Annotated in this window: 55 protein-coding genes and 1 tRNA gene (2 of these 56 cut by a window edge); 34 read left to right on the forward strand and 22 right to left on the reverse strand. The window is 70.9% G+C overall.

What is annotated here, in order from left to right:
- Both purE and ACIB24_RS14685 read left to right on the forward strand, forming a co-directional pair.
- Positions 1 to 457 carry the 3' portion of a 5-(carboxyamino)imidazole ribonucleotide mutase gene (gene purE / locus ACIB24_RS14680; protein WP_398281914.1) on the forward strand. It extends 32 nt beyond the left edge of the window, so only the last 457 of its 489 coding nucleotides appear in the window; the start codon falls outside the window, past its left edge; it ends in the stop codon at positions 455 to 457.
- Positions 454 to 969, forward strand: coding sequence for a GNAT family N-acetyltransferase (locus ACIB24_RS14685; RefSeq protein WP_398281649.1), 516 nt, complete (start codon positions 454 to 456; stop codon positions 967 to 969). Before purE ends, ACIB24_RS14685 begins: the two co-directional genes overlap by 4 nt.
- Positions 970 to 984: 15 nt before the next feature.
- Here the strand turns inward: ACIB24_RS14685 and ACIB24_RS14690 are convergent, their stop codons facing one another.
- Both ACIB24_RS14690 and ACIB24_RS14695 read right to left on the reverse strand, forming a co-directional pair.
- Entirely contained in the window at positions 985 to 2265 is a 1281-nt protein-coding gene (locus ACIB24_RS14690; protein WP_398281653.1) for an LCP family protein, read from the reverse strand.
- A gap of 3 nt (positions 2266 to 2268) precedes the next feature.
- Positions 2269 to 2688, reverse strand: coding sequence for a CoA-binding protein (locus ACIB24_RS14695; protein ID WP_398281656.1), 420 nt, complete (start codon positions 2686 to 2688; stop codon positions 2269 to 2271).
- A gap of 65 nt (positions 2689 to 2753) precedes the next feature.
- Here ACIB24_RS14695 and galE point away from each other — a divergent pair, with 65 nt between their 5' ends.
- Complete coding sequence (gene galE, locus ACIB24_RS14700; RefSeq protein ID WP_398281659.1) at positions 2754 to 3731, forward strand: UDP-glucose 4-epimerase GalE; 978 nt, start codon at positions 2754 to 2756, stop codon at positions 3729 to 3731.
- Positions 3732 to 3773: 42 nt separating this feature from the next.
- On the opposite strand, the gene ACIB24_RS14705 is transcribed toward galE, so the two are convergent.
- Positions 3774 to 4508, reverse strand: a complete 735-nt coding sequence (locus ACIB24_RS14705; RefSeq protein ID WP_398281917.1) for an endonuclease/exonuclease/phosphatase family protein — start codon at positions 4506 to 4508, stop codon at positions 3774 to 3776.
- Complete coding sequence (locus ACIB24_RS14710; protein WP_398281662.1) at positions 4508 to 5422, reverse strand: phosphotransferase; 915 nt, start codon at positions 5420 to 5422, stop codon at positions 4508 to 4510. Before ACIB24_RS14710 ends, ACIB24_RS14705 begins: the two co-directional genes overlap by 1 nt.
- A gap of 42 nt (positions 5423 to 5464) precedes the next feature.
- Between ACIB24_RS14710 and nudC the strand changes: the two genes are divergently transcribed.
- The gene (nudC, locus tag ACIB24_RS14715) at positions 5465 to 6412 is read left to right on the forward strand and encodes an NAD(+) diphosphatase (RefSeq protein ID WP_398281665.1); all 948 of its coding nucleotides are present in this window, start codon (positions 5465 to 5467) and stop codon (positions 6410 to 6412) included.
- Between the two features lie 5 nt (positions 6413 to 6417).
- Here the strand turns inward: nudC and ACIB24_RS14720 are convergent, their stop codons facing one another.
- Positions 6418 to 6960 carry a uridine kinase gene (locus tag ACIB24_RS14720; protein WP_398281668.1) on the reverse strand — a complete coding sequence of 181 codons (543 nt, stop codon included), beginning with the start codon at positions 6958 to 6960 and terminating at the stop codon, positions 6418 to 6420.
- Between the two features lie 85 nt (positions 6961 to 7045).
- Positions 7046 to 7300, reverse strand: a complete 255-nt coding sequence (locus ACIB24_RS14725; RefSeq protein ID WP_398281671.1) for a mycoredoxin — start codon at positions 7298 to 7300, stop codon at positions 7046 to 7048.
- Between the two features lie 129 nt (positions 7301 to 7429).
- On the opposite strand from ACIB24_RS14725, the gene ACIB24_RS14730 reads away from it, so the two are divergent.
- The 10 genes from ACIB24_RS14730 (at position 7430) to ACIB24_RS14775 (ending at position 17304) form a co-directional block, all read left to right on the forward strand.
- On the forward strand, positions 7430 to 9553 hold the full coding sequence (locus ACIB24_RS14730) for an ATP-dependent DNA helicase UvrD2 (RefSeq protein WP_398281674.1): 2124 nt from the start codon (positions 7430 to 7432) through the stop codon (positions 9551 to 9553).
- A 74-nt stretch (positions 9554 to 9627) separates the two neighbouring features.
- Positions 9628 to 12261, forward strand: a complete 2634-nt coding sequence (locus ACIB24_RS14735) for an FtsK/SpoIIIE domain-containing protein (RefSeq protein ID WP_449619057.1) — start codon at positions 9628 to 9630, stop codon at positions 12259 to 12261.
- A 32-nt stretch (positions 12262 to 12293) separates the two neighbouring features.
- Positions 12294 to 12563: a hypothetical protein gene (locus ACIB24_RS14740; protein WP_398281677.1), complete on the forward strand. Its 270-nt coding sequence runs from the start codon at positions 12294 to 12296 to the stop codon at positions 12561 to 12563.
- 45 nt (positions 12564 to 12608) lie between these two features.
- On the forward strand, positions 12609 to 13211 hold the full coding sequence (locus tag ACIB24_RS14745; RefSeq protein WP_398281680.1) for a hypothetical protein: 603 nt from the start codon (positions 12609 to 12611) through the stop codon (positions 13209 to 13211).
- A gap of 2 nt (positions 13212 to 13213) precedes the next feature.
- Entirely contained in the window at positions 13214 to 13645 is a 432-nt protein-coding gene (locus ACIB24_RS14750; RefSeq protein WP_398281683.1) for a hypothetical protein, read from the forward strand.
- Positions 13638 to 14102 carry a hypothetical protein gene (locus tag ACIB24_RS14755; protein WP_398281686.1) on the forward strand — a complete coding sequence of 155 codons (465 nt, stop codon included), beginning with the start codon at positions 13638 to 13640 and terminating at the stop codon, positions 14100 to 14102. The genes ACIB24_RS14750 and ACIB24_RS14755 overlap by 8 nt, the downstream gene beginning before the upstream one ends.
- Positions 14095 to 14727 (forward strand): hypothetical protein, encoded by a 633-nt coding sequence (locus tag ACIB24_RS14760; protein WP_398281689.1) that lies wholly within the window; start codon positions 14095 to 14097, stop codon positions 14725 to 14727. Before ACIB24_RS14755 ends, ACIB24_RS14760 begins: the two co-directional genes overlap by 8 nt.
- Before the next feature lie 264 nt (positions 14728 to 14991).
- Positions 14992 to 15210 (forward strand): hypothetical protein, encoded by a 219-nt coding sequence (locus ACIB24_RS14765; protein ID WP_398281692.1) that lies wholly within the window; start codon positions 14992 to 14994, stop codon positions 15208 to 15210.
- Positions 15211 to 15371: 161 nt separating this feature from the next.
- Entirely contained in the window at positions 15372 to 15647 is a 276-nt protein-coding gene (locus tag ACIB24_RS14770; RefSeq protein ID WP_398281923.1) for a WhiB family transcriptional regulator, read from the forward strand.
- Between the two features lie 151 nt (positions 15648 to 15798).
- Complete coding sequence (locus tag ACIB24_RS14775) at positions 15799 to 17304, forward strand: alkaline phosphatase family protein (protein WP_398281695.1); 1506 nt, start codon at positions 15799 to 15801, stop codon at positions 17302 to 17304.
- 10 nt (positions 17305 to 17314) lie between these two features.
- Here the strand turns inward: ACIB24_RS14775 and ACIB24_RS14780 are convergent, their stop codons facing one another.
- A complete protein-coding gene (locus ACIB24_RS14780; RefSeq protein ID WP_398281698.1) occupies positions 17315 to 17560 on the reverse strand; it encodes a hypothetical protein in 246 nt (81 codons plus the stop codon).
- A 168-nt stretch (positions 17561 to 17728) separates the two neighbouring features.
- Between ACIB24_RS14780 and ACIB24_RS14785 the strand changes: the two genes are divergently transcribed.
- Positions 17729 to 18964, forward strand: coding sequence for an MFS transporter (locus tag ACIB24_RS14785; protein WP_398281701.1), 1236 nt, complete (start codon positions 17729 to 17731; stop codon positions 18962 to 18964).
- A 143-nt stretch (positions 18965 to 19107) separates the two neighbouring features.
- Here the strand turns inward: ACIB24_RS14785 and ACIB24_RS14790 are convergent, their stop codons facing one another.
- The 3 genes from ACIB24_RS14790 to ACIB24_RS14800 all read right to left on the reverse strand — a co-directional run bounded on the left by ACIB24_RS14790 (position 19108) and on the right by ACIB24_RS14800 (position 21736).
- Positions 19108 to 20427, reverse strand: coding sequence for an ABC1 kinase family protein (locus tag ACIB24_RS14790; protein ID WP_398281704.1), 1320 nt, complete (start codon positions 20425 to 20427; stop codon positions 19108 to 19110).
- Positions 20428 to 20438: 11 nt separating this feature from the next.
- Positions 20439 to 21392 carry a hypothetical protein gene (locus tag ACIB24_RS14795; RefSeq protein WP_398281707.1) on the reverse strand — a complete coding sequence of 318 codons (954 nt, stop codon included), beginning with the start codon at positions 21390 to 21392 and terminating at the stop codon, positions 20439 to 20441.
- Positions 21393 to 21577: 185 nt separating this feature from the next.
- Positions 21578 to 21736, reverse strand: a complete 159-nt coding sequence (locus ACIB24_RS14800) for a DUF5679 domain-containing protein (RefSeq protein WP_398281710.1) — start codon at positions 21734 to 21736, stop codon at positions 21578 to 21580.
- A gap of 602 nt (positions 21737 to 22338) precedes the next feature.
- Here ACIB24_RS14800 and ACIB24_RS14805 point away from each other — a divergent pair.
- Positions 22339 to 22866: a M48 family metallopeptidase gene (locus tag ACIB24_RS14805; RefSeq protein WP_398281713.1), complete on the forward strand. Its 528-nt coding sequence runs from the start codon at positions 22339 to 22341 to the stop codon at positions 22864 to 22866.
- A gap of 85 nt (positions 22867 to 22951) precedes the next feature.
- On the opposite strand, the gene ACIB24_RS14810 is transcribed toward ACIB24_RS14805, so the two are convergent.
- Positions 22952 to 23506, reverse strand: a complete 555-nt coding sequence (locus tag ACIB24_RS14810) for an NUDIX hydrolase (RefSeq protein ID WP_398281716.1) — start codon at positions 23504 to 23506, stop codon at positions 22952 to 22954.
- Positions 23503 to 25071 carry a zinc-dependent metalloprotease gene (locus tag ACIB24_RS14815; protein ID WP_398281719.1) on the reverse strand — a complete coding sequence of 523 codons (1569 nt, stop codon included), beginning with the start codon at positions 25069 to 25071 and terminating at the stop codon, positions 23503 to 23505. The genes ACIB24_RS14810 and ACIB24_RS14815 overlap by 4 nt, the downstream gene beginning before the upstream one ends.
- 143 nt (positions 25072 to 25214) lie before the next feature.
- Between ACIB24_RS14815 and ACIB24_RS14820 the strand changes: the two genes are divergently transcribed.
- On the forward strand, positions 25215 to 26327 hold the full coding sequence (locus tag ACIB24_RS14820; RefSeq protein WP_398281721.1) for a PDZ domain-containing protein: 1113 nt from the start codon (positions 25215 to 25217) through the stop codon (positions 26325 to 26327).
- A gap of 12 nt (positions 26328 to 26339) precedes the next feature.
- Here the strand turns inward: ACIB24_RS14820 and ACIB24_RS14825 are convergent, their stop codons facing one another.
- On the reverse strand, positions 26340 to 26894 hold the full coding sequence (locus ACIB24_RS14825) for a PPA1309 family protein (RefSeq protein WP_398281724.1): 555 nt from the start codon (positions 26892 to 26894) through the stop codon (positions 26340 to 26342).
- Positions 26895 to 26996: 102 nt separating this feature from the next.
- Here ACIB24_RS14825 and ACIB24_RS14830 point away from each other — a divergent pair, with 102 nt between their 5' ends.
- The 4 genes from ACIB24_RS14830 (at position 26997) to ACIB24_RS14845 (ending at position 31455) form a co-directional block, all read left to right on the forward strand.
- The gene (locus ACIB24_RS14830; RefSeq protein WP_398281727.1) at positions 26997 to 29996 is read left to right on the forward strand and encodes a UPF0182 family membrane protein; all 3000 of its coding nucleotides are present in this window, start codon (positions 26997 to 26999) and stop codon (positions 29994 to 29996) included.
- Positions 29997 to 30128: 132 nt separating this feature from the next.
- Positions 30129 to 30202, forward strand: a tRNA-Met gene (locus tag ACIB24_RS14835).
- Positions 30203 to 30430: 228 nt separating this feature from the next.
- Positions 30431 to 30769 (forward strand): hypothetical protein, encoded by a 339-nt coding sequence (locus ACIB24_RS14840; protein WP_398281730.1) that lies wholly within the window; start codon positions 30431 to 30433, stop codon positions 30767 to 30769.
- A complete protein-coding gene (locus ACIB24_RS14845) occupies positions 30766 to 31455 on the forward strand; it encodes a hypothetical protein (protein ID WP_398281733.1) in 690 nt (229 codons plus the stop codon). The genes ACIB24_RS14840 and ACIB24_RS14845 overlap by 4 nt, the downstream gene beginning before the upstream one ends.
- A gap of 22 nt (positions 31456 to 31477) precedes the next feature.
- Here ACIB24_RS14845 and ACIB24_RS14850 read toward each other — a convergent pair whose 3' ends face one another.
- The 5 genes from ACIB24_RS14850 to ACIB24_RS14870 all read right to left on the reverse strand — a co-directional run bounded on the left by ACIB24_RS14850 (position 31478) and on the right by ACIB24_RS14870 (position 35640).
- On the reverse strand, positions 31478 to 31933 hold the full coding sequence (locus ACIB24_RS14850; protein WP_398281736.1) for a tyrosine-type recombinase/integrase: 456 nt from the start codon (positions 31931 to 31933) through the stop codon (positions 31478 to 31480).
- On the reverse strand, positions 31930 to 32622 hold the full coding sequence (locus ACIB24_RS14855) for an Arm DNA-binding domain-containing protein (protein WP_398281739.1): 693 nt from the start codon (positions 32620 to 32622) through the stop codon (positions 31930 to 31932). Before ACIB24_RS14855 ends, ACIB24_RS14850 begins: the two co-directional genes overlap by 4 nt.
- Positions 32622 to 32813 carry a helix-turn-helix domain-containing protein gene (locus tag ACIB24_RS14860; RefSeq protein WP_398281742.1) on the reverse strand — a complete coding sequence of 64 codons (192 nt, stop codon included), beginning with the start codon at positions 32811 to 32813 and terminating at the stop codon, positions 32622 to 32624. Before ACIB24_RS14860 ends, ACIB24_RS14855 begins: the two co-directional genes overlap by 1 nt.
- 119 nt (positions 32814 to 32932) lie before the next feature.
- Complete coding sequence (locus tag ACIB24_RS14865) at positions 32933 to 33568, reverse strand: DUF3631 domain-containing protein (RefSeq protein WP_398281926.1); 636 nt, start codon at positions 33566 to 33568, stop codon at positions 32933 to 32935.
- A 320-nt stretch (positions 33569 to 33888) separates the two neighbouring features.
- The gene (locus tag ACIB24_RS14870) at positions 33889 to 35640 is read right to left on the reverse strand and encodes an AAA family ATPase (RefSeq protein WP_398281744.1); all 1752 of its coding nucleotides are present in this window, start codon (positions 35638 to 35640) and stop codon (positions 33889 to 33891) included.
- A 790-nt stretch (positions 35641 to 36430) separates the two neighbouring features.
- On the opposite strand from ACIB24_RS14870, the gene ACIB24_RS14875 reads away from it, so the two are divergent.
- From ACIB24_RS14875 to ACIB24_RS14900, 6 genes are all read left to right on the forward strand, one after another.
- Positions 36431 to 37711 carry a hypothetical protein gene (locus ACIB24_RS14875; protein WP_398281747.1) on the forward strand — a complete coding sequence of 427 codons (1281 nt, stop codon included), beginning with the start codon at positions 36431 to 36433 and terminating at the stop codon, positions 37709 to 37711.
- Between the two features lie 95 nt (positions 37712 to 37806).
- The gene (locus ACIB24_RS14880; protein WP_398281750.1) at positions 37807 to 37932 is read left to right on the forward strand and encodes a hypothetical protein; all 126 of its coding nucleotides are present in this window, start codon (positions 37807 to 37809) and stop codon (positions 37930 to 37932) included.
- Positions 37929 to 38240, forward strand: coding sequence for a hypothetical protein (locus ACIB24_RS14885; RefSeq protein ID WP_398281752.1), 312 nt, complete (start codon positions 37929 to 37931; stop codon positions 38238 to 38240). The genes ACIB24_RS14880 and ACIB24_RS14885 overlap by 4 nt, the downstream gene beginning before the upstream one ends.
- A gap of 206 nt (positions 38241 to 38446) precedes the next feature.
- Positions 38447 to 39910: an MFS transporter gene (locus tag ACIB24_RS14890; protein WP_398281755.1), complete on the forward strand. Its 1464-nt coding sequence runs from the start codon at positions 38447 to 38449 to the stop codon at positions 39908 to 39910.
- A 94-nt stretch (positions 39911 to 40004) separates the two neighbouring features.
- The gene (locus tag ACIB24_RS14895; RefSeq protein WP_398281758.1) at positions 40005 to 41345 is read left to right on the forward strand and encodes a DUF2254 domain-containing protein; all 1341 of its coding nucleotides are present in this window, start codon (positions 40005 to 40007) and stop codon (positions 41343 to 41345) included.
- Positions 41346 to 41355: 10 nt separating this feature from the next.
- Complete coding sequence (locus ACIB24_RS14900; protein WP_398281761.1) at positions 41356 to 42102, forward strand: dienelactone hydrolase family protein; 747 nt, start codon at positions 41356 to 41358, stop codon at positions 42100 to 42102.
- Positions 42103 to 42137: 35 nt separating this feature from the next.
- On the opposite strand, the gene ACIB24_RS14905 is transcribed toward ACIB24_RS14900, so the two are convergent.
- Complete coding sequence (locus ACIB24_RS14905) at positions 42138 to 44192, reverse strand: acyltransferase family protein (protein WP_398281764.1); 2055 nt, start codon at positions 44190 to 44192, stop codon at positions 42138 to 42140.
- Between the two features lie 126 nt (positions 44193 to 44318).
- On the opposite strand from ACIB24_RS14905, the gene ACIB24_RS14910 reads away from it, so the two are divergent.
- The 4 genes from ACIB24_RS14910 to ACIB24_RS14925 all read left to right on the forward strand — a co-directional run bounded on the left by ACIB24_RS14910 (position 44319) and on the right by ACIB24_RS14925 (position 51095).
- Complete coding sequence (locus ACIB24_RS14910; protein WP_398281767.1) at positions 44319 to 44993, forward strand: hypothetical protein; 675 nt, start codon at positions 44319 to 44321, stop codon at positions 44991 to 44993.
- 50 nt (positions 44994 to 45043) lie between these two features.
- Positions 45044 to 45850: an FAD binding domain-containing protein gene (locus ACIB24_RS14915; RefSeq protein WP_398281769.1), complete on the forward strand. Its 807-nt coding sequence runs from the start codon at positions 45044 to 45046 to the stop codon at positions 45848 to 45850.
- Positions 45847 to 48603 (forward strand): molybdopterin-dependent oxidoreductase, encoded by a 2757-nt coding sequence (locus ACIB24_RS14920; RefSeq protein WP_398281772.1) that lies wholly within the window; start codon positions 45847 to 45849, stop codon positions 48601 to 48603. Before ACIB24_RS14915 ends, ACIB24_RS14920 begins: the two co-directional genes overlap by 4 nt.
- A 110-nt stretch (positions 48604 to 48713) precedes the next feature.
- Positions 48714 to 51095 (forward strand): putative bifunctional diguanylate cyclase/phosphodiesterase, encoded by a 2382-nt coding sequence (locus ACIB24_RS14925; protein WP_398281775.1) that lies wholly within the window; start codon positions 48714 to 48716, stop codon positions 51093 to 51095.
- A gap of 94 nt (positions 51096 to 51189) precedes the next feature.
- On the opposite strand, the gene ACIB24_RS14930 is transcribed toward ACIB24_RS14925, so the two are convergent.
- Entirely contained in the window at positions 51190 to 52125 is a 936-nt protein-coding gene (locus ACIB24_RS14930) for an aldo/keto reductase (RefSeq protein WP_398281778.1), read from the reverse strand.
- A gap of 102 nt (positions 52126 to 52227) precedes the next feature.
- Entirely contained in the window at positions 52228 to 53199 is a 972-nt protein-coding gene (locus tag ACIB24_RS14935; RefSeq protein WP_398281780.1) for an esterase/lipase family protein, read from the reverse strand.
- A gap of 246 nt (positions 53200 to 53445) precedes the next feature.
- Between ACIB24_RS14935 and ACIB24_RS14940 the strand changes: the two genes are divergently transcribed.
- The 3 genes from ACIB24_RS14940 (at position 53446) to ACIB24_RS14950 (ending at position 55904) form a co-directional block, all read left to right on the forward strand.
- Complete coding sequence (locus tag ACIB24_RS14940) at positions 53446 to 54375, forward strand: sugar phosphate isomerase/epimerase family protein (RefSeq protein ID WP_398281783.1); 930 nt, start codon at positions 53446 to 53448, stop codon at positions 54373 to 54375.
- Between the two features lie 258 nt (positions 54376 to 54633).
- The gene (locus ACIB24_RS14945) at positions 54634 to 54951 is read left to right on the forward strand and encodes a hypothetical protein (RefSeq protein WP_398281786.1); all 318 of its coding nucleotides are present in this window, start codon (positions 54634 to 54636) and stop codon (positions 54949 to 54951) included.
- Positions 54952 to 55082: 131 nt separating this feature from the next.
- Positions 55083 to 55904, forward strand: coding sequence for a TetR family transcriptional regulator (locus ACIB24_RS14950; RefSeq protein WP_398281789.1), 822 nt, complete (start codon positions 55083 to 55085; stop codon positions 55902 to 55904).
- Between the two features lie 14 nt (positions 55905 to 55918).
- Here the strand turns inward: ACIB24_RS14950 and ACIB24_RS14955 are convergent, their stop codons facing one another.
- Positions 55919 to 56372, reverse strand: the 3' portion of a protein-coding gene (locus ACIB24_RS14955) for an RrF2 family transcriptional regulator (protein WP_398281792.1). It continues 8 nt past the right edge of the window; the window shows 454 of its 462 coding nt (coding positions 9-462); its start codon lies off the right edge, out of view; the stop codon is at positions 55919 to 55921.

Raw genomic sequence — 56372 nt, forward strand, 5'->3', positions numbered from 1 at the left:
GGCCGCCGCGAAGGCGCTGGAGGAGTTCGGCGTCCCGTACGAGGCCGACGTCGTCTCGGCGCACCGCATGCCCGAGGACATGATCGCCTACGGGCGCCACGCCGCCGGGCGCGGCCTGAAGGTGATCATCGCGGGGGCGGGCGGCGCCGCGCACCTGCCGGGCATGCTGGCCAGCGTCACGCCGCTGCCCGTGATCGGCGTCCCGGTGCCGCTGCGCACGCTGGACGGGATGGACTCGCTGCTGTCGATCGTGCAGATGCCCGCCGGGGTCCCGGTGGCCACCGTGAGCATCGCCGGGGCCCGCAACGCCGGGCTGCTGGCCGTGCGCATCCTCGGCGCCTCCGACCCGGGCCTGCAGGAGAAGCTCGTGGCCTTCGCCGAGGACCTCCGGGCCCAGGCCGGCGCCAAGGGGGAGCGGCTGCGGGCCGGCCGCCCCGTCGGGTTCAGCGCCGGGTGAACGCACCCGACGTCCGGTTGCGCCGCCCCGACGAGGCCGACGCGCCCGCCCTGGCCGCCCTGATGGCGGCCAACTGGGAGTTCCTGGCCCCCTACGGCAGCGCACCTGCGCGACCGCACACCGCCGAGCGCGAGGCCGAGCGGCTGCGCCAGCAGCTGGCCGACCCGACCGCCTGGCCCGGGGTGATCGAGGTCGACGGTGTGATCGCCGGCCGGATGAACCTGCACCACATCCTGCGCGGCGCGCTGCAGACGGCGACCGTCGGCTACTACGTGGCCGAGGAGTTCGGCGGGCGCGGCGTCGCCAAGGCGGCGCTCGCCCAGGTGCTCGACGTGGCGTTCGGCCGGCTCGGCCTGCACCGGCTCGAGGCGGGCACCCTGCCGGACAACCTGCGCTCCCAGCGGGTGCTGCGGGCGTGCGGTTTCGAGGAGATCGGGTTGGCCCGCAGCTACCTGTTGATCAACGAGGAGTGGCGCGACCACGTCCTGTTCCAGGTGCTCGCCCACGCCTAGGGTGTGTCTCCCAAGTCAGGAGAACGCCTCGCTGTCCTTGCGCTGCTCCTCGGCGAGCGGCTTCACCGCGTCGGGGTCGTTGGTCTTCAGCGCCGCGAACAGCCGCAGCGCCTTGGCCCGGTCCCACTGCACGGCCGAGGCCCCGCTCGGCGTTCGGAAGTTCGGGTTGGACACCGGCACGGTCAGCGACAGCCCGCCACCCCCGGACACCGCCCGCATGGCCAGCACGAACTTCGTCACCCCGATCGGCCCGGTGCCCTCGTCGACCGTGAGCGCGTTGCCGCCGGCCTTGGCTGCGGGGAAAGCCCGCCACGGCTGGGCCAGAGTGGCGGGGGCCAGGGCCTTCTTGGAGATGGCCGCCAGCGTCTCGCGCTGCCGCTCGACCCGGCCCAGGTCGCCGCGCGGGTCGCTGTGCCGCGCGCGGGCGTAGCCGAGGGCCGTGCGCCCGTCCATCTCCTGGCAGCCCTTCTTCAGGTTGATGTGGGCGTCCTTGTCGTTCATCCGGAACTTCGGGCACAGGGTGACGCCGCCGACCGCGTCGACCACGTTCGCGAACCCGCCCAGCCCGGTCTCGACGTACTCGTCGATCCGCACGCCCGTGACCTGCTCGATCGTGCGGATCAGCAGGCTCGGCCCACCGAACGCGTAGGCCGCGTTGATCTTGTTGCTGCCGTGGCCCGGGATCGGCACGTACGAGTCGCGGGGGATGCTGACCAGCACCGTCGCGCCGCCGCCGGTGTGCAGCAGCATGATCGTGTCGGTGCGCTTCCCGCCCACCGACCCGGTGCCGAGCTTCTTGCGCTGCGCCTTCGTCAGCCCCTCGCGGGAGTCGCTGCCCACCACCAGGTACGTCGTGCCCGGCTGGTTGCCCGGGTCGGCGACGTCGTGCGCCGGACCGATCGCGTCGACCCGGTTCAGGCTGGTCCAGGCGGTGATCCCGAGCAGGAGCGGGTAGGCGATCAGCAGCAGGACGACGAGCAGCACGATCCGCCTCGGCCGCCACCCCCGGCGGCGGGTCGGGGTGGCGTCGTACGGGTCGTGACCGGGGCCGTACCCGGGCCCGTACCCGGGCGGGGGCTGGTAGCCGCCGCGGCCGTCGTCGTAGCCGTCGTAGTACTGCCCCTCGCCCGGCGCGTACCCACCGCCGTGCTGACCGTAGACGTCCCCGACCCCCGGCGGAGGCGAGGCCGCCCCGGGCGGTGCGGGGCGTCGTCCCCCGGAGTCCTTGCGCTGAAAGAGCTTCGGCTTGCTGCGATAGACGGTGCCCGGGCGGTTCGGGTCGGGCTGGCGCGCCATCCCTCAGCCGGCCTGACGGACGGACTGGATCTCGATGGCCGGGCAGGTGTCCATCACGACGTCGAGCCCGGCGGTCTTCGCGCGCTCGGCGGCCGCCTCGTCGATGACCCCTAGCTGGAGCCACACGGCCTTGGCGCCCACGGCGATCGCGTCGTCCACCACGGCGCCCGCCAGGTCGCTGTTCACGAACACGTCGACCACGTCGATCGGGCCCGGCACGTCGGCGAGGGTCGCGTACCCCGGCTCGCCGTGCACGGTCTCGGCCCTGGGGTGCACGGGGACGACGGTCATGCCGAGCGTCTGCACGAAGGCGGCGATCCGCCAGGCCGTGCGGGACGTGTTGTTCGACAGCCCGACCACGGCCCACCGCCCGTGGTCGGTCAGCAGCCTGCGGATCACCTCAGGGTCGTTCTGATGGCCCATGCGTCACAGTCTGCCCCAGCCCGGGATCCAGGCGCGTCCGACCGTAGGTGGATACGGTTGTCGGCATGACCTGGGTGATCACCGGCGGCGCCGGCTACATCGGTTCGCACGTCGTCCGCGCGATGCGGGAGTCCGGCCGCACGGTCGTCGTCCTGGACGACCTGTCCAGCGGGCACCGGGAGTTCGTCGAGCCGGGTGTGGCCCTGGTCGAGGGTTCGATCGTCGACCCCGTGGTGGTGCGCAAGACGCTGGGCGCGGCGGCCGGGCTGGGCGGGCTGGACGGCGTGATCCACCTGGCCGGGTTCAAGTACGCCGGGGTCTCGGTGCAGCGGCCGATCCACACGTTCGAGCAGAACGTCACGGGCACCGCCGTCCTGCTGGAGGGCATGCTCGAGGCCGGCTGCAAGAACATGGTCTTCTCCTCCAGCGCGGCCTGCTTCGGCACGCCGGACGTCGACCTGGTCACCGAGGCGACGCCGACCAACCCCGAGTCGCCGTACGGGCAGAGCAAGCTGTTCGGTGAGTGGTTGCTGCGCGACCTCGAGGTCTCCGACGGGCTGCGGCACACGTCGCTGCGGTACTTCAACGTGGTCGGTTCCGGGTACCCCGACCTCTACGACACCAGCCCGCACAACCTGTTCCCGAAGGTGCTGGCGGCGGTCGGCGCGGGGGAGACGCCGATCGTGTTCGGCACCGACTACGCGACGCCCGACGGCTCGTGCGTGCGGGACTACGTGCACGTGCAGGACATCGCGCTCGCCCACGTCGCGGCCGCCGCCCGGCTCGAGACGGGGCAGCCGCTGGAGCGGGTCTACAACCTGGGCAGCGGCGACGGGGTCTCGGTGCTGCAGATCATGGACGCCGTCGCGCGGGTCACGGGGCGCCCGTTCACCCCCGAGGTGCGCGAGCGCCGGCCGGGAGACCCGGCGCGGATCGTCGCGTCCGGGGAGCTGGCCCGCCGCGACCTGGACTGGACCATGCGCCACGACCTCGACGACATGGTCGCTTCGGCGTGGAGCGCCTGGACGGCGTCCCGCGCTTGAGTTGTGCTCCGAATCCGACACGTTCGTGTCGGATTCGGGGCGCTATCGCACGTCGACGTCCACGGTGACCGCCCGGTGGTCGCTGAAGGGGAGTCGCACGGCCTCCGCCGCGCGCACGGCCAGGGCCCGGTCGGCGAGCACGTTGTCGAGCTGGACCCGCGGGGCGGGCGAGGGAAAGGTCGGGCCCCGGAACAGGGGCGTGTACCCCGTGAGGCGGGAGGCGGGCCCCGGCGGCAGGTTCAGATCGCCCAGCAGCACACGCGGCCCCGGCAGCGCATCGAGCCAGCGCCGGACCTGGCGCAGCTGCAGGACGTTCATCCCGACCACGAACGACAGGTGCGTCGCGGCGACCGTCAGGCGCCCGCCGTCCGTCTGCACGACCGCGGCCACGGCGGCCCGGGGCTCGTCGGCGATCCAGAGGAGGTTCCCGGGCACGGGCAGGGGGTAGCGGCCGGGGGCGCCGGGCAGGCGCAGCTCGTGCCACTCCAGGACGGGCAGTCGGGTGGCCAGTGCGATGCCGTAGTCGCCGTCGTGAGTGGGGCGGCCGACGGTGCGCACGAACCGCCAGCTCGCGTCCGGCAGCGCCGCGGCGGCGGCCACCGCCTGGTCGACGTGACCGGTGCGGGCGATGCCGCGGTCGACCTCCTGCACCGCGAGGACGTCGGGTGCCAGCGTCGCCAGCGCCGCGGTGATCCCGGCGGCCGGGGCCACCGAACCGTCCGGCCCGTGGGTTCCGAAACCCCGGCCGGACAACAGGTTCGCCGTCGCGAGGCGGATCACCACGGGGCTTCGTCGAGCCCGGCCTCGAGGTCGGCGAGCATCTGGGCGGCGTCGTCGACGATCGCCGCGTCGTCGGTGCTCACCCCGTGCAGCAGCCAGCGGGCCAGCGCGAACTCGGCCGACAGCCGGGCCCGGCGGCGCAGGAACGGGTCGGGCGGCTCGGTGCTGGCGGCGGTGTACCCGGCGAGAACGGCGTCCAGCGTGGGTTCGGCCGGGCCGATCGACAGCCAGGCGAAGTCGTCGGCCGGGTCGCCGACCCGCGCCTCCGACCACTCGACGACGCCGGTCACCCGGTCACCCTCGGTCAGCACGTTCTCGCCGACCAGGTCGCCGTGCACCACGCACGGCACGAACCGCCAGGCGCCGATCTCCTCGACGGCCTGCTCCCAGCGCTGCAGCAGCGCCGGCGGCACCCTCCCGGTGCCGGCGGCGCGGTCGAGCTCGGCCAGGCGGCGCAGCCGGAACTCCTCGGCGCCGTAGATCGGCAGCCCGGCCTCCTCGATCAGCCGGCCCGGCAGGTCGTGGATCGCCGCGACCGCCCCACCCAGCGCCGTGGCCAGCCCGGGCCGGTGCAGCAGCTGCGGTGGCTGCAGCGGGCGGCCCGGCAGTTGCCGGTGCACGATCGCCCGGCCGCCCCCGGGCAGCGGGGCGCTGCCCTCGACCTGCGGCAGCCCGAACGGCAGCCAGGAGACCAGTCCGGCGGTGAGCTCGGCCTCGGCGTCGAGTCGCATGCCCGCGGCGGCGGTGCGGGGGGCCCGGACCACCCACGTGCGGTTCAGGTTGTCCTCGATCAGGGCCGCGTCGACGTCGTCCGCCGTGGCCTCCACGGCCTGCACACGCACGGGTTCCATCCCGTGCACGGCCGCCGACGCCAGGGCTGCGAGGGCGAGGTCGGAGCGGGCGGCGGGCACACCGGCAATCTATCGGCGAACCTACCGACGTATCGTCGGGGCGTGGCCCACCCCCGGTTGCCCGACCTCAGCCTCGCCCGCCAGACCCTGGACCGCGCGGCCCACCGCCGGACCGATCCCGACCTGCTGCCCAAGCTGCTGGCCGACCCGTTGACCCGGGTCCTGCCCGTGCGGGCCGGGCAGGCGCCGGTGGCCGTCGAGGACGGGCGCATGCACCTGGTCACCGTGCCCGGCCCCGAGTGGGAGGGCCCGGAGCCGCTGGCCTTCATGGGGGAGGACGGGGTGGGCGGCGCCTACCTCGCCGCGCCGATCGATGCGCCGGTGGAGCCGGACGTCCCGGTCCCCGGGGTGGCCGAGGGGACGACCTGGGCCGGGTTGCGGGAGGCCGGGGCGGTCCTGGACGACACCGGGGCGGGGTTGCTCACGTCGTCGGTCGCGTTGCTCACCTGGCACGCCGCGCACCCGTTCTGCGCCAAGTGCGGCGCGCGCAGCGACGTGACGCTGGCCGGCTGGGAGCGGATCTGCCCGGTGTGCGGGACGCACCACTACCCGCGCACCGATCCCGCCGTGATCATGTCGGTGGTGGACGCTGCCGACCGGCTCCTGCTCGGCCGGCAGGCGGTCTGGCCGCCCCGCCGCTGGTCGGTGCTGGCCGGGTTCGTCGAGCCCGGCGAACCGCTCGAGGCCGCGGTGCGGCGAGAGGTGCTGGAGGAGAGCGGTGTCCACGTCGGTGACGTCGAGTACCTGGGCAGCCAACCGTGGCCGTTCCCGTCGTCGTTGATGCTCGGCTACCGCGGGGCGGCGCTGACCACCGATCTGCGTCCGGACGGCGAGGAGCTGGCCGAGGCGCGCTGGTGGACACGGGCGGAGGTGGTCGCCGCGATGGCCGACGGGTCCTTGCTGCTGCCCGGGCCGGTGTCGATCGCCCGGCGCCTGATCGAGGAGTGGTTCGGCGGCACCTTGGAGGACGGCGTCGACTCCTGGCGCTAGTCTCCCTACCTCTCGCGCAGGGCCGGGCGGTCGGGGTGGTCGAAGCGGACGGTGAGGTCCGCGCGCGCGGCGGGCTCGACGTCGTCCAAGTACCGCTCCCACGCGGGCAGCAGCCGCGCCGCCTCCTCCGCCGGCACCCGCCGGGCCCGCGCGGCCGCGGAGACGTCGAGGTGCACGGTCAGGTCGAGCGACCAGCGGACGTCGTCCCGCAGGAGGAACCGCCCGTCGAGGACGACGACCGCTCCCGGGACGACGTCCCGCAGGTTCTCGCGGTAGGCCCGGTCGGTCTCGGGGTCGCGCAGGCGCGGCAGCCAGGTGCCGCGGCCGCCGGGTTCGAACGGGTCGAGGACCTCGCGGCGCAGCGCGTCGGTGTCGTACCAGAGGCGGTACATGGCCTCCGGGTCGTCGCGGCCGTACTCCAGCCGGACCGAGCGGCCGCGCAGGAAGTCGCCGGCGCTGACCCGGGCGACCGGGACCGCACGGGCCTCGAGGAGGCCGGCGACGTCGTCCGCGAGGGCCCGCGTGTCGGCCTCGACCGGCCCGTCCACGCCCAGCCGGGCGGGACCTTCCGCGGCGAGCTGGTCGAGCCGGTCGGCGACCAGCTCGACGAGTGCGGTCCGGTTCAGGGCGCGCTCAGGCCGCGAGCCGGGCCTTGACCTCGGCCAGCGACGGGTTGGTGGCCGCCGAGCCGTCGGGGAAGACCACGGTCGGGACGGTCTGGTTGCCGCCGTTGACGGACTCGACGAAGTCGGCCGCGCCGCGGACCTGCTCGATGTTGATCTCGGTGTAGCCGATGCCCTCGCGGTCGAGCTGGCTCTTCAACCGGCGGCAGTACCCGCACCAGGTGGTCGAGTACATGGTGATCGTGCCGGCGTCGGGCGTGTTCATCGAGCGGGGCTCCTTCGTGCGGGCTAACTGTCCTTCTCTCAACCATCGTGCTGTGGATGGGAATTCCCGCACGCAGTCGTCCACACCACCGTCGGCAGATTGTCGCATCGGGCTGAGAGGATGCTCCGGATGGATGACACGCTGACCGCGCCCGGCCCCGGTGGAGTGGGGGCTGCGCACATTCTCGACGCGCTCGACCCGGAGCAGCGGGAGGTCGCGTCCACGCTCAACGGGCCGTTGTGCGTCCTGGCGGGCGCCGGGACGGGCAAGACCCGGGCCATCACGCACCGCATCGCCTACGGCGTCCACTGCGGGGTGTACCGGCCGCAGCAGGTGCTCGCCGTGACGTTCACGGCCCGGGCCGCGGGGGAGATGCGCTCGCGGCTGCGTGACCTGGGCGTCCCCGGCGTGCAGGCCCGCACCTTCCACGCGGCGGCGCTGCGCCAGCTGGGCTACTTCTGGCCGCAGGTGTTCGGCGGGCGCCCGCCGGAGATCCTGGAGTACAAGGCCCGGCTGGTGGCCGAGGCCGCCAACCGGCTGCGGCTGCAGGTCGACCGGGCCGCCGTGCGCGACCTGTCGGCCGAGGTCGAGTGGTCCAAGGTCTCCCTGCTGACCGCCGAGGCGTACCCGGCCGCGGCCCAGCGCCAGAACCGCGGTGAGCCCGGCGGGCTGGCGCCCGAGGCGGTGGCCCGGCTGATCACCGTGTACGAGGAGGTCAAGGCCGACCGCGGCGTCATCGACTTCGAGGACGTGCTGCTGCTCACCGCGGGGCTGGTCGAGGAGTACCCGGAGGTGGCCACGGCGGTCCGGTCGCAGTACCGGCACTTCGTCGTCGACGAGTACCAGGACGTCTCGGCCCTGCAGCACCGGTTGCTGCAGCAGTGGCTGGGCGACCGGCAGGAGCTGTGCGTCGTCGGCGACCCGAGCCAGACCATCTACTCGTTCACGGGCGCCTCGCCGCAGTACCTGCTCGGTTTCACCCGCGCCTACCCGCAGGCCCAGGTCGTGAAGCTGGTCCGCGACTACCGCTCGACCCCGCAGGTCGTCGACCTGGCCAACCGGCTGCTCGCGCCCCGCGGCGGTGCGTCGGGGGCGCGCCGCGGCGGGGTGGCGCCGCTGGAGCTGATCGCCCAACGCGAGCCGGGGCCGAAGCCGAAGCTGTCGGTGTACGAGGACGACGTGGCCGAGGCCGGCGCGGTGGCGCGGGCCGTCCTCGACCTGGTCGAGAGCGGGGTGCGGCCGCGGGAGATCGCCGTCCTGTTCCGCACCAACGCGCAGTCGGAGTCGCTCGAGCAGGCGCTCACCGAGGTCGGCATGGCCTACGTGCTGAAGGGCGGCGAGCGGTTCTTCGCGCGCAAGGAGGTGCGTGACGCGTTGATGTTGCTGCGCGGCGCGCGGGCCGCCGGCGACACGGGGGAGCCGCTGGGCGAGCAGGTCCGGGCCGTGCTGGCCACGTCGGGCTGGTCGGTCCGGCCCCCGAGCGCGAGCGGGGCCGTACGCGAGCGCTGGGAGTCGTTGCAGGCGCTCGCCTCGCTGGCCGACGAGATCGCCGACAAGCGGCCCGGCGCGGGGATGACCGACCTGGTCAACGAACTGGACGAGCGCGCCTCCGCGCAGCACGCGCCGACCGTGGAGGGCGTCACCCTGGCCTCGCTGCACGCGGCCAAGGGCCTGGAGTGGGACGCGGTGTTCCTCGTCGGGCTGTCCGAGGGTCTGATGCCGATCACCTTCGCCGAGGGCTGGGAGGCGGTCGAGGAAGAACGCCGGCTGCTGTACGTCGGTATCACCCGGGCGCGCGAACACCTGCGACTGTCGTGGTCGCGGGCCCGGACGCCGGGGGCGCGGGCCACGCGCTCGCCGTCCCGGTTCCTCGACGGGCTGTTCCCCGAGGCGCCCCGTGAGGTCCGCGAGGGGCGGTCACGCGCGGCCGGTGCGAGGAAGAGCGCGAAACCCGCCCTGTGCCGGGTCTGCGGCGGCTCGCTCGGGTCCGCGGCGGAGAAGAAGATCGGCCGCTGCTCGACGTGTCCCTCGACGTACGACGAGGCGCTGTTCGAGCGGTTGCGCACCTGGCGGTTGGCCACCGCGAGCGAGGCCAGCGTGCCCGCCTACGTCGTGTTCACCGACGCGACCCTGGTGGCGATCGCCGAGACCCTGCCGTCGGACTCGATGGCCCTGGCCCGGGTGCCGGGCGTCGGGCCGACCAAGCTCGAGCGCTACGGCGAGCAGGTGCTGGCGGTCCTGGCCGAGAGTTAGGCGCGCCCCGCCGGTTTTCCACAGCCTCCGTGTGGCACCTGGGGTGGAAGTACCCCCTTGGGTAGTTTTGTGGCGTGCCGAGTGCCAGAACGTCGTTCAACGCCGCCGTGGTCGCGCACCGCGAGGCCGTGGGGCTGCTGGCGGCCGTCCGGGAGCGGCTCGACCGGCTCGAGGGGGAGGCGGAGTTCTCGCACGAGTCGGCGCAACGCCAGAAGGCGCTCGCCGACCGGCTGAGCGCGCTGGCCGCCGAACTCGCGCCGGGCTGGCTGGGGTCGCCGTGGGCGCAGCTCGCGCAGGACCGGCCGCAGCCGCACGCCGGCGCCCGCCCGGGGGCGCCCACGTACCTGCGGGTGGGCACGGCCCGCCCGGTCCCGGGGGTCGAGTTCCCCGCGCTCGTGCCACTTTTCGGGGTCGGTCACCTGTCGGTCGGGGCCGACGCCCGCGAGCCTGCGGTCGCCGCACTGGTCCAGGGGCTGATCACCCGGGCGCTGTGCGTCCTTCCCGCGGGTGCGCTGCGCGTGCTGGCCGTCGACGGCGCCTCGTTGGGCCGCCCGTTCGCACCGTTCAGCCCGCTGGTCCCGGCCGGGCTCATGAGCGAACCGGTCACCGACTCCGACGGCTTCCACAACGTCCTCAACGAGGCCGAGGAACAGGTGCGGCGGTTCCAGGCCCGCACCGAGCTCGAGCCCGACGTCCTGCTCGTCGCGATCGCCGGCCTACCGCCCGGCACCGGCCGTGGTGATGTCGCCCGCCTCGCCGCGCTCGCCCACGCCGGCCCCGCCGCGCGGGTGCATCTCCTCGTCGCCGGCTACCCGCCGCCGAGCGCCTCCGCGCGGGACGACGTCCCCCGGCTCGAGCTGACCACCCACCTGACGCTCGACGAGCGCCCCGGCGCGGACGGCGTCCCGCAGTTCCGGGTCGGCGACCCGCCGCGCGAGGTGTTCGGGGCCTCCGGCCGCGGGCTGAACTCGCCGGTCGCGGCCGAGGCGCCGCCGCCGCCCGACCTGGTCGGCGAGCTGTGCCGGCGGCTCGCGGCGCAGGTCGAGTCGGACGCGGCGCTGACCTTCGACGACGTCGTGCCCGCCGAGCTGTGGACCGAGTCGTCGGTGAGCGGGCTGAGCACCGTCGTCGGTCGCCTCGGCCGGGGCGACGCGGTGCTCTCGCTGGACGACGCCACGCCCCACTGGCTCGTCGGCGGCCGGACGGGGTCGGGCAAGACGGTGTTCCTGCTCGACGTGCTCTACGGCCTGGCCGCCCGTTACTCGCCTGATGAGTTGGCGCTCTACCTGCTGGATTTCAAGGAGGGCGTGAGCTTCACCGAGTTCGTGCCCACCGAGGTCGACCCCACCTGGGTGCCGCACGCCCGGACGGTCGGCGTCGAGTCCGACCGCGAGTACGGGCTGGCGGTGCTGGCCGAACTGGTCCGGGAGATGAACCGCCGCGCCGCGGCCATGAAGCAGGCCGGCGTCACGAATCTGGCCCAGCTGCGCGAGGCCCGCCGGGAAGCGGCCCCCATCCCGCGGATCCTCACGGTCATCGACGAGTTCCACGTCCTGTTCCAGGGCAACGACAAGGTGGGGGAACGGGCGGCGGCGTTGCTCGAGGAGATCGCCCGCAAGGGCCGCTCCTACGGTGTGCACCTGATCCTGGCCAGCCAGTCGATCCAGGGGATCGATGCGTTGATCGGTCGCAGCAGTTCGGTCTTCGGTCAGTTCGGCCGCCGGATCGCGCTCGGCGGTGGGGGTGGCGTGCTCGAGTCCGTGAACTCGGCCGCGGACGACCTGCCGATCGGCACGGCCATCGTCAACGACGCGGGCGGTGTGAAGAACGCCAACCGGCGGGTCCGGTTCCCTGACGCCGACGTGCACACGCTGTCTTTGCTGCGGCACCGGCTCTGGTCGATGCGTACGCCGGGGGAGAAGCCGCCCGCGGTGTTCGTCGGGTATGCCGAGCAACGGCTGGAGCAGGATCCGACCTACCTGCGTCTGGAGTCCTCGCCCCGCCGGCGCCGGGCGCTGCTGGGTCGGGCCGTCGAAGTGGGCCTTCCCACAGCGGGTTTCGAGGTCGGCGTGAACCCCGGGTCGCACCTCGCGGTGCTGGGCACGTCGCCGGTGGGGGCCGATGTCCTGCGGGCCGTGGCCCTCAGCCTGGCAGCGCAGCACGAACCCGGGTCGGCGGTCTTCCTGCTCGCAGCCCTGGTCTCGTCCGCGGATTCGGTGGTTGACGACGTCGAGGCGCAGCTCGAGGCCGGTGGGCACTTCCACGAGGTGCTCGACATCAAGGGGTACCGCGACGCGGTGCAGCGGCTCGCCGCGGGGGACGAGCCGTCGGACCCCGTGTACCTGTTCGCCTTCGGGGCCGACGCGGCGTCGTCTTTGCTGGCGCAGCGCTACCCCGACTCGCGCCGTGAGGGTGTGGACGACCTGCGGGCCGTGTTACGTGACGGGCCCGGCCGGCACGTGCACGTGTTCGGCTGGTGGCGGGGCGTGCGGCGCCTCCTGGAGGATGTCGGCTCGAGCAAGGCGGAGATCGGCAACGTGCTGTCCGTCAACGTGCGCGGGGACGACTTGTCCTCGCTGGTGGGCAGTTTCGACCTGAAGTACTCCCCCCGACAGAACCGGGCGATGTACTTCGACCGTGACGAGGACCGTCGTCAACTGGTCGTGCCGTTCGTGACGGCCGGCCGGTTCGACGACACGCTCGACTAGGCAGGCTGGACTTTCGAGGAGAGGAGGCGGTCATGGCCGGTTCGATGATCGGCGAGGCGAAGAAACACATCTCCGACGCCAACGAGCAGTCGGTGGCGGCGCAGAAGGCGATCGACGCCGCGAAGGAGGCCGCGGGCGAGGCCCTCGAGCTCGTGAAGAAGGCCGCGGAGGACAGCGAGCACGACCTCGTCCTGGAGGCGATCAAGGGCTACGAGAAGGCTCTGGAGGCGTTGGAAGACGCCAAGAAGGAGATCACCGACGCGCAGGCGGCGGCCGACAAGTACGCCGAGGAGATCGGGTAGCCGAGCGTGTCGGCCTCGGGGGAACGCAGTGCGATCGGACGGGCGGTGGAACTGTTGAAGGCGGCCTTGCTGAAGTCCGACGAAGCTGCCTTACACGGCCGCGCGGCGTCTGAAGCGGCCCTTCAGATGTGGGCTCTGCTCCGCACGGCGGGCGCCGATTCCCGGGACGAGTCGATGGCGGCGGCCTTCACCGAGAGTCAGGCGGGGACCGAGTTCCTGAGGAAGGGGCTCGCTGCCTTGAACGCGGCGGACGGAGGGGTTCGCGGTTACATCGCAGCCGTCGCTCCCAACCATTCCGTGAAGTCGACCGGTCGGGTTGCCCCTGGCCCAGACGGCGGCAGCCTCACCCGCACGGTGCGGGCGCGCCCGAAGCTGAGAGCCTTCGTGGAAGTGACGACCAGGGAGGGCGACGACACTCAGGACTCTGCCGAGAACATGCTGCGTTCCGGCCAAAACGTGAAGAGTTTCCTCGAACCTCCACAGGTGACCGGGCACATTACGTCCACCCCTACGGATGTACCCGTTGTGCGCCCCGTCATCTCCGCTCCCTCCACGGACGCGGCGGGGGCTGTGCTGGTGACTGGGCTCGTCGTGGCTCGTGTCGTCGATCTGATCAAGAATCGTAGGAAGAGAACGAAGGAGCGTTGAGCATGCCGGTTGCACTCGGAGCCAAGGCTGAGCAGGTGGTCCCGACCATGGTGGATGCCATGTTGGCGCGCGACGGCCAAGCCTGGGCGGATTCCTTGGGAGGGCTCTCATCGCAGGAGATCTCCGCCGTGATGAGCGCGGCCTTTGCTGCAGCGGTGTATCGCCGATGGCCGGAGGATCCCTCGCTCGAGGAGATCGCGGGTTACGCGACCTCCCTGTCGAGCGCGCCGGGCGAAAAGGTTGTCGTGGCGGCGTCCACGATAGAGGCGGGAATCCGTGCCGCACTGGGCGAGATGGAAATGCTCAATGGAATCTCGGCCGAGGACCGGGTTCCTGCTTATCTCCTGGTGATCCATGCGATCCAGGACGACGGCGTCCTCGGTTCGCATAATCGGGATGAGTACGTCGCCGAGATTATCGACGCCGTTGCCTGACGTTTTCGAGGCGGAGCGTCAACTCCTGCTCCTGCTGATCGATCAGATCGATGCGAATGAATCGTTGTCCGAGCCGGCGATCGAGCCCCAGGAGGCTGCGGACTTCCTGGCCGCCGTGTTGGCCGTGCTCGTTCGGACGAGGCTCGGCGACGCAGCGACCCTCGAGACCATCGCGGCCTATGCGCGCCAGGTGATCGCGGGTCCCGAAACGGTCGAACGGCCCATGCTCATCGAGTCGGTTCTGAGAACTGGCGCCGGCTATCCCGACATGTTGTCCGGGGTCGGTCAGGAAGAGGTGGTCCATGCACTGGGTATCTGCATGCGCTTCCTCTTTCGAGATATGAGCGCGGGTCGATCTGACTTCGAGACCACCCTGATCGCCTCAGCCGCTCGCGCTCGGGAGTCGGGCGTATTTGGTGCAGGTATCCGATCACCGGAAGGACTGAGTCATGGCTGACGTCTGGAACGAGTACGCGGCGCTGGTGCGCGAGCTCGACGAGGTGCGCGCGACGGAGCAGTCGCGCACCGAAGGGCTGCACGTGGCGGTGGCCGAGATGACGCACCACGCGGACTCCCTGGACGAGCGGGTGATCAACCAGCAGCAGGGGTTCGCGCAGGTGGCGCAGTTGCTGCGGTTCCGGATGCCGAAGCTCGGGCCGGTCGAACCGGAGGGCATCGTCGACCCGGCGACGGACCTGGCCCGGGTCGCGGAGGGCATCGATACGGCCGACCGCGAGTTGCACCACGCGGCCACCCGCGGCCAGCAGCCGCAGCTCCTGCCGGACTGGTCCCCGCTGGGCCGGGCGATGGCGATCTACGGGGCCGCCGCCGTCCTGATCGTGCTCCTGCAGCTGCTCAGCTTCGTGCGCGGCGGGTCGAACACCAGCAGCGGCCTGGTGCTCTTCATGGTGCCGCTGCTCGGGTTCGCGATCGGCTACCTGACCTTGAAGATCGGCACCCGGACCCGGGTCCCGCAGGCGACCCCCGAGATCTACACCCGGATCGGCCTGATCCTGTCGTTCGCGATCGGCCCCCTGGTGCTGCTCGTGTTCGCGCTCGCGGCCGCCTCGTTCGGCAAGTAGCAGGGTCGGCCGGTCACCGGATCTGCGACCGGATTGGTCGTCACAGGCCCGAGGGATCGCCGTATGGCGACCATTCCGGTCGCAGATGACCCATGAGCCCGGCCCGACAGGTCAGGGAAGAAGACCCGCGAATAAATACGTTGTGGCTCACGGCGGACGAGGTCTACCCTCGTCTGCGCACCCACGATGACGCAGACGAGGCATTCGGCTGCGCCCTCGAAACCAGATCAGGCAACACCGAGCGATGAAGGAAGGTGGCATCCGATGAGCACGACGTTGCTCAACAGCGCGTGGCCCGCGGCTGCCGTCTGCACGCCGGAATCGCTTACGTATGCCCCCATTTCGGGCATTGAGCGCGACCGGTTCGACGGCTTCGGGGTGGATTCCGCCGCCACGCCGTCGGTCATGTCGCAGTCCGTCAAGCAGTTCAAGCACTTCGTCCGTCTGAACCACGGTTCCACGGTCACCGGAAGCCCCGGATAGGTCACCACCTAGCCGGCAGCCGAGGCCGCGGAACCCGAACAGGGTCCGCGGCCTTTTTCGTTGGCCAACGCCCCTCGAAACACCTACTCGCACAGAAGACAACCGCTCCGAGAACCCGGAGCCACCTGAAGGGGGTGACGACCTTGCAGCTCACGGCGTTGATGGACGCTCTGGCTGAAGAGGTCGAGGAGGAGACCGTCGAGCCCATGCCGTGCCGGCAGTTCGACGCCGAACTGTGGTTCGCCGAGTCGCCGACCGATGTCGAGCTGGCCAAGCAGCTTTGCCTCGACTGCCCGGTCCGGACGGCCTGCCTGTCGGGCGCCCTGGAGCGGCACGAGCCGTGGGGCGTCTGGGGCGGCGAGCTGTTCCTGTCCGGCGTCGTCGTGCCGCGGAAGCGGCCGCGGGGCCGGCCGCGGAAGGTCGAGGTCGCGGCCTGAGAGGTTTCCTCTCCACAATTCGGCCGGCCGCCGGGGCAACCTGGCGGCCGGCCGTCGCGTCTTACTGGGCAGAGCGAGGGCGTCCTGGCCGCGGAGGGGGCGGCCAGGCCGTCCTCGCCAGCACTCGGGGCCGGTGCCTACGATCGCGCGCATGGCCGACATCGTGACCCCCGTCGTCGAGGCACTCACCGCTCCCGACTTGGCGGGCGTCGTCGACCTGGTGGCGCACCCCGACCCCCACGGCGCACCCGGCGAGGCGGTGATCGTCGCCCACGCGACCGGGCGGGTCCGACTGACCCTCGACGCCGACGGCACCGAGCGGCACGAGGTCCTCGCGGGCCGCGACCCGGTCGCCGACACCGACCCGCTCGCCTTCCTGCCCTACGACCTGGAGCAGATCGACCCGTCGCCGGCCAACGCCACCAACGCCTACCCGGAACCGGCCCGTCGCCTGCTGGGCTTCTTCTCCGACCCCGACCGCAGCCCCGACCTCGCGATCGTGCACACGCCCGGCCACTACTTCCCCGAGTACGGCGGCCACCGCGGCGAGCACGGCAGCCTCGACGTCATCCAGTCCCGCGCGCCGTTCATCCTGTCCGGCGCCGGCGTGCCGCGACGGGGCGTGGTCGACGGGTACGCACACGTCGTCGACGTGACCCCCACCCTCCTGCGCGCGGCGGGGGTCGACGAACGGTTCCACGCCGACGCCGCCGGCGAGCCCCTCGACGGCCGGGCCCGGACCGACCTGCTCGAGGCCGGGGCCGGTCGGTACGTCATCGGCATCCTCTGGGACGGCGGGCACTGCTCCGACCTCCTGCACCTGGCGGCGCAGGGCACGCTGCCCAACGTCGCCCGCCTGATCGAGCACGGCACGGCCCTGCGCGGCGGCGCCGTCGCCGAGTTCCCCAGCGTGACCTTGTGCAACCACACGAGCGCCCTGACCGGTGTGGGCCCCGGCCGGCACGGCGTGCTGGGCAACGTCTTCTACGACCGGGCCCAGCGGCGGCGCATCCTGGCCAACGACGAGACCACCTGGCACCGCAGTGCCGAGTGGTTCCGCCCGAGCGTCGCGACGGTCTTCGAGATGCTGACCCGCGCCGACCCGGACGCGACCAGCGCGTGCGTCGACGAGGCGATCGACCGGGGCGCGACGGCGTCCACCATGCAGTTGATCCGCGCGGCCGGCGGCAACGACGGCGGCGGGGCGCTCGACGCCGCCCTGCCGCCGGCCGAGGACAGCCCCTACCTGGGCAACCGGGCCCACCTCGCGGACTCGTACTACCGGTTCTGCAGCCGGGTCGACGACATCGGTGTGCTGCAGATGCAGCAGCACTGGGCGTCGGCCGCCGTCGCGCCGCGGCTGACGTGGTGGTCGAACATCGTCACCGACGCCGGGCACCACGCGGGCGGCCCGCGCAGCGCGATCGCGCGCGACAGCCTGATGGACGCCGACCGGCGCCTGGGCGCGCTGTTCGACCACCTCGACGCGCTCGGCGTCACCGAGGACGTCACGTTCCTGATGACCGCCGACCACGGCTTCGAGACCGCGGACCCGCGGGTGCGCGGGGACTGGAAGGGCCGGTTGGACGACGTGAGCGCGCGTCTGGGGGTCGGTTTCCGGGACGAGGGACCGGGGTTGGTCTATCTCGACGTCTGAGCGCCGACCCTCAGCGGTCGGTGGTCTCGAACTCCCGCAGGTGGCTGCGCGTGCAGGCGTCGCAGTCCCAGAGCGGCCGGTCGTCGACGACCGACCAGGCTCCCGAGAGCCGGGCGATGTGGGCGGACGTGGTCGTGCCGCAGTGGCGGCAGCTGATCTCCCGGTCGGCCTGGTGAGGGATCCGGGCGAGCCCGACAGCACTGAGGGGCTGGGCGGTAGCGGTCGCGGAGGGGCGGTTCTCAGGTGAGCCCGTCATGCCTCGAAAGGCTACGCCGATCACGTGTCCCGCACATGAAAGTTCACCTCCGTGGCGGAAACATCGTTGCTTCATCGATGCTTCACGCGCGTTACCGAGGTCGACCGTGCGTCTCATTATTCAAGACGTAGGTCTCGCATTGTGGCCAATAGGGCTACGGTGGTGGACATGAGGAGCACCGCGCCCGTCGCCGCGCACGCCACCGGTCACCGGTGGTGGGTGCTCCTGGCGGGCCTCCTGTCGCTCGTGGCGGCCTGCACGTTCCAGTACGGCCTGCCGTTCCTGGTACCGACCCTGCGGGCCTCGGGGCTGTCGCTGACCGAGGTCGCCTGGCTGGTCTCGGCGCCCGTCGTGGGCATCCTCGCGGCGCTGATCGCGTGGGGTGCCGTGACCGACCGGTACGGCGAGCGGTGGGTCCTGGCGGGCGGCCTGGCGGGCGCCGCGGTGCTGCTCGTCGTGGCCGCCCAGCAGGCCCGGGCGGGGCACACGCTGGCGCTCGGTGTGGCGCTGGCGGCCGCCGGGGCGAGCGCGGCCGCGGTCCAGGTGGCCAGCGGCCGGCTGATCCTGGGCTGGTTCGCCGCCCACGAGCGCGGCCTGGCGATGGGTCTGCGGCAGACCGCCCAGCCGCTGGGCGTCGGGCTGGCCGCCGTCACCGTCCCCTACCTGTCCCCGGTGGCCGACCGCGAGCACGGCGTGGCCCGTTCGATGGTCCTGATGGCCGCCCTGTGTGCCGTCGCGGCCGTCGTGATCGCTGCCCTGGCCCGCGACCCGCAGCTGCCCGACAGCGCCGAGGTGGGCCGGTCGGGGCGGGCGGGCAACCCGTACGCGAGCTCGTACCTGCCGCGCATCCACCTGGCCAGCGCCCTGCTGGTGATCCCGCAGTTCGGGGTGGCCGCTTTCGCCTACGACTACCTGGTCACCGTGCGCGGCCTGGACGCCGGGGTGGCGGGTGCCGTGCTGGCGCTCGCGCAGGCGGGGGGTGCGTTCTCCCGGCTGGGGGCGGGCTGGTGGTCCGACCGGGTCGGCGCGCGGCTGGGCCCGATGCGCTCGCTGGCCCTGGTCATCGCCACGACCGTCCTGGCCACCGGCCTGTTCGCCGCGCTCCCGGCTCCGGAGACACCCACGGTCGTGGTCGTCGTCCTGGCGGCGGTGTTCTCGGTCAGCACGAACGGGCTGGCGTTCACGGCGGTCGCCGAACGGGCGGGCCGGGCGTGGGCCGGGCGGGCGCTGGGCGTGCAGAACACCGGGCAGAACGGCGTCGCCGTGCTGACCGCGCCCGTTCTGGCCGGCCTCATCTCGGCGCTCGGCAACCGGGCCGGATACCCGGCCGCCTTCCTGGCCCTGACGGTGCCGTCGCTGGTCGCCGCCGCGATCATTCCGGCGCGGTCAGAACGTAGGGCGTGACTGCAGACCCCCCGTCTACTGCGCGACCCCCGGCGGGCACCCGGCGGCGTTCTCGTCGCCCCACATAGCTCCGCTATGAGGGGCTCCTCGGCCTTGCCGGGCACTCCGCCGGGCGCCTGCTCGCTACGACGGCGAGTCTGCAGTCATGCCCTCTCAGCATTGAAACCCGGCAGCCACTGCGACAGGACCTCGGGCACCGGGACGTCGCCGTCGATCTGGCACAGCACGGCGACCCCACCGACCCAGACGCGGTGGATCAGCAGGTACTCCGGCGGCAGGTTGAGCTTCAGGCCCATCGTCCACTGCGGCCGGCGGGGGTCGTTGACATGCTGGAACAGCGACCGCATCCAGGCGCGCTCGAAGCGCCAGACCGGGTGGCGGGCCGGTTCGAGGAAGGGTTCGAGGTAGCTCAACAGGGCAGCGCCGTCGATCTGGATCGCCGGCTTGATGAAGCCCTCCCGGCGCAGCCCGGCCACCACGGCCTCGCCCTCACCGGCCAGCGCGAGGGTGAGCAGCTCGCCGATCACCGGGGGCATCCCGTCGGGCAGGTGCTTCACCGCGCCGAAGTCGAGGATGCCGAAGCGCCCGTCGTCGGTCAGCCGGTAGTTGCCCGGATGCGGGTCCGCGTGCAGGAGCCCGGCCCGGGCGGGCCCGGCGAACAGGAACTCCAGGTAGTGCCGGGCCGCCGCGTCGCGGTCGGTGCGCGAACCCCGGGCGATCAGGCTCGACAGCGGCTGGCCGTCGATCCACTCGCTCACGATGACGCGCTTCCCGGCGGCCACCACCTCGGGCACGACGAACACCGGGTCGCCGCGGAACGCCTCGGCGAACGTGCGCTGGTTGGCCGCCTCGCGCTCGTAGTCGAGCTCCTCGACCATCCGCTCCTTGAGCTCGGTGAGGATCGGCTTGATGTCGAGCCCGGGGATCCAGCTGGCCGCCACCCGGCCCACCCGGGTCACCTGGTTGAGGTCCGAGACGAGCGCCTCGGCGGCGCCCGGGTACTGGATCTTCACAGCGACGGCCCGGCCGTCCGACCAGATCGCCCGGTGCACCTGGCCGATCGAGGCGGCCGCGGCGGGCGTGTCGTCGAAACTGGTGAACAGGTCGCGCCAGCCCTCGCCCAGCTCCTCGCGCAGCACCGTGTGCACCGTCGTCGCGGGCAGCGGGGGAGCGGCGTCCTGCAGGCGGGTGAGCGTGGCCCGGTACGGCCCGGCCAGCTCCTCGGGCAGCGCGGCCTCGAAGATGCTCAGCGCCTGGCCGAACTTCATCGCCCCGCCCTTGAGCTCGCCGAGCACCGTGAACATCTGCTCGGCGGTGCGGGCCCGCATCTCGGCGGCGACCATCTCGGCGGGCTTGCCGCCCAGGCGCTTGCCGATGCCCCAGGCGGTGCGACCCGCGATGCCCAGGGGCAGCGTGGCGAGCTTGGCCGACCGGGTCAGGGCGCGGCGCGGGAGGTCGGTCACGTCGGCCATTCTTACTCAGCCCGGGCTCGGGCGCCGGGTACGCCGGGCAGTCGGGTGCAGCCGCAGCGCGGATGGACGCCCCACGGACGGCGGGCCGCGAGCCCGTCGGGCAACGTGACCTCGAGGGTGGCGCCCCGCGCGGCCGGCGGGCCCACCCCGTCGAGGGCGCGCCCGTCCAGGAACGTGAGCACCTGGACGGCGGCCAGCCCGGCCCCGAGGGTGCTCAACGCCGTCTCCTCCACGCACCAGGCGGCGGGGCGGCGGGAGCGCTCGGCGAGCAGCTGTTCGACGGTGCGCGGCCAGACCCCGTCGCGGTCGGTGCGGTGCAGGTCGAGGCAGCGCAGGCACGGCCCGTCGCCCGGCACGACCAGCGGCCCGACGAGCACCTCGGCCTCCCGGACCACGACCGACAGGTGTGCCACGTCGGCGCTGACCAGGACGTCGGTGGCCGGGGCGTCGGCGACCCCGGGTTCGACCAGGACGACCAGGTCGGGACGGTTCAGCCCGAGGTGGGCCCGACCGCGCACCCGCTCGACGGTCCCGATGCCGGCGCCGGACAGCGTGCGCAGAACGTCGTCGACCAGCTGGCCCCGCCCGCGGACCTCGACCCGCAGGCCGGCGCGGTGGGCGAGGAGCCGGTGGCCGCCGTCCGGGCTGCCGTGCACCAGCGACCAGACGGCGGCGTCGCCGACCGGCTCCGCCGCAGCGGTCCCGTTCTCGACCCGCTCGAGCACGCCGGCCCGGTCGAGCAGTTGCAGCAGGCGTCGACCCTGGGGCTCCAGCCGTTGCGGGCGCACCGGGCGGGCCTTGGCCAACCGGGAGATCAACCGGGCGTCGGCCGCGGCCAGCCCGTGCACCTGGACGCCGAAGCGCCCCGACAGGCCGATCTGCACCGCCTCCGGCCCCACCCACGTGCAGGCCAGGCCCCGGCGCAGACCCACCCGCGCTCCCGTCGTCCCCGTCATGCGTTCAAGCCTGGCACGCCCGGCGGGGCGATCCGCCCGTCGTCCACAGGCGTCCGTCGTCCACAGGCGCAAAGCCCGAAGGGGCCGGACGGGATCGCTCCCGCCGGCCCCTTCGAGGCTCGGTGTGCCCTGGGTCAGGCCTTCCCGAGGTTGCCGTTCTGGTTGGTGCCGGAGAAGCCGCGCACTTACGCCTTGCCGAGGATGCGGTTCAGGTTGGTGCCGCACACGGGGCACTTGCCCTTGGCCATGCGGCGGCCGTTGGTCTCCACGACGTTGCCGGTCGCCTGACGCTTCTCCTTGCACTTCACGCAGTAGAACTCACCGCTGTAGGTCTCGTCGGCCATGCTGACTCCCTGCTCGTAACGACTGATCGGGTGCCCGTCGCGCGTCCGCAGACCCGGCTCCTGGAAGACGGCGCCTGACGGCGGCTGGGTCTGGGCTTCTACTACCCCCGCGCGCCGGACGGGACACGACAGTAGCCCAGCACGCGGGCGAGCGAGAATTGCGCGGGCCGACGGCGCGTCGCAGCACGAAACCGCAGGTCCGAAACGGGTCGGACCGGTCGTAAACGGGCGGCGGCCGCAGCGCGGCGGGCAACCAGACGGCTCGGGCGGACGCTTCGCACCTTCCCCAGCACGTGCGCCCCGGCCCGAGCCGTGCGATCACGGTATGGGGCGCCTGAGATGAGGGTCAACGGCTGTGTCCACAGGGGGTGTGGACAACTCGCCACTTCCCGTGGAGAGGGGCCCTCGGGCTGTGGGCGACGGGGGCACGGACTGTGCATGAGGCGTTGACACTCGGCCACCGCGACGCGCCGGACACCATCGATCATGCCGCTGACCTGCGACGCATTCCGTTCCCAGGCTGTGGACAGAAGTTTTTTGGCCGGTCCGGCCGGTACGGTTCGTCCGTGGACGAGGTTCCGCGGCCTGCGCATGATCGACCCGTGCAGGACCTGCCGGTCGAGGTCCGCCGTAGCCGCCGGCGGAGGAGCACGGTCACGGCGTACCGGGACGCCGATCGCGTCGTCGTGCTCATCCCGGCCCGGTTCAGCGTGGCCCAGGAACGCGAGTGGGTCGGCCGGATGATCGCCCGGCTGAGCGCCCAGGAACGTCGCCGCCGACCCGGGGACGACGAGCTGATGAGGCGGGCCCGGTCGCTCTCGCAGAAGTACCTCGGCGGCCTGGCCCGGCCCGCGTCGGTCGCCTGGGCGGCCAACCAGAACAGCCGCTGGGGGTCGTGCACGCCGTCCGACCGGACCATCCGGCTGAGTACCCGGCTGCGCGGAATGCCTTCCTGGGTGATCGATTACGTGCTGCTGCACGAGCTCGCGCACCTGCTCGAGGGCGGGCACGGGCCGAAGTTCTGGGCGCTGCTGGAGGCCTACCCGAAGACCGAGCGGGCCCGCGGCTTCCTCGACGGCGTGGCCGCCGCGCGTGACCTGCCGCCCTTCGACGACGACGAGGCCCTCTGAAGTCGATCATGCAGAAACCTCGCCTTGCGCGTCGGCGAGGTGTGCACCCACCTGTGCCGGACGCGAGGTTTCTGCATGATCGACTTCAGAGGGCTGCGCGGGCGGCGGCCACCAGTTCGTCCACGCCGCCGGCCCGGTCCGGGGGCAGCGCGTCGACCGGCCACCACGCGACCTGCGGGGTCTCGTCGCTGGGCCGGGGCACCTGGTCGGCCGAGGCCACCAGCACGAACTGCACGTCGAGGTGCCAGTCGACCACCCCCGGCGCACAGGGCGCCGGGTGCCGGCTGAGCAGCACGGGCTCGGGCCGGACGACGCCGCTCAGGCCGGTCTCCTCGCCCGCCTCCCGGGCGGCGGCCTCGGCCAGGCTCGCGTCACCGCCCTCGATGTGGCCGCCGGGCTGCAGCCACAGACCCACCTTGCGGTGCAGGATCAGGCAGGTCTGCGTGCCGTCCTCGCTGAGCACGGCGGCCGAGGCGGTCAGGTGCGACGGGGCCCGCTCACGGGTCAGCAGCGCCGGCCCGACGCGCTCCAGCAGGGCTGACCACGCCTCGCGTTCGAACCGGGCCTCCGGCGAGCCTCCCGGGGCGGAGGAGAGGACCCGGCGGACGTCGTCCACCAGGCCCTGGTCCGGGCCGCTCACCCGGCCGGCGGCGGAGGGGTGTCCCCCTCGGGCGGGCCCTCGGCCGGTCCGTCGCCCAGGCCGCCGTCCAGCATCCTGGCCAGCTCGTCGTCGATGTCGTCCGTCGCGTCGGTCCGGGTGGCGAAGCCGACCGGGTCCGCGAACGCCGTCTCGTCGGGCGTGATGTCGGGGTGCGACCACAGGGCGTCGCGCCCCGACGACCCGCGGGCCTCCGTCAGCTCGTGCCAGACGGCCGCGGCCTCGCGCAGCCGGCGCGGCCGCAGCTCCAGGCCGACCAGCGACGCGAACGTGTGCTCCGCGGGGCCACCCGCGGCCCGGCGCCGGCGCATCGCCTCGCCCATCGCGACGGCGTGCGGCAGGGACCCCGCGGCGGCCCGCTCCACCACCTCGTCGGTCCAGCCCTCGACCAGGGCCAGCGCCGTCTCCATCCGGTCCAGCGCGGCCTGCTGCTGCGGCGTCCGCTCTGGCTCGAAAAGGTCTGAGGCGAGAGCGTTCTGGAGCGATTCGACGTTGCTGGGGTCGATCTCGCGGACCGCCGACTCGATGGTGCTCATGTCGATCGTGATACCGCGCGCGTACTCCTCCACGGCGGCCAGCAGGTGGGCCCGCAGCCACGGCACGCCGGCCACCAGCCGGGCGTGCGCCGCCTCGCGCAGCGCCAGGTAGAGCCGGACCTCGTCCTCCGGCAGGCCCAGGCCCTCGCCGAACGCGGCCAGGTTCGTCGGCAGCAGCGCCGCGCGACCCGCGGGCAGCAGCGGCAGGCCGATGTCGCCACCGCCGATGACCTCGCGGGACAGCGCCCCGAGCGCCTGACCCAGCTGGGCGCCGAAGAACGCGCCGCCCATCCGCTTCATCATGGGCAGCGCGTCGCCCAGCACCGCCTGCAGCTGCTCGGGCGCCTGCGCGGTGAGCGCCTTGCCCATCGCCTCGCCCACGCTGTTGGCGACGGGCTCGACGACGACCTTCCAGACCGGCAGCGTGTTCTCGATCCACTCCGCGCGGCTCCACGCCTCGGTCCGGGCCGACGCCGCGGGCAGGTCGCACACCCGGTCCAGCCAGAGGTCCGCGGTGCGCAGCGCCTCCGCCACCTGGCGGTGCGCGATCTCCCCGACGCTCGGGTCACCCCCCTCCGCGGCGGCCTGCCGCGCGAGCTGCGCGGCGACGTCCCAGTTGACCGGGCCGTCCCCGCCGCCGGCCAGCATCTGCTGCACCGAGCTGAGCATCTGCTGCAGCATCTGCGGGTCGTTCATCCCGGGCAGGTTCTCGAACCCCGGCGGCAGGTTCTCGGCGAACTCCGGCGGCAGTTGGCCCCCGGGGCCGAGCATCGCGTCGAGCAGCCCGCCCAGCGGGTCGCCCGTCGGCTGGCCGGCCTGGTCCTTGGGGGTGTCGTCGCCGCCCGGGAGTCGCTTGCCGAACCCGATCCCCATCTGCTGCTCCGGAGGGTTCGGCCGGTCGGCCGGCCTCTCGGTGGGCGTCTCCTCGGCCGAGGCGTCCCCGGACTCGGCCCGCTCAGGCTCACCAGGTACCTCTCGGTCCTCGTCGCCTTCGCCGGGCTGGTCCGTCATGGCTGTACCTCACCGCCGGGTCTCATGTATCCAGTGTGTCGCTGGCGATCCGCTTCTGCCCGTTCATCATCGCTCCGCGCCATCCCCGACGGTCAAGCCGGGGGTACCCGCGTTCGCCCTCGGCTGATGCGTACCCTTGCCCGGTGACCGAGCCGTGGGACGCACACGCCCCGGACGACCCCCGGTACGCGCCGGTGGGGGAGGTCCCGCCGCCGCAGCCGTCGACGGTCATCTCGGTGCTCGCCGGGTTCGCCGGGCTCCTGCTGCTGTGCGTGGCGATCCTGCTGCCCACCGACTACGTCGTCCTGAAGCCCGGTCCGGTGCTGAACACCCTCGGCGCCTACGACGGCACGCAGCTGATCACGATCACCGGCCACGCGACGTACCCGACCAGCGGGCAGCTCGACATGACGACCGTGCGCACCATGGGCGCCCCCGGCTCGCGGGTCAGCCTGATCTCGGTCGCCCTGGCCTGGCTGCGCCCCTCGGAGTCGGCCGTGCCGCGCGAGCTGTACTACCCGAAGGACGAGAGCGCCGAGGAGATCGAGCAGCAGGACCAGGCGATGATGGTCGACTCGCAGGAATCGGCGGCCGTCGCGGCCCTCGTGTCGCTGGGCGTCTCGGTGCCCGCGGACCTGGCCGTGGCCGGCGTCCGCCCCAAGACCCCGGCGACCGGCTGGTTCACTTACGGCGACGTGATCCAGGCCGTGGGCGGCGTCCGGGTGGTGTCGATCCGGGCCCTCAAGGCCCAGATCCGGGCGGTTCGGCCGGGCCGGTCGGTCACGTTCACGGTGCTGCGGGCCGGTCAGGCGGTCAGGGTCGCGGCCACCAAGCCGGCCTCCGCCGGCAACGACTGGTTGCTGACCGACCTGTACATCGACGCCCGCTACCAGCTGCCGTTCACCGTCACGTTCGGGCTGAAGGACGTCGTCGGGCCCAGCGCCGGGCACATGTTCGCGCTCGGGGTGATCGACAAGCTGACGGCCGGCGACATGACCGGCGGGAAGCGGATCGCCGGCACCGGCACGATCGACGCCGCGGGGAACGTGGGCGCGATCGGGGGCATCCGGCAGAAGCTGGTCGGTGCCCGACGGGCCGGCGCCCAGTACTTCCTGGCCCCGGCGGCCAACTGCAACGAGGTCGTCGGGCACGTGCCCGACGGGCTGCAGGTGGTGAAGACGGCGACGCTGAAGCAGTCGCGCGGCTACGTCGCGAAGATCGCGGCGGGGCAGGCTGCCGGGCTGCCGACCTGCTGAGCTGCCCGCTGCTCAGATGAGCGTCGCGGCGACGATGTCGGCCAGGGCCGGCACGAGCGTCGGACCGACCACCACCTTGTCGTCGCTGTCGTGGTCGCGGGCGCGGACCGCGCATGAGCGCGGGCCGGAGCGCAGCACCGCGGCGGCCATCCGCACGTCCCGGCGGGAGGGGTGGTCGGCGAGGATCGCGGCGGCGGCCGCCTCGTCGTCCGGCAGGTCCTTCTCGACCTCGGGCGGGACGACGGACCGCTCGACCACCACGGCCGCCCCGTCGACCGAGTCGGGCCAGGAGATGCCCGCCAGCAGGTCGCTGAGCGTCTCGGCCTCCGGCAGGTTCTCCTGCTCGACGGCTGTGAGGTGCTCGGGGTCGGCGCGGGCGGCGTCCAGGACGTCGGGGGGCAGGCGCTCGGCGAGGCTCCCGTCGCGCTCCAGCGCACCCGCCGTCCGGACCAGGGCGAACAGCCGCACCGGACCGTCCCAGCCCGCCAGCGACGCGTGCCGCTCGAGTTCCACCACGACACGGTTCACAGCCTGTGTCGCCGGGTCGGGGAGTTCGGTGCCGTTCACCAGTGCATCCTCACGCCCGCATCCTATGAACCTGTAGTTATCGGGACCGTTATCGGGTCATGAGTGGGGGAACCCTGGCGACGATGAGTAAGTTCTCGTTGCGTGACCTTCGAGCGTGAGCCACGTGGCCCGCGGCCCGTCCTGAACCGTCGACGTCGGGGCGCGCTCGCGCCGACCCTCGTCGTGGTCGGCGTGCTGATCATCCTCGGGCTGATCTTCGCCCAGATCTGGACCGACGTGCTGTGGTACCAGCAGCTCGGCTACCTCCAGGTGTACCGGACCGAGCTGTTCACCCGGGCGGTGCTGTTCGTCGTCGGCGGCGTCGTGATGGGGCTGGCCGTCGGCAGCAGCCTGCTGATCGGGTACCGCAGCCGGCCGATCTACGCGCCGGTCTCCGCCGAGCAGGCCGGGCTCGACCGGTACCGCGACAGCATCGAGCCGCTGCGCCGGCTGGTGGCCGTGGCCGTGCCGGTCGTGATCGGGCTGTTCGCCGGGTCGGCCGCCGGGCAGCAGTGGCAGACCGTGCAGTTGTGGCTGCACAGCACGTCGTTCGGCACGAAGGACCCGCAGTTCCACCTCGACGTGTCGTTCTTCGTGTTCACGCTGCCCTGGCTGCAGTTCCTCGTCGGCTTCCTGACCGCGGCCACGTTCCTGGCCGGCCTGGCCGCGGGCGTGACGCACTACCTGTACGGCGGGCTGCGGTTGCAGGGCGGCGGGCAGCGGCTGACGTCGGCCGCCCGCGTACACCTGTCGGTGCTGGCCGCGATCTTCCTGCTGCTGCGCGGCATCGGCTACTGGCTGGGGCGGTACGCCCTGTCCACCAAGGACTCCCGGCTGATCACCGGTCTGACCTACACCGACGCCAACGCGGTCCTGACCGCGCGGGGAGTGCTGGCCGGCATCGCTGTCCTCGTGGCCGTGCTGTTCCTCGTCACCGCGTTCATGGACCAGTTCCGCCTGCTCCCGCTGTACGGCGTGGCGCTGCTCGTGGTCTCGGCGATCGTGGTCGGCGGCATCCTGCCCGCGGGGGTGCAGCGGTTCAAGGTCACCCCGAACGCGCAGGCCCTGGAGCGCAAGTACATCCAGCACAACATCGACGCGACGCGCGCGGCGTACGGGTTGAGCAACGTCCAGTCGGAGAACTACGACGCGACGACGGACGCCGAACCTGAGGCCCTGCGCAAGGACGCCGACACGGCCAGCGGCATCCGGCTGGTCGACCCGTCGCTGGTCAGCGACACGTTCCGCCAGCTGCAGCAGATCAAGCAGTACTACTCGTTCCCCGACAGCCTCGACGTCGACCGCTACGACATCGACGGCCAGACGCAGGACGCCGTCGTCGCCGTGCGCGAGCTCGACCTGGACCAGCCGGCGCTCACCTCGCAGCGCAACTGGGTCAACGACCACATCGTCTACACCCACGGGTTCGGCCTGGTCGGCGCCTACGGCACGCAGAGCACGCCGGGCGGCCAGCCGGTGTTCTTCCAGCAGGACATCCCCTCCACCGGGAAGTTGAAGCCCTACGAGCCGCGGGTGTACTTCGGCGAGAAGTCGCCCGACTACTCGATCGTCGGTGGCGCGGCGAACGGGCCGAAGCGCGAGCTCGACTACCCGGACGACTCGGGTACCAACGAGGTGAACACGACCTACGCCGGCGCCGGTGGCGTGAAGATCGGTTCGCTGTTCCGGAAGCTGTTGTACGCCATCAAGTTCCGGGAGCAGAACATCCTGCTCTCCAGCGCCGTGAACGACCAGTCGAAGATCATGTACGACCGCAGCCCGCGCGAGCGGGTGCAGAAGGTCGCGCCGTTCCTGACTCTCGACGGCGACCCGTACCCGGCGGTCATCGACGGTCGGATCAAGTGGATCGTCGACGGCTACACGACGTCGGCCAACTACCCGTACTCCCGCTCGAAGGTGCTGGAGGAGGCGACGTCCGACTCCATCACCGCGCTGCCCAGCAGCAGCGTGGTGGCGCTGGACAACCGGCGGATCAACTACATCCGCAACTCGGTGAAGGCGACCGTCGACGCCTACGACGGCTCCGTGACCCTCTACAGCTGGGACCAGAAGGACCCGGTGCTGAAGTCGTGGGAGAAGATCTTCCCCGGCGCGGTGCAGCCGCAGGCGAAGATCGACAGCCAGCTCATGAGTCACATCCGTTACCCGGAGGACCTTTTCAAGGTTCAGCGGGACCTGATGCAGACCTACCACGTGACCGACGCCAACGGCTTCTACAGCGGGCAGGACTTCTGGGAGGTTCCCGACGACCCGACCCGCAACACGAACTCGTTGCAGCCGGCCTACTACCTGACCCTGCAGATGCCGGGGCAGGACCAACCCACGTTCTCGTTGTCCACGGCGTTCGTGCCCAAGGGGCGCACCCGCAACGTGCTGACGGGATTCATGGCGGTCGACGCCGACGCCGGCGACACCCCCGGCCAACCGCGCCCCGGGTACGGACAGTTCAGGCTGCTGAAGCTGCCGAGCGACTCGCCGGTGTCCGGGCCCGGGCAGGTGCAGAGCAACTTTAACTCCGACACCGAGGTGGCCCAGCAGATCAAGCTGCTGGAGGGCACCAGTTCGACGGTCGAGAGAGGCAACCTGCTCACGTTGCCGTTGGCCGGCGGCCTGCTCTACGTGCAACCGGTCTACGTGCGCGGTGGCAGCGGAACGGGCACCGGCACGTTCCCGCTGCTGCGCAAGATCGTGGTCGGCTTCGGCAGCGAGATCGGGTTCGCCGACACCCTCGCCGACGCGCTGGACCAGGTGTTCGGGAACTCCTCCGGGACGGGGTCCGGGACCGGCACCGGGACCGGGGGCACCGGCTCGGGCGGGACGGCGGGCAACACGGCCCTGCAGAACGCCCTGGACGACGCCCAGCAGGCTCTCGCGGACAGCGACGCGGCGCTGAAGAAGGGCGACTTCACGGCCTACGGAGCGGCGCAGAAGCGACTCCAGCAGGCCATCGAGGCCGCCATCGCCGCCGAGGACGCCGCGTCCAAGGCCAGGACCACCCCGTCCGCGTCCGCGTCCGCTTCCGCCACGCCTCGGGCGTCGGCGTCGGCGTCGGCCACCCCGAGAGCGAGCGCCAGCCCGTAACGCCTTCAAGATCACCGGCTCGGTGCGCGGATCCGCAGTTCGACCCGCAGTTCGTGCACCGAGTCGGCGATCTTGGTCCTGACCAGCCGATTTGGTGGGCTGGACGGGGGTGTGTAACGTTGGGTTCACCGACGCGGGGTGGAGCAGCTCGGTAGCTCGCTGGGCTCATAACCCAGAGGTCGCAGGTTCAAATCCTGCCCCCGCTACAAATGAAAGTGCAGGTCAGAGGCCCTGTCCGGTTCGCCGGGCGGGGCCTTTGGTCGTTGCGGAAGCGCCAGTGTGCACGGATCTGTGCACGGCAGGTGACTTGAGCGCCCGGAGGCCGCCATCTTGCTAGTCCTGAGAGCGGACCCGCCGACCAGAACCCCTGGACGGCACCTTGGACCTTCTCCTGACCTGGCCAATGTGATGCGGAAGCGGTCTAGCATTCTCGAATGCAGACGGGGACCTCGATCTTGGGCCCGCTCGCGGTGCTCACTGCGGCGATTATTGCCCTGCTCGGTGTCGGTGCCACTGTCAGACAAAAGTCCAAGACTGACCGCCGTGAGCAATGGTGGAAGAGGGCAGAGTGGTCGCTCGACCAGATTTTTCATACAGACGAGGCTCGTCAGCGCGTTGGCTTCGCTGTACTTCTCGTTCTCGCGGACAGCAGACTTGCTACGAGTGAGGAGTTTGCACTCCTCGATGCGGCCGCCGACGTCGTGATCGACTCGGCGGAAATCAATGAGGAAGACCAAGATGAGGATCATGACGGTGGATTGGGGCGCTCATGACTGAGCCGGCCCAGGAAGCGGGGGCGCGCTCTCGGCGCGCGGCAGCTGGGGGAACGCGCACGGCGATTGTCGTAAGCAATGACCCGGACCTCACCCGCAAGATCTCTGATCTGATCGCTGCGGTTCATGCTGACAGCATCATCTTAACGATTCCGGAATATGAGGAAGCAATCCCAATCCTTGGAGAAACGACGGCCGGATTGGTGGTTATTGATACCGCAATGATTGATTGGGAAGCGGGAATGGACGCCATCAGGCCCTTCACTCGCTCGCCGAACTGGTCGCCGTTCTTATTTATCGTGCGAGAAGGCGTCAATGGAGAAAAAGAGAATCTCTTAGCTCAGGCAACCAAGATGGGCCGTCGCAGCATTGTTCATGTTGATGACGATGAGGTAGCAATCTCGGCAAGGATCGGGGACGCCTTCGCGTGGGGAGCTTCGATGCGTGCCATCTTGGAAGATGCCCCTGTACCCAGCCTACTTGCAGCCGACCGAGGCAGCTCCGTGACAACTGACGTCTTGTCCCCGACGATCGGGCAGGATCTAGATTCGTCTAGATTTGGCCCCGGTACCGTGGCCGCCGCTTCGGTTTTAAAAGAAAAGGTGGCGGAACGGCGGAGAGGTATGCGCAATACCCTAGTCGCTCGTGGTTGGCGAGTCCCTTGGCGGCATGCTTCAGGAGAATGATCGGTCGAAGCGAGATTGCTAGTCACGGCGACCCAAGGATTACGCTGGCGATTTCGGCTGCAGCTTCCTGATCCATGCCCTCGACGACGTGACTGTAGGTTTGAAGGGTGAATGCTACGGAGGCGTGGCCCAGGCGTTCACTGACGATCTTGGGGTGAACGCCTGCCTTCAGCGCGACCGTGGCGTAGGAGTGCCGGACATCGTGCAGGCGGATGAAAGGCAGGCCGGCTGAACGCGAGAGCTTGAAGAATCTGTCGGTGATGGTCTGCGGATGCAGAGCGTTGCCGTCCGGCCAGCAGAACAGAAGCGGGGAGTGGTGCCCGACCTCGCGACGTTCTTTCCTCCAGCGAGTCAGATGCGAGCGCAGTGCCTCGACTGTCATGGGGTCGAGCGCAAGCGTGCGGTAACCCCGGTTGGTCTTGGGCTCGGACGTCGCCGCCCGACCGTGAACGACGACGCGCGGGACGGCCGGCGTCACACGCGCCCGCCGAAGGTCGATGTCTTCCCACGCAGCCCCGCCAGCTCGCCCCGCCGTAGGCCCGTGGTGGCCACCAGGAGCCACAGCGCGTAGAACCGATCGTCCTGCACGTACTCGACGAACGTGCGCAGCTGCTCGGCCGTCCAGACGGTTCGCTTGCGCCCGTGGCCGGCGGGCGGCTCGGCATCCTCGGCCGGGTTGCGCGGCAGGTAGCCCCACTTCACGGCATCCCGTAGGGCCCGGCGGAGCATCACGTGCACGTTGCGCACCGTCTTGGGTGCGAGGCCGGTTGGGCCGCCCGGAACCTTGCGCACGCGGCCCTCGGCGAGCAGGTGCGAGTACGGGAGGTTGATCCGCACCGGGGTCAGATCCTGTAGCGCCGTTGCGCCGATGATCGGGCTCACGTAGGCGTCTCGGTAGTCGCGGTAGTTGGCCCAGGTGGTCGGTCGGATGCGCCCGTCGATTGCCTTTACCCACTCGTCGAGGAACGCGGCGACGGTCATGCGCGACGGCTTCACGTGCCGGCCCTGCTCGGCGGCTGTCATGGCCTCACGCATGGCTGCTTCGGCTTCCTTGCGTGTGCCGAAGCCGCTCTTGCTCGGCTGACGCCGGCGCCCTGTCAGAGGGTCCGGTTCGAGGTCGAACCGGTAGGCCCAGACTGAGCCGCGCCTGTACACGTTGCCCTTCATCAGAGATCACCCATGTCCAGGAGCGCCGCGCTTTTCACGTACACGCGCCCGCCAAGACGCTTGCTGGGTAGCTCGCCGGACGCGGCGAGCCGGTAGGCGGCGGCCCGGCTGATGCCGAGCAGCTGGGCCGCGCGTGGCACGGAGACGAGCAGGGGGAGGCCTTCGAGGTCGCGGGCGGGGGACGTGGTCACGATCGGTTCTCCTTCATGGTTGGCCGAGCTGTGGTCGTGTGAGGTGGGGTGAGCGGTCCTAGCCGTCCCAGGCGTTGCATTGCTGGTCAGGCTGGGACGGCTCGGATCGTTGGGACGGCTCAAGCCGTCCCGCTGGTGAAGCCGTCCCGCGCTGACCTGCGGTGATGAGGCTGGGACGGGTGGGACGGCTCTCCCTCGGGGATTGGGAGGTCGAGGACGTCGCCGGGCGCGTTTTCGGGGGCCGGCACCGACGTCAGGGGGAGGGGTGGGCAGTAGCGGGCCCAGGCGTCGAGGAAGTCGACGCGCTGGTATCCCTTGGCCTGGCTGCCGTCGGGGAATCGGATGTTTGACGAGCGGATGTCGTACTCGCGCAGCAGGTTGCCGAGCTTCATGGCGGTCAAGCCGGTGGGCCCGTAGTCGGCCCACGGTGCCTCGGGGTCGGCCTTCAGCCGTTCGAGCAGGACGCCGGTCGGCAAGGCGTTGATGGCGACGGCCAGGCCGAAGGCGGCCCGGCAGTCGATGAGCAGTCGGACCCGGTGGCCGACGTCGGCGGAGGCCTCGTGGTCGGCGGTGAGGTGGACGGCGGCGTGCCGGGCGCGCTCGGGCCAGTCGCCGCCGGCAAGGTCGGCGACGGCGATGAGGGGTTCCCAGGTGTCGGCGGCGCGGTCCTCGACGGGCATGACGGCCTCGGCCGCCTCCAGCTCGGCCGCGTGACCGGCCAGCCATTCGTTGAGCTGCTGGCCCAGGGCGCGCAGCCGGTAGCTCGGCGAAGGGTTTCACTCAGTATGGTTGGCCCGGCAAGTGGCGCGGTTACCGTGAGGAATTGATGCGTCGGTGGCAGCTCACTGCATCAAGAACTTAGAGCGAAATTGTGGTGGCCGGGCACTGAAAGTAAATATCGCTCAATGGTAGTGGTGCAGCCGTGTCCGAGGCGCTCCTTCACGATTTGGAGATCAGCGTCACCGGCGAGTAGCCACTTAGAGTGCCGTCCTCAATGTGTATCAGCAGCTTGGCGACCATGCGTTCAGCGAGCTTCACCTGACGTCCGGCCCTACGGATTGTAGGTTTATGCTCTCTACTTCGAGAAGGTGTCGAAAATATCGAGGATCTCGTCAAATATCCCTAAGTTGCTTCGGGTGGCTTCGCGTACGTAGAGGTTCTTGGCTCGTCCTAGCGTTAAGCCCACCTGTGAAGCAAATCTTCCCAAGATCGGCTTTCCGGGTATGAGGCGCTTCCATTCTTCCCCGCTATCCAGTGATCGCTCCAATTGAGCGTAGATGCGAGCTACATGTTCTTGGATTTTATCGTCACTCAGGACGTCGTTTATTCGGGCAGTTTCGTTCTGAGCGCGCTCCAAAATCAAGCTGACCGTTTCGTTTACGGTCTTGTTATGGGCGTTCTTTGGCATGAGACTGGCGTTTCCAACGGCCAAGCGCAGATCGTGGCTCACTTTAAGTGCGCATGCGTACGAGAGAACGTCGCGTGCAATAGAAGAAAGAAGCTCGCGGACCTCGACCGGGTCTGCAAGCTTTGAATCTTCTTGATCTAGGTCTCTGAATATTCTTGCCCAGACGTTCTCGTCCAAGAAGTAGTTTTCAAGATGATAGCGAGGAAGCACCCGTAGGCGATCTTGTTCTTGGGCCTTGGTCTTTTCGTCAGTTCCTGCGGGCTCTGTATCGCCATCGACCAGCATAAAGAAGTCGACGCCCCACATAGTCTTCTCGAGAATGTTCTTGTAGACAGTCTCAAAGGATTTGATGCCACTCTTGCCACCCGACGGGACCAAGACGAGTTCGGGATGTCTGTCTCGAATTATGCTTCCGTATGTTTGCTTATCTAGACTGGATTCGAGCCCTTCGATTAAGACTATGCGACGACCGAGCGAAATAATTCCTATCGATTGTCCAAGTAGTTGAAGTGCTTGGTTCGTCTCGTCGGTTTCGCTGACAGGAATGGCTTGGTTTTGAAAGGCGCCGGCCGCATCGAGCTTCGGTGGGGCAAGGAAGATGACCGTGTGATCGAGCGAGCTGGTAATAATGTCCGGAGAATGTGTGGTCAAAATAAACTGGTTCCGCTCTCCGATGGTTTGAAGAGCCTGTAGCATCTTGTAACTTAGTTCAGGATGTAAATGTAGCTCCGGTTCATCAAAGAATACGATGCAGTCAGTTGGCTTTCTGAGCAGGAAATCGAAAGCAATATTGACGACTTCTCTTTCGCCTGAACTCAGGGCGTCGAAATCAAATATGGAGTCATTTACCTTGAATTCAAGGCGTTGAGTCCTTGGTGAAGGGTCGACCAGCGACTTCGGTCCAAGAAGTGTTGTGAAGACCTCTTTGAAGGGTTCCATTGGATCCGCAAATTGCAGACGCATTTCTTCGTGACCTTGGCGGCGTAGTTGGATGGCGCGGGTAGCAATGCTGCCCCGCTGCGCCTCAATCATTCGATACATGGCGTGAACAGTGTCCTGGAATCGGTCTTTCATTGCATTGAAGGTCAGGTCCCATGACATCACCTCTTCAGCGGGATCTTGCATGTCCCAACTGAAAGAGAGGGGCTGCAGGTTCTGAATGGTCCTATTGCTCTCGAAATTGACTAGACTGCTGGACCAATTTCTCCGCGTCCGGTTGGCCTGTAATGTTGCGCGAAGAATATTTAAATCTACAGGGTCAGTAAGATCCAGTAGAGATTTTCCCCATGCCGTTCTTTCAGCCTCAACGGTTGCCTCTATTACAATGCGCGAGCCAGGATTGAGATTGGCGCCTCGCAGGGTATTTAGAATGTGCTGCAAAAGTCTGGTCTTGCCAACGCCATTGGGTCCGGCTACCACGACAATATCTGACAGGTCGGCGACATCGAAACGATACGTTGGAGGAACGTCTCTAATTGAGATTGATTTGAAGCGCATTGTTGTAGATCCCCCTTAGAGTTGGACTTGTAGCCTATCGGTAGAGAGGCCTATGTCTGCAACTTGCGCTGCCCATAGATGGCGTTATTGGGGCGTGCGGGTTGTCGCACCGCCAGCCAAGGCACCGAAGACCATTCCCGCCGGACTGGGTCACCTATTGGGTCAGCTCGAGCCCGGTGATCTGGGCGCGTGGCAGGCCACGGACATGGGCTCCACCCCAACGGGTGCCTCCATCAATGTTCACGTCGGTGCCAACCGGGATCCAGTTCTTCTGTGGGCCAAGACTAGTCCAGATCATTAGGCGCACTGCAGGCTAATATCCGACCCTCAGGCTAGGAGGCGGCCCAACCCGCAACCTGGACCTAGGCGAAGACCGAATGTGTAAGAACCCGAGGGCTGGACCGGCAAGCAGGTCCAGAAGTCATGCGCCGCATAGCGTCTACATGGCCTGAGAATCCGCAGGGACCTTGTGGGACTGGTGTGAGCGCAGGGTTCGGATTGGTTCATCAGTCGGAAGTCCGCTGATGCGGCGGGTCCGACTTAACGGGGACGAAGTCGTCGCGGTGATCATGAAAGGGCGTGCCGCCCGTCACTTCTCGTGACGATGAAATGTCCGGTACGGGCCGGTAACCTCATGGGCATCACGGGGCCACGCTGTATCGACCCGCCGCTGAGCACGGTTGCTCCTCGGGGAAAGACGAGGAGTTGTCCCATGCAGGTGCGCGAAGCCCGGTTCGCGGCCCGGGACCGGCTGTGGCTCGGCGTCAACAGCATCCAACTCGTCACCCCCGCGCAGCCGATCGACCTTGACGGCATGCGGGAGCGCATCCGGCGCCTGGCTGAGCAGGAACCCCGGCTGCGCTACTTCTGCAGACCGGGTGGTGCCCCCGACCGCTACCGGCAGGCCCTCGACGCCCGGGCGGCGCTCGCCCTCGGTCACGACATCGTCCGCCCCCTGCCCGTCGGCACCGGGCCCGGGACGCCGCTCGAGGCCTCCGTCTCTCACGCGCTCACCCACGACGACGGCGAGTCCCGCGCGATCGTCTACGTCGGCGACGGGATCGTCGGGCACCGCCTCCCGCACGCCCTCGGCGACGGGCTCGGTGCGTCGACCCACCTGCGGCGGCTCAGCACCGGCCCGGACCCGGACTCCACGATGGCACCGTTCCCGCTGCCGAGCGCGGTCCGCCCGCTGCCGATGGCCCTGGCCGGCCGCTACCTCGACGACGGTCTGATGGCCACGCCCCGACGGCTGCTCGCCGACCTGCGCATGCCGCGACCGGTCCCGCCCACGGGGCCGACGGGCCCGGCCGATCCGGCGTGGAACCCGGCGGGCGCGCAGGTGAGGAACGACGTCCACGTGGTGATCCGGACCGTCGGCGCTCAGGCGCTGGCCGCCCTCCGTGCGTGGCGCAACCAGCGCGCGTCCGGGGCCAGCACGACGTCCGTGCAGGTGGCCGCCATCCGCCGGGGCCTGGCCGACGTCGGACTGATCCCCGCCGACGACGGCATGTTCATGGCGTTCGACCTGCGTGGCACGCTGCCGCAGGGCGCCGACGGCAACTTCGTCTCCGTGCCGTACCTGGAGCCTGACGACCCGCTGGACCCGGTCGCCATCTCCGCCGCCACCCGCGCCGCGAGCGCCTCGGGCCTGCCGCTGGTGCAGTTCACCCGCGGCGCCGTGAAGGTGTCCCTGTCGCGCCGGACGCCGGTGCCCGCGATGCTCCGCCCCGCCAACCGGCGCACGGTGGCCTTCTCGCACCTGCGGATCGACCGGATCCTGCCCGCCGAGGTGACCCGGCGCCCGGACGGCGTCTCGATGGTCGTCGCGGCCGCCATGCCACCCGAGGTGTCGGCCATGTCGTTCATGCTCCTGGAGCACGGCGGCGAGCTCACGGTCACCGCCGTCTTCTGCTCGCCCTTCACGCGGCGAGAACCGGTCGAACAGGTCCTCGACCGGTTCTCCGGCGACCCGATCGGCCTCCTCGGCTGATCGAGTTCTCCTCTGTGCGAGAACGAGAACGTCCTCGAAGCTGTCGGTGCGAGCGGGTAGCGTGAGTAGAGGACTACGGGGTGAGGGAGGAAACCATGGCCGAGCGCGACGTACCGCCGCTCGAGGAGCGAGTGGTCACCGACTACAGCACCTTGCCGCCGGGCTACCTCGAATATCTGCAGCGCAAGATGGACGAGGACACCGAGCAGCGCGCTTCGTGATCCGGGTCGCCACCAGCGAGGAGTTCATGTCCTCGCTCGATGACGCGCTGCAGCATCCCGATGCTCCCGAACGCCACGCCTTCATGGCCAGTGAGCTGTTCGCCATCGTCGACTACATCCGCGAGCACTGGGATCGCCTCGTACCCGGTCGGACGGACCCCTACCGGCGAACGCTGGTGGCGACCTATCCCAGGGCGGATGAGAACCCACGGTTCTACTACAGCGTCCGGGCCCGGCTGCGGGCCGACGGCGTCATCGAGCTGGAGAGCATCTCGATCGACTGGGACTACCGGCCCCACGAGGGATGATCCGGGTTTTCGTCTCACGTGTGCGCATTTCGCCGTAGGCCTGAGTGTGAAGGCCGCGCGCTGTCAGCGCCCGGACCCCGCTGACAGGGCGCTGTGCGCACCCTGACAGGCGATGCGGTGATTCTCGGTACCGAGCGCAACGGCGCCCTCACCCGCCGACCGGCCCCTGCCGATCACCCCGTCGAATCCTGAAGGGGGGTCCCTCCGTGACCACCACTCCAGAAGTCACCGTCGAGACTCAGCCGCGCACGTATCCGTCCCTGAAGGCGGCCTGGATCCCGCTCGCGGCCCTGTGCCTCGCCTTCTTCGTGGAGATGGTCGACAACACGCTGCTGTCGATCGCCCTGCCCACGATCGGGCGCGACCTGGGCAGCGGCACGACCGCCCTGCAGTGGGTCACCGGGGCCTACTCGCTGACGTTCGGCGGGCTGCTGCTGACGGCCGGGGCCCTGGCCGACCGGTGGGGACGACGGCGCGTGCTGCTCGTCGGTCTGGCCGTGTTCGGCAGCCTGAGCCTCCTGGTCGTCTTCGTGGACAGCGCGGGGGAGCTGATCGCCCTACGGGCCGGCCTGGGCGTCGCGGCCGCCGCGATGGCCCCGATCACCAACTCCCTGGTCTTCCGGCTCTTCGGTGACCAGACCCTGCGGATGCGCGCCATGACCGTGATGATCATCGTCGGGATGTCGGGGTTCATCCTCGGCCCGCTGCTCGGCGGCACCGCACTGGCCCACGTGCGTTGGGAGTGGCTGCTCGTCGTCAACGCCCCGATCGCGGCGCTCGCCGTCGTCGGCATCTGGTTCGGCGTCGCCCCCGACCGGCGCGAGGATCTGACGAACGACGCGCTCGACCTGCCCGGCGCCGTCCTGAGCATCGCCACGATCGCCCTCGCCTGCTACTTCCTCACCAGTGGGGTGGACAACGGCTGGACGGCGGTCGTCACCATCGCCTCGATCGTCGGCTCCGTGCTCGCCGGGCTCGCGTTCGTCCGGCACGAGCGGCGTAGTGCCGCGCCGATGCTCGACCTGAACCTGTTCCGGGGCGGCACGGTGAGCGGTGCGGCGATCGCCCAGATCGGGACGTCGATCGCCATGGCCAGCGTGATGTTCGGCCTGATCCTGCACTTCCAGTACGCCTACGGCTGGAGCCCGATGAAGGCCGGTCTGGCCAACCTGCCGATGATCGCGACGATGCTGCTGGCCACCCCGTTCTCCGAGACGCTGGTCAAGCAGTTCGGGCACCGGGTCGCGTGCCTGGTCGGCTCGGTCTTCCTGGCCGGGGCCGTCGCCGGGCTGTCCTGGAGCGTCGGGCACGGGTACCTGGCCATCGCCGTCTGCATGGTGCTGATGACGGTCGGCCTGCGCATCGTCATGACGACCTGCGCGATCGCCCTGGTCGACGCGATGCCGGGCAACCGCACGTCGATGGGCACGGCACTGAACGACACCGCGCAGGAGGTCGGCACGAGCATCGGCACGGCCGTCGTCGGCACCATGATCGCCGCGCTGGTCACCTCGAGCCTGCCCGCGGGGACGTGGAGCGCCGACCTGGTGCAGTCGTTCTTCCACGGCGAGAGCGTCACCTACGCGGTCATCGCGGTGATCGTGGCCGTCGTCGCGATCGGCGGTTCGCTCACCCTCACCGACTCGCACTCGGTCGAGGAACCGCACTGAGCCGGGGCGAAGCCTGCGGCAGCGTACGTCCGGGGGCCGATCCCGTCCCCGACTGCCACCATGTGCGGATGCCGCACCCGGGGTTCGACCGGTGATGAGGGGCGCCGACGCCGTCCCGCGCCTTCGTGACGCTCTGCGCACGGAACTGTGGCCCGTGCCCTCCGTGGGAGTGGTTCTGGCCCTGATCCTGGGCACCGCGCTGCCCCGGCTCGACGCGCGGGTCGACGGCCGCCTGCCGGGCGGGGTGGAGAGCTTGCTGTTCACCGGGGGCGCGGACTCGGCGGAGACGCTGTTGGACGCCATCGCCAGCTCCTTGATCACGGTCACGTCGCTGACGTTCTCCCTGACCGTGGTCACCCTGCAGCTGGCCAGCAGCCAGTTCTCGCCGCGGTTGCTGAGGACGTTCACCCGGGACCGGTTCGTGCACCTGACCCTCGCACTGTTCCTGTTCACGTTCACGTTCTCCCTGGCGGTACTGCGTACCGTGCGCACGTCGGGTGAGGGACGTCCCACGTTCGTCCCCCAGATCTCCGTCACGCTCGCCTTCCTCCTGGCCGTCGCCAGCGTCGTCGGGTTGGTCTTCTTCCTGGCCCACCTCGCCCAGGAGATCCGGGTCGAGACCATGCTGCGCACCGTGCACGCCGACGCCTGCGCCACGATCGCGGCGCTCCTTCCGGCCGACCCGGAGTCCCCCACCCCGGCGGTGCTACCCGAACCGGCGCCGCGCGCCCGCCCCTGGTCGGCGGGAGCCTCGGGCTTTCTGATCAGCGTTGAGGAGAAAGCATTGCTGGGGGCGGCCGTCGAGGCCGACGCGGTTCTCCTGCTGTCCCGGCAACCGGGCAGCTCGCTGGTCGCGGGTGTGCCGATGGGCTACTACTGGCCCCGCGGGCCGCAGCCGTTGGCCCCGGACGTCGAGCGCCGGTTGCTGGCGCGGGTCACCGGGGCGGTGCTCGGGGGATTCGAGCGGACGGCCACGCAGGACATCGGGTTCGGGCTGCGCCAGCTCACCGACGTGGCGGTGAAGGCGCTGTCGCCGGGGATCAACGATCCGACGACGGCGGTCCACGCGTTGGGACACGCGTCGGCACTGCTCAGCACGGTGGCCGGCCGGGCGCCCGGTCCCAAGGTCCTGACCGATGGGGAGGGGGTGGCCCGCGTCTACCTGAACCGCCCTGGTCTGGCTGACCTGCTCGACGTCGCGATCAGCCAGCCGCGCCGCTACGGCGCGGCCGACCCTGCCGTCCTGGCCCGGCTGCTGCTCCTGCTGTTCGAGGTGGGCTGGAACACCCCGCCGGAACAGCGGGTGCCGGTGATCTCCGACCAGCTCGAACGGCTTCGGGCGACGATCGCGGCCCAGGATTTCGACGATGCCGAACGGCGAAGCCTGGCGGAACTGGCCGCCTCGGTCGTCCGGCTCCTGCCGGACGACCGCTAACCTCCGGCTCGTGAAGCTGCGCGAGGTCGAGCTGCAGGTGCCCTCACCGGAGGGCGACATCCGGACGGCGGTCCTCTCGCCGGTGAACTCGCGCAGCGACGGCGGCCCGTGGCCGGGCCTGCTGCTGTACACGGACATCTTCCAGCTCACCGAGTCGACGCTGCGCACCGCTCGTCGCCTCGCCGCGCAGGGCTTCGTCACCTACGTGCCCGAGATCTACCCGCACGGCGAACTGCGCGGCGTGGCGCTGGAGTTCGACGACGAGGGCAAGGCCCGGGGCCTGGCCGGGGCAGCCGGGACGACGACCGCCGGGTTCGACGCGGACCGTACCGCCGTGCTCGACCACATGGCCGAGAACCCCGACGTGGGGACGCTGTTCGTGACCGGCTTCTGCATCGGGGGGCACCTCGCCTTCCGGGCCGCGTTCGACGAGCGGGTCGCGGCGACCGTGTGCTTCTACGCGACCGGTCTGCAGGACGGGAAACTCGGTGCCGACGTGGCCGACTCGCTGCAGCGGGCCGGCGACATCCGGGGCCGGCTCAGCATGGTGTTCGGCAGCCGGGACCCGCACGTCCCGCCGGCGGCCCGCCTGCAGATCGCGACCGCCCTCTACGACGCCGGGCACACCGACGCCGAACTGCACGTCTACGCCGGTGGCGAGCACGCCTTCATGCGCGACATCGGCCCCCGGCACGACCCGGCGCTGACGGATCTCGGCCTGGCCGAAGCGGTCTCGTTCTTCACCGCCCGCAGCTGACCGCATGATCGAGCGCGAGTTTGCGCATGATCAACTCATGAGGGGGGCGTGATTCCGGCGCGCTGCAGGATGACGGGGGTGACCTCGGCTGCGAAGGGCACCGAGTAGTGCACGCCGTCGACCCGGATCAACCGGTCGCCCACGGCCGCCGGGCAGGAACCGCCGGGGCAGACGACGTCGGTCACCGAGATCGAGCGGGCGACGTCGGGCCGCTGCGCGGCCACCCGCCGGAGCACCGCGTTGAACCCGTCGACGAACTTCCCGCCGTACGCGGCGGGCGGCTTCGCGGTGGCGGCGGGGCGCCCGGCGGCGAACTGCACGCCCAACTGGTCGCCGGGCGGCGGCAGCTCCAGGAACACGGCTCGCCCCCCGGCGGCGGCGATCTCGTCGACCAGGTCGAGGTACCGCCGTTCCAGCTCGGCAGCGTGCTCGTCGGTGCCGGGGCGTACCCAGTCGCCGTTCACCTGCACGGCGTTCTCGTGGATCCAGAAGTCTCCGATCAGGACGACTTTCGGGCGGTAGGTGGCCAGCATCCTCGACACCTGGGTGGGCGCCTGCTCGTGGCAGGCCCGGGTCAGTGCGTCGGTGGCGTTGGCGGCCGTCGGGGTCAGCGCCCCGATCGACGAGCACTGCCGCCAGGCGGCCTCCACCCACGTCGAGCCCGACGACGTCGCCCACTCGTCGAGCGCCCCCGACAGCGCCCGGACCGTCGAGTCACCGACGATCGCCAGGTCCGCCTGCTCGCCCGCGGCGACCGAGGCGCCGGCGGGCCACGCGCAGACCAGGAGGCGGTCGGCCCGTTCGCCGGGGCAGGCGCGGTCGGAGTTGGTCTCGGCCTGCTCGAACAACGTGCCGGGCAGCGCCGTGGCCTGCACCCCGACGCCCACCACGACCGCCGCGGAGGTGAGGAGCGCGACCAGGGTGCGGGGCGGCGTCCCGAGGGCCCGGCGGCTGCGCTGCACCGGCCGCTCGAGCAGGTAGAACGACGCCGAGGCCAGGCCGAGGGTGAGCAACACCCGCAGCACCTGCCGCAGCACCTGGTCGGAGCCGGCGGCCGGCACGGCGACGGTCACCGGCCAGTGCCACAGGTAGACCCCGTAGCTGACCCGCCCGAGCCACGCGGCGGGCCCCCAGGAGAGCATCCGCGCGAGCCGGCCGTCGGGCGCCGCCTCGACCCCGCCGATCAGGCCGACGGCCGCCAGGCTGACCAGTGCGGCGCCGCCGCGGTAGTAGAACGCGGTGGTGTCGGGCATGGTCAGGAACCCGACGACGAGCCCGGCCACCCCCGCCGGCCCGACGAGACTCACGAGCGCGGGCCGGGCCCGGCGGCGGAAGGCCGCGAACGCCAGCGCCAGCAGCGCCCCGGCGAACAGCTCCTGCACCCGGCCGCGGGTGCTGTAGTACGCGACGGTCGGGCGCACCGGGTCGAAGAGCGCCGCGAACTCGACCGCCGAGGCGAGCGCCCCGACGAGCGCGACCGCGACGAGCACCCGCCGTCCGCCCAGCCGCCGTCCGCCCAGCCGCCGTCCCGCCCACAGGCAGGCCAGCGTGATCAAGGGCCAGACCAGGTAGAACTGCTCCTCGACGGCCAGTGACCACGTGTGCCGCAGCGGCGAGACCGAACCGAACGCGGCGAAGTAGTTGTCCACGGCGGCCAGGTGCCAGTTGGCGAGATAGCCGAGGGTCCAGAGGATGTCGGCGCGCCGGGCCGGGTAGTCGGTGGGCGGCGTCGTCCACCAGACCCAGGCCGCCACGACCACGAGCACGAGCAGCAGCGCGGGCGCGAGCCGCTTCACCCGGCGCATCCAGAAGCCGGTCAGGCTGATCGACCCCGTGCGTGACCACTCCGCCAGCAGCAACCCCGTGATGAGGTACCCGGACAGGACGAAGAACACGTCCACGCCGAGGAAGCCGCCCGGCAGCCACGACGAGTCGCCGCCGCCGAAGTGGTAGACCGCGACCGCCAGGACGGCCACGGCCCGGACGCCGTCGAGCGCCGGACGACGGCCCTCACCGCGGGCGGGGGCCTCGGCCGGGTCCTGGGCGGGCTGCGCGGCGGCGTCCGTCTCCCGAGTCGCCGCCGCCCACATCCGGACCACTCTAAGGCCGGGCTTGCGGTGGTAAACGGGGTGATTTCCGGTGAAGACCCCCCGAATCGCCCCGCCTTCCGAGGCCAACTGCGGGGTGGGGCACAGCTGCTCCGTAGGCTGCGCCGCATGGAGACGGCGGCCCTGCTCACGCACGTGCTGCCGCTGGCCCTGATCGCCGCGGTCAGCCCGGTCATGTTCGTGAACGCGTCGCGGGTGACCCTGGCCGGCGGGCCCGCCTCGGGGGCGCGGTTCGCCGGGGGCGCGTGGTCCGTGCTGGTCGTGCTCGGGGTGACGGCGATGGGCGTGATGGGCGCCGCGGTCACCGAACTGGTCAAGCGCGAGCTGGCGAGCCGTTGGGTGGACGCCTTCCTGGCCGTCCTGCTGCTGGCCTACGGCGGCTTCCAGTTGGCCCGGCACCGGGCGGCCACCCGGCACGGCGACTCCGACGAACCGGACGTCGACCGGGCCCTGCCGAGCACCCCGGGCGGCATCACCGCCGCGGGCGCCCTGGGCATGGCCACCAACTTCACCAGCCTGCCGCTCTACATCAGCCTGGCCCAGCTGGTCGGCGCCTCGGCGCTCGCCGTGTGGGCCAAGTTCACGATGCTGGCCGCGGCGAGCCTCGTCGTGCTCACCCCGGCCTGGCTGCCCGCCGTGCTGGCGGTGGCCACCGCGGGGGCCCGGCTGCCGTCGGAGACGGGGACGATCCGGGCCCGGATCATGCACGTGGCCCGGTGGGTCTCGATCGGCTCGTGTTTCGTGGGTGGGGCGCTGATCCTGCTGCACGTCATCATGGGCTGACACACGGCCGAAATCCGGGCAGGTGAGAGTGACCCCGTGAGAGTTGACCCGTGGACCTGAACACCGTCACCGGCTACCGGTTCGCCCGTACCCGCGCCGATCTGGCGCTGGCGCCGGGGGAGCGGTTCCTGGGCGGCGGCACCTGGCTGTTCGGCGAACCGCAGGCCGACACCACGGGGCTGGTCGATCTCAGCACCATGCCGTGGCCGGCCCTGGAGTACCCGGACGGCGGGGGCCTGGTGATCGGGGCGACCTGCACCATCGCGGAGCTGGCCGCGCTGCCGGAACGCCCCGGGTGGCGCGCCCACCCGCTGTTCGCGCAGTGCGCGAACGCGCTCCTGGCGAGCTTCAAGATCTGGAACCTGGCCACGGTCGGCGGCAACGTGTGCCGGTCGTTCGCCGCCGGGGCCATGGTCAGCCTGTGCGCGGCCCTCGACGGCACGGCCCTGGTCTGGACCCCGGACGGCGACGAGTACCGCGTCCCCGTGGCCGATCTCGTCACCGGCAACGGCACCAACCGGCTCGCGCCCGGTGAGGTGTTGCGCAGCCTGCACCTGCCGGAGCACGCCCTGCGGGCCCGGACCGGCTTCCGCAAGATCGCCCTGGCCCAGCTCGGCCGCAGCGGCGCCGTGCTCACGGGCCGGGTCGACGACGACGGCGCCGCCACCTTCGTGATCACCGCGGCCACGCTGCGGCCCGCCGTGTTCCGGTTCCCGGATCTACCCGCCCCGGGTGCCCTGACCGCCGCCGCGCACGCCGCCGAGGGCTACTACACCGACCCGCTGGGCAGTGCCGACTGGCGGCGCGGGGTGAGCGCCGTTCTCCTGGAGGAGATTCGCGAGGAGCTGGCCCGATGAGGTTCTCGGTCAACGGTGAGGAGCGCGACGCCGACCCGCGCGCCGGTCAGTGCCTGCGCACCTTCCTGCGCGAGAACTCCCACGTCGAGGTCAAGAAGGGTTGCGACTCGGGCGACTGCGGTGCCTGCTCGGTGCTCGTGGACGGGAAACCCGTGCACTCATGCCTCTTCCCGGCGCAGCGTCTCGGGGGCCGGGCCGTGACGACGGTGGCCGGGCTGGGCACGCCGGACGACCTGCACCCGGTGCAGCAGGCCTTCGTCGACAACTTCGGGTTCCAGTGCGGGTTCTGCACGGCGGGCATGATCGTCACCGCCTCGACGCTGTCCGAGGACGACCTGCCCGACCTGGACCGGCGGATGAAGGGGAACCTGTGCCGGTGCACGGGTTATCGCTCGATCCGGCAGTCGATCACGCAGGCCGTGTGCGGGACGGCGGGCCCGGCGCCGGAGCCGACGGGGGCCGTCGGCACCTCACCCAACCCGTTGGCCGCGCGGCGCGTGGTGACCGGCACCGAGCCGTACACCTTCGACGTGCCGGCCGCGGGGGCGCTGCAGCTGCGCGTCCTGGGCGCCCCGCACGCGCACGCCCGGATCGTCGCGATCGACACCAGGGCGGCCGAGAAGGTCGAGGGGGTCGAGCTGATCCTCACGCACGAGAACACACCCACCGCAAGGTATTCCACCGGGCGGCACGAGAGCCGGCTGGACGACCCCGACGACACCCGGATGTTCGACGACGTCGTGCGGTTCGTCGGGCAACGGGTCGCGGCCGTCGTGGCCACCACGGCCGCCGCGGCCGAGGAGGCCTGCCGCCTGATCGAGGTGAGCTACGACGTCCTCCCCGCCGTGTTCGACCCTGAGCAGGCCCGCAGTGCGGGGGCGCCGTTGCTGCACCCCGAGCGCACACCGCAGGACCGGGTCGCCGACGCCGGTCGCAACGTGATCGCCGCCCTGCACGAGGGTTTCGGCGGTGACGTCGACGCGGCCCTGGCCGCGTCGGAGGTCACGGTCGAGGGGGTCTGGCAGACGCAGCGGGTCAGTCACGCCCAGCTGGAGACCCACGGCGCCCTCGGCTGGTTGGAGGGCGACGGGCCGGCCGGCGGGGGGCGGCTGGTCGTGCGGGCCAGCACGCAGGTCCCGTTCCTGGTCCGCGACGAGCTGGCCCGGTTGCTCGGCCTGGACCCGAGCGCGGTGCGGGTACTCACCGGGCGGGTGGGCGGCGGCTTCGGCGGCAAGCAGGAGATGTTCTGCGAGGACGTCGTGGGCCTGGCGGTGCTGCGCACGGGACGGCCCGTCAGCTACGAGATGTCGCGTCACGACGAGTTCGTCCGCACCACCTTCCGGCACCCGTTCCGGGTCGCGGTCAGCCTCGGCGCCACCCACGACGGCGTGCTGACCGCGATGAAGGTCGACGTGCTGGCGGACACCGGCGCCTACGGCAACCACGCGATCGGCGTGATGTTCCACAGCTGTGCCGAGTCCGTCAGCCTCTACCGGGCGCCCGTCAAGCGGGTCGACGCCGAGGTGGTCTACACGAACAACCCGCCGTCCGGCGCCTTCCGCGGGTACGGGTTGGGGCAGGTGATCCTCGGGGTCGAGTCGGCCCTGGACGAGCTGGCGCTGCGACTGGGGATCGACCCGTTCGAGCTGCGCCGGATCAACGCGGTGCAGGACGGCGACCCGCCGCTGACCGTCCACGCGGAACCCGAGGCGGACCTGGTCTGGGGCAGCTACGGCCTCGACCAGTGCCTCGACCTGGCCCAGGACGCGCTGCGGCGGGGCAATTCCGTCGCCGCCCCCGTGGGCGAGCACTGGCGGGTCGGCGAGGGGATGGCGGCGTCGATGATCGCCACGATGGCCCCGCGCGGACACATCTCGAAGACCCGGGTCACCCTGGGGCCCGACGGCCGCTACCGGCTCGGCGTCGGCACCTCCGAGTTCGGCAACGGCACCACCACCGTGCACGCCCAGATCGTGGCCACGACCATGAACACCGGGATCGACCGGATCGAGCTGCGCAACTCCGACACCGACGGCGCCGAGTACGACACGGGCGCTTTCGCCTCGGCCGGGACGACGGTCGCCGGGAAGGCCCTGCACGGTGCGGCTCTCGCGCTGCGCGAGGTGCTGCTGAGCACGGCGGCCGGGCTGACCGGCGTCCCGCCCGAGCAGTGTGCACTGCACGCCGACGGCGTCCGGGTCGGTTCGGGGGCGGCGGCCCGGGAGCTCGGCTTCGGCGAGCTGGTGGCGGCCGCCCCGGCCGGGAACCGCTGTGCGGAGGGCGTCTTCGCAACGGGGGCCGAGTTCGGCGACCTGCGGTCGCTGGCCTTCAACGTGCATGCCGTGCGGGTGGCCGTCGACGTCCGCACCGGCGAGGTGCGCATCCTGCAGTCCGTACAGGCGGCCGACGCCGGCACCGTGATGAACCCCGAACAGTGTCGCGGGCAGGTGGAAGGCGGTGTGGCGCAGGCGATCGGCAGCGCCCTCTACGAGGAGGTCCTGATCGACGAGGGGCGGGTGCTGAACCCGGCGTTCCGGCTCTACCGGGTCCCGCAGATCGCCGACATCCCGCCCACCGAGGTGTATTTCGCGCAGACCCGCGACGACCTGGGCCCGTTCGGGGCGAAGTCGATGAGCGAGAGCCCGTACAACCCGGTGGCGGCGGCCGTGGGGAACGCGATCCGCCGGGCGACCGGCGTTCGTCCGTACGAGACCCCGTACTCCCGTGACCGGGTGTGGCGCCTGCTGAACTGACCCGTTTCGTCACGTTCCGATGGTGACCCGGTGTCGATCCGGGCCGCCGTTTACGCCTTTAGATTGTCGTCATCCTCGAGCAAGGCGTATTCGTGGCCGACAAGAACCCTGTGAAGCGCCTCCGCATGCACCTGCCGCGAACAGAGCTGGGCAAGATCCGGGCCGTCGCCCTGGCGTTCAGCCTGTTCCAGGTCCTGGCGGCGCTCGTCCAGGTCGTGCAGGCCCAGAACACCGGCCTGGAGGCCCTGGCCGTGGCCGCGGGATGCGCGCTGAGCGGCCTGATGATCACGACCGCCGTCATCGGCCGGGTCATCTCGCCCTGGGAGGCGCCCACCGTCGCCCTGCTGGTCTTCCTGGTCGGCATCGGCCTGCAGGACCCGCTCTCCGTCCTGGGGCTGTGCATCGCGGTGGTCCTCACCCAGTCGCTCTACGGGCGGCCGGCGGTGACCTTCCTGCGGGCGCTGGCCCTCGTCGCCGCCGCGCCGCTGGTGCTGATCATCAGTCCCGCCGCCGACGAGGACGACGTCCACCGTCACCTGATGAGCCTGGTCTCCCTGGCCCTGTTGGTCATGCTCTTCGTCCCGCTCATGTGGACGCTGCGCCGGGGGCTGGAGCAGGCCGCGCGGCAGACCGCCCGGGAGCACTTCCTGGCCACGCTCGGCCGGCGGCTCCTCGGCGCCTCCCGGATGGACGAGGTGGGGGCCCTGATCCGCGCGTCCGCCGACGACATGGTCAAGCTGACCCCCGGGCTCGTCATGGTCGCCGCCCACGTCACCCGGCCCACCGAGGCCGACCCCGTCGGCGACGTCAGGATCTTCGCCGTACACAGCGACCAGGGCCTGACCGTCGACGACGTCGAGCTGCCCTGGCACGTCGTCTTCGACCTGGACGGGTACGAGGGACTCGAGGAGGGCGTGGTCGTCCCGCTGCCCGCGGCGACCACGAAGGTGATGATGGCGGCCGGGTTGCCGCGCCGGGACTGGTACGTGGTCAAGCCCGGGGTGGGCTCCCGCGACGGTGAGGGCATCGGCGTCAACTGGGTCGTCGGCGGCCTGCCACAGACCTGGGCCACCCGGTGGCTGCGGCACAAGGCGGTCCCGCCCGCCGACTTCGTCGAGAACAACCGGCTCTTGACCGCCCAGAAGCGTCTCGCCGAGGCGCGCACCGATCTGCTGGCCGACCTGCAGTACCAGGCCAGCCACGACGAGATCACCGAGCTGCCCAACCGGTCGAAGTTCTTCCACGACCTGAGGCTGGCCGCCGAGCACGCGCAGTCGTCCGGCACCACGACGGCCGTCCTGGTGGTCGACATCGACGACTTCTCCGCCGTGAATGCGACCCACGGTCACGTCACCGGAGACACGCTGCTGGTCGAGATGGCCGAGCGCATCCTCGAGGTCCTGGACGGGCGTGGCACGGCGGCCCGGATCGCGGGCGACGAGTTCGCGGTGGTCGTCCACGGGCTGAGCAACGACCTCGAGGCGCACCGCCTGGCCGAGAGACTGCGCGACAAGCTGCTCGCCCCGCTGCGCCTGCCGGACGGCGAGCTCCTGGCCACGGCCTCGATCGGCCTGGCCGTGCTCGTCGACGGCATGACGGGCACCGACGTCGTGCAGGCCGCCGGGATGGCCGCGCACGCCGCGAAGTCGCGCGGCCGGGGCCGGATCGAGGTGTACTCCGACGGCCGGCACGGCGGCATCGTGCAGTCCAAGCAGCTGGAGGAGGCGCTGCCGTACGCGCTCGCCCAGCGCCAGATCGTCGTGCACTACCAGCCGATCGTCGACCTCGGCACGAGCCGTCCGGTCGGGCTGGAGGCCCTGGCCCGCTGGGCGCACCCCGAGCTCGGGCTGCTCGAGGCCTCCGCCTTCATCGGGCTGGCCGAGCGGACCGGCTGGGCCGGGGCGCTCGGCGCGCACGTGCTGCGCTCGGCGTGCGCCCAGTGGCAGGAGCTGACGTCCGAAGGGCTCGCACCGCAGGATCTCTGGGTGTCGGTGAACGTCTCGGCCTGCCAGGTCGTCGACCCCACCTTCGCCGAGACGCTCGCCGACGTGCTGACCGAGACCGGCCTGCCGGGACACCGGCTGGTGCTGGAGGTCGCCGAGAGCGCGATGCTCGAGCGGGACGACCTGCGCCCCGGTCTGGCCGCCGTGGCGGCGCTGGGGGTGCGGGTCTCGCTCGACGACTTCACCGCCGCCCATGCCTCGCCCGGGCAGCTGCAGACGATCCCGGTGCACCAGGTCAAGATCGACGGGGCGCTGACCGCGGCCCGGGGCGAGGTTCAGGTCGAGCAGCTGACCGACGTGATCACCGTGCTGTGCGACGCCCTGGGCATCGAGACCGTGATCAAGGCGGTCGAGGACCCCGAGCAGATCGCCTGGGCGCGGCACCACGGCGTCACGCTGGGCCAGGGCTTCCACTACGCACCCGCGCTGTCGGGTGACCAGCTGGCGACCTGGCTGGTCGAGCAGGAGCCGGCCCGCGCCGCGGGATGACTCACCCGGTCAGTTCGTGATCATGCACAAACGCAGGTTCGTGCCTCGGCGCGTCCGGCGGCTGAGCTGAAGCGGAACCTGCGTTTGCGCATGATCACGAACGAAGGGTCAGGGTGGCCAGTTCGTCGTCGGACAACTTGAGCGTGGTGGCCTCGAGCAGGCCCGGGACCTGTTCCGGCGTGCGGGCACTGGCGATCGGCGCACTCACAGCCGCGCGGCTCAGCAGCCAGGCCAGCGCCACGGTGCCCGGTTGCGTGCCGTGGGCGGAGGCCACCTCGCGCAGCGTGTCCACCATCGCGAAGCCGCGCTCGTCGAAGTACTTGCCCACCATCGCGGCCCGGTCGCCGGCGGGTTCCGTGCCCCGCGGGTACTTGCCGGTCAGGAAGCCCGACGCCAGCGCGAAGTAGACCAAGGTGCCGAGGTTCTCGCGCTCGGCCAGCGGTGCGTAGCCGGACTCGAACGGCTCGCGCTCCAGCAGGTTGTACTCGGGCTGGAGGCAGACCGGCTCGCGCAGCCCGTTCTGGCGGGCGGCCACGAAGGCCTCCTCGATCCGTTCGGGCGTGTAGTTCGAGAGCCCGTAGTACCGGACCTTCCCGGTGTCGATCAGCGCGTCGAACGCCGCCAGCGTGTCGGCCAACGGCACCGACGGGTCGTCGAAGTGGGCGAAGTACAGGTCGATCCGGTCGGTGCCCAGCCGGCGCAGCGAGGCCTCGACCGCCCCGGTGATCGTTGCGGGGGCCAGCCCGGTGAACTCGGGATGCCGGCTGACCTTGGTGATCAGCGTGACGTCGTCCCGCCGACCGGTCCGGGCCAGCCAGGAACCGATGAAACTCTCCGACGCACCGCCTTTGGTGCCGTCGGGCTGCCGGCCGTAGGAGTCCGACGTGTCGAGCAGCGTGCCACCGCCGGCGGTGAAGGCGTCGAGCACGCGGTGCGTGGTGGCCTCGTCCGCCGTCCAGCCGAAGGGGTTGCAGCCGAGCGCGAGCGGGGAGTCGGCGGACAGGTCGCTGTTGCCCAGGGTGGTGGTCACCCGGGCATGACATCACGGCGGGGACGGCAAAGCAGAACCGGCCCGGACGACGAGCGTCCGGGCCGGTTCGCGTGGTGCAGATGGTGCAGGTGGTGCGGGGTGTCAGCCGCCGAGGTACGGCAGGGAGACGACACAGCGCGGGAGCGTCTTGCCGTCCAGCGCGCGGGCGGCGCGGGAGGCGACGTTCTGGCTGTAGGTCATACCCAGGTGCTCGGCGAGCTCCAGCGGGCACTGCTTGTTCACCAGCGTGTTCGTGACCTGCGAGGCCGGCACGCCGGGCTCGGAGCTGAGGAACGCGCCGGTGTAGGGCGTGACGACCTGGTCACCGTTGGTCTGCAGGGAGGTGTAGACGACCGTGTCGCCCTTGCAGACGTTGTAGTTGGTGCCGTCGGGGCAGGAGTTGACCTTCTGCATGAACTTCGACCCGATGGTCTGGTCGATGGCCGCCGGCTGCACGATGGAGACGGCGGGCAGCAGGCCCAGGAACTTGCCCAGCTTGGCGATGCCGCTCAGCGTCGTGCCGTTGTTCGAACCGGCGAGGGCGACGAACTTGCGCACGCTGGCCATGCAGCCGGGCTCGTACTTGATGCAGTAGCGCGGCATGACGCCACCCTGCGAGTGACCGACCAGGTCGACCTGCGGCGCGCCCGTGGCGGCCTTGACCCGGTTGATGTAGTCGTTCATCTCGCCACCGCTCTTGGCGATGCTCTGCCAGCCCCACATCACGTCACCGGGGTTGCCGCCGTAGTTGAACGTGTAGACGCAGTAGCCCTGGTTCTTGAAGAACGGCGACATGGCCATCCAGTTGTCGCGCTGCTGCTCCCAGGTGCCGTGCACCAGGATCAGGGGCAGCTTGTTGGGGCTGCGCTGCCAGTCACAGGTCGACTTCGAGCCGGCCTTGGAGACGTTCTCCGCGCCGGGGGGCGTCTGCGCCGAGTTGGGCAGGTTCGGGATGAAGCCGGCCGCCCAGTTCCAGTTCACGTTCAGGGCAGCGTTTGCAGACGAGGTGGTCCCCACCACCATGCCGACCACGGCGGCCGTGGTGGCCACGGCCATAGCCACGCGACGTCGCATGGATTCCTCCTGGTTTCAGGGTCAGGTTCCCGACACCGAAGCGGGTCAGGCACTCCGGAGAGTAGTGCAGGTCACGTCCCGGAACCCCGAGGTCCCGTATAACGGATCAGTACTACTACGTACGGTGACTATGAGGACGCTGTGAGGCGTCGGTCGATGACGGAGTTGTTACAGAGTTCGCCCGCCCGGTGAGACCTTGGCCGAACACCCTCCGTGGCGGGTCGGCGCGACTTAACGTCGGCTTCCATGCGGGCCTCCATCGCCACCACCACCCTGGGTGGCAGCATCGAGCAGAAGCTGGACGCGGCCGCCGCGGCCGGGTTCGACGCGATCGAGATCTTCGGTACCGATCTGGACGGTGCCGCGTCGACCCCGAAGGAGATCGGCGCCCGGGCCGCCGACCTCGGGCTGTCCCTCGATCTCTACCAGCCGGTGCGGGACGTCGAGGGCACCCCGGCGGAGCTGTTCGGGGCCACGCTCGACCGGGTCGAGCGCACCTGCGACCTGATGGCCGACCTCGGCATCGACACCATGCTGGTCTGCTCCAACACGGCCGAGTGGGCGCTGGACGACGAGTCGCTGGCCGCCGCGCAGCTCGTCGAGGTGGCCGACCGGGCGGCCCTGCGCGGGTTCCGGGTGGTCTACGAGGCCATGTCCTGGGGCCGGCACGTGCGCGACTACCAGCAGGCCGACCGGATCGTGGCCCGCGCGGCCCACCCGCAGCTGGGGCTCTGCCTGGACAGCTTCCACATCTTCGCGCGGCGCAACGACCTGGCCGACATCGCCACCATCCCGGGGGAGCGGATCTTCGCGGTCCAGCTCGCCGACGCGGTGCCGCAGGGGGACCGGCCCCTGATCGAGTGGAGCCGGCACCACCGCTGCCTGCCCCCGAACGGCTACTTCGCGCTCGAGGACCTGCTGCGGCTGGTGGCCGGGACCGGGTACGCCGGCCCGTTGTCGCTCGAGATCTTCAGCGACGAACTGCGGGCCGCCGACCCGTTCGCCGTGGCCCGCGACGCGCGACGCTCGCTGGCCGGCCTGGCGGCCACCTTCGCGGCCGCCCGCCCCGAGGTCCGGCGCGAGGTCCGGCGCGAGGTCGGTGCCGACGGCCGGCCCGACGTCCGGACGGCGGGCCTGGAGTCGCCCGGCGAGCCGGCGACCGTCGTCCCCGGCTGACAAGCCTTTTCGAGGCCGCTCCCAGGCGGCACCCGGACAGTCGGCGTGGCACTGGATGCCACGCCGACTGTCCGTTTTAGGGGCAAAACGGGGGCTCGGAAATTCACTGGAAATGAGATGGGCAACACCTCTTGCGCCGGAAGGCATCGAGTGCCACAGTGATGGCACTGAGTGCAACGGCGCTTCTCGATGGCGCCGATCCTGTCTTACTCGCCGGTAACAACGCCGGCGGACTGGCTCCCGAGAAGGGCAAGACCGATGACCGCAACCTTGGCGCCCAACGTCGCTCGCCCCCGCACTGCCGCTGCCCCCAGCCCCGAGCTGTACGTGATCGCCACCCACAAGGTGCGCGACCGGGGCGGCAAGCCCCCGTTCCGCTGGGTCCCCTACGGCGTCGAGCACGCCTGGAAGCCCGGCGAGCGCCAGACCCTGTGCGGCGAGTGGACCTCCGGCTGGACCGTCTTCTGGGAGCGCCGGTTCTCCGCCCAGCCCAGCACCGCGTGCCCGGCCTGCATCGAGGCCAGCCTCCCCGCCGCCTCGCGCCGCCGCCTCGACCCGCTGCGCGCGTCGGCCTGATCTTCGCGCTAAACCCTTTTCACCAGCAGTAACACCAGCACCTGACGGGCCTCGGTGCCGGGGTGAGCGGCGTGACGTCAACCACGTTCGCCCGCCCCGGCGGCCCCCGGCCTGAGAGGTATCGTCGCGGCATGGCGACCATCCCGGCGGTTCCCCGGGCCGGCCGGGCTCAGCCTGCCGGTCAGCTCGCCGCTACCCGCGGCCGGATCGCCGCCGCCGCCTTCGAGCTCTTCGCCGACCAGGGCTACGAGGGCACCACCGTCGAGGCCATCGCCGAACGGGCCGGGGTCGCGCGACGCACGTTCTTCCGCTACTTCCGGTCGAAGGAAGACGTGATCTTCCCCGACCACGACGCCCTCCTGGAGTCCGTCGAGCGCACGCTCGAGGCCTCGGCGGCGCTGCCCGCCGTCGACGCCATCTGCGCCGGCGTCCGGCAGGTCTTCGCGAGTTACGTCACCGACCCCGAGGTCTCCGTCCAGCGGTACCGCATCACCCGCGGCATCGCCGCCCTGCGCGACCGCGAACTGGCCAGCGTGCAGCGCTACGAGCGGGCCTTCAGCCGCTACGTCCGCGGCCGCCTGGCCGGCACCTGCACCGAGGCCGAAGCGGCCCTGCGGGCCGACGTCCTGGCCGCCGCCGTGGTCGCCGCGCACAACGCCGTCCTGCGGGAATGGCTGCGGGACGGCGGTACTCGCGACTTCGGTGCGCAGCTGGAGGCCGCCTTCGACTGGGTCCGCAGCACGCTCGCGGACGCCGGAACCCCCGGTCAGCTCGTGCCGGGGGCGGGGGCCGCCCCGACGCCCAACCCCGTCGCGCCCACCCCCGTCGCGCCCACGCCGGAGCCGGCCGCCGCCGACAGCCCGGCGGAGCACGAGAACGACGTCGTGGTCGCGGTCTTCCGGGCCGGTGACCCGATCACCGACATCGTGGAGAAGATCTCCCGCTCGCTCTGACCCCCGTCGGGTCGTCAGATGCGGCTGGCCCAGACGTCCTCGTTGGCCAGGATGTCCGTGACCCCCGCGGGCAGGGTGCCCGAGGCGACGTCGGCGAGCGTCGTCGCCTCCAACACCTGCCGCATGGTGGCCCGCATGGCCACCCACACGTTGCGCAACTGCTCGGCGGAGCCCGCGTACTCCACGTCCTCGGGGCGCTCGCCCGCGATGTTGGCCAGCGGGCCGTCGATCGCGCGGATCACGTCGGCGACGGCCACCTCCGCGGGGGCGGCGGCCAGCCGGTAGCCGCCCTCCGCGCCGCGCCGGCTCTGCACCAGCCCGGCCGTCCGCAGCTCGGCGAGGATGTTCAGCAGGAAGGGCAGCGGGATGCCCTGCGACTGGGACACCGACTCGGTCTTCACCCAGACCCCCTGCTCGGCGTTCGCCAGTTCGAGAGCTGCTCGCACGGCGTAGTCCGTCTTGGCTGAG

This window comes from Spongisporangium articulatum (assembly GCF_044465595.1).
In the GTDB taxonomy this organism is placed as follows: Bacteria; Actinomycetota; Actinomycetes; order Actinomycetales; family Kineosporiaceae; genus Spongisporangium; species Spongisporangium articulatum.

Bases quoted from the DNA above. Each gene is read 5' to 3' on its own strand.
- ACIB24_RS14940 (WP_398281783.1), top strand. From the start codon at position 53,446: ATGCGGGCCTCCATCGCCACCACCACCCTGGGTGGCAGCATCGAGCAG.
- ACIB24_RS14910 (WP_398281767.1), top strand. From the start codon at position 44,319: ATGGAGACGGCGGCCCTGCTCACGCACGTGCTGCCGCTGGCCCTGATC.
- ACIB24_RS14950 (WP_398281789.1), top strand. From the start codon at position 55,083: ATGGCGACCATCCCGGCGGTTCCCCGGGCCGGCCGGGCTCAGCCTGCC.
- ACIB24_RS14875 (WP_398281747.1), top strand. From the start codon at position 36,431: ATGCAGGTGCGCGAAGCCCGGTTCGCGGCCCGGGACCGGCTGTGGCTC.
- ACIB24_RS14840 (WP_398281730.1), top strand. From the start codon at position 30,431: ATGCAGACGGGGACCTCGATCTTGGGCCCGCTCGCGGTGCTCACTGCG.
- ACIB24_RS14695 (WP_398281656.1), bottom strand. From the start codon at position 2,688: ATGGGCCATCAGAACGACCCTGAGGTGATCCGCAGGCTGCTGACCGAC.
- ACIB24_RS14815 (WP_398281719.1), bottom strand. From the start codon at position 25,071: ATGACGGACCAGCCCGGCGAAGGCGACGAGGACCGAGAGGTACCTGGT.
- ACIB24_RS14935 (WP_398281780.1), bottom strand. From the start codon at position 53,199: ATGCGACGTCGCGTGGCTATGGCCGTGGCCACCACGGCCGCCGTGGTC.
- ACIB24_RS14730 (WP_398281674.1), top strand. From the start codon at position 7,430: ATGGATGACACGCTGACCGCGCCCGGCCCCGGTGGAGTGGGGGCTGCG.
- ACIB24_RS14800 (WP_398281710.1), bottom strand. From the start codon at position 21,736: ATGGCCGACGAGACCTACAGCGGTGAGTTCTACTGCGTGAAGTGCAAG.
- ACIB24_RS14895 (WP_398281758.1), top strand. From the start codon at position 40,005: ATGAGGGGCGCCGACGCCGTCCCGCGCCTTCGTGACGCTCTGCGCACG.
- ACIB24_RS14920 (WP_398281772.1), top strand. From the start codon at position 45,847: ATGAGGTTCTCGGTCAACGGTGAGGAGCGCGACGCCGACCCGCGCGCC.
- ACIB24_RS14845 (WP_398281733.1), top strand. From the start codon at position 30,766: ATGACTGAGCCGGCCCAGGAAGCGGGGGCGCGCTCTCGGCGCGCGGCA.
- ACIB24_RS14765 (WP_398281692.1), top strand. From the start codon at position 14,992: ATGAGCACGACGTTGCTCAACAGCGCGTGGCCCGCGGCTGCCGTCTGC.
- ACIB24_RS14760 (WP_398281689.1), top strand. From the start codon at position 14,095: ATGGCTGACGTCTGGAACGAGTACGCGGCGCTGGTGCGCGAGCTCGAC.
- ACIB24_RS14690 (WP_398281653.1), bottom strand. From the start codon at position 2,265: ATGGCGCGCCAGCCCGACCCGAACCGCCCGGGCACCGTCTATCGCAGC.
- ACIB24_RS14725 (WP_398281671.1), bottom strand. From the start codon at position 7,300: ATGAACACGCCCGACGCCGGCACGATCACCATGTACTCGACCACCTGG.
- ACIB24_RS14945 (WP_398281786.1), top strand. From the start codon at position 54,634: ATGACCGCAACCTTGGCGCCCAACGTCGCTCGCCCCCGCACTGCCGCT.
- galE (WP_398281659.1), top strand. From the start codon at position 2,754: ATGACCTGGGTGATCACCGGCGGCGCCGGCTACATCGGTTCGCACGTC.
- ACIB24_RS14770 (WP_398281923.1), top strand. From the start codon at position 15,372: ATGGACGCTCTGGCTGAAGAGGTCGAGGAGGAGACCGTCGAGCCCATG.
- ACIB24_RS14855 (WP_398281739.1), bottom strand. From the start codon at position 32,622: ATGAAGGGCAACGTGTACAGGCGCGGCTCAGTCTGGGCCTACCGGTTC.
- ACIB24_RS14750 (WP_398281683.1), top strand. From the start codon at position 13,214: ATGCCGGTTGCACTCGGAGCCAAGGCTGAGCAGGTGGTCCCGACCATG.
- ACIB24_RS14795 (WP_398281707.1), bottom strand. From the start codon at position 21,392: ATGACGGGGACGACGGGAGCGCGGGTGGGTCTGCGCCGGGGCCTGGCC.
- ACIB24_RS14780 (WP_398281698.1), bottom strand. From the start codon at position 17,560: ATGACGGGCTCACCTGAGAACCGCCCCTCCGCGACCGCTACCGCCCAG.
- ACIB24_RS14880 (WP_398281750.1), top strand. From the start codon at position 37,807: ATGGCCGAGCGCGACGTACCGCCGCTCGAGGAGCGAGTGGTCACCGAC.
- ACIB24_RS14785 (WP_398281701.1), top strand. From the start codon at position 17,729: ATGAGGAGCACCGCGCCCGTCGCCGCGCACGCCACCGGTCACCGGTGG.
- ACIB24_RS14775 (WP_398281695.1), top strand. From the start codon at position 15,799: ATGGCCGACATCGTGACCCCCGTCGTCGAGGCACTCACCGCTCCCGAC.
- ACIB24_RS14740 (WP_398281677.1), top strand. From the start codon at position 12,294: ATGGCCGGTTCGATGATCGGCGAGGCGAAGAAACACATCTCCGACGCC.
- ACIB24_RS14905 (WP_398281764.1), bottom strand. From the start codon at position 44,192: ATGTGGGCGGCGGCGACTCGGGAGACGGACGCCGCCGCGCAGCCCGCC.